The sequence below is a fragment of the Pseudomonas sp. Sample_16 genome (assembly GCF_004307665.1).
Lineage (GTDB): Bacteria > Pseudomonadota > Gammaproteobacteria > Pseudomonadales > Pseudomonadaceae > Aquipseudomonas.
Genome location: NZ_RCOB01000048.1, coordinates 1 through 46,204, shown reverse-complemented (window position 1 = coordinate 46,204; position 46,204 = coordinate 1). Strand labels below are relative to the sequence as shown.

Genomic DNA, 46,204 nt, shown 5'->3' with positions numbered 1-46,204 from the left:
TTCGTGTGGGGCGATGACAACATCAAGTTCCTGAAAAAGCGCTACGAAGCCCTGCAAGCGAGCCCGCTGTTCGCCGGCATGCAGTACTCCGAAGACCCGGCTGTGATCAAGAAGTGGGTCCCGCTGATGATGGAAGGGCGTGACCCGAACCAGAAAGTCGCGGCCACCTGGAGCCCGATCGGCACCGACGTGAACTTCGGCGAAATCACCCGTCAGTTCGTTGCGCACCTGCAAACCACGCCAAAATTCGACTTGAAGCTGTCCAGCGAAGTGCAGGACATCACCAAGAACGACGACGGCACCTGGCGTGTCAGCTACAAAAACCTGAAAGACGGCACTAAAACCGAAACCGACGCCAAGTTCGTGTTCATCGGTGCCGGCGGCGGTGCCCTGCATCTGCTGCAAAAGTCCGGCATTCCTGAAGCCAAGGAATACGCAGGTTTCCCGGTGGGCGGCTCGTTCCTCGTGACCGAAAACCCGACCCTCGCCGAGCAACACCTGGCCAAGGCCTACGGTAAAGCTTCCGTTGGCGCACCGCCGATGTCGGTTCCGCACCTGGACACCCGTGTGCTGGACGGCAAGCGCGTGATCCTGTTTGGCCCATTCGCGACCTTCAGCACCAAGTTCCTCAAAGAAGGTTCCTACCTGGACCTGCTGACCACCACCACCACGCACAACGTGTGGCCGATGACCAAGGTCGGCATCAAGGAATACCCGCTGGTCGAGTACCTTGCAGGTCAACTGATGCTGTCGGACGAAGACCGCCTCAACGCCCTGAAAGAATACTTCCCGAATGCCAAGGCCGAAGATTGGCGCCTGTGGCAAGCGGGCCAGCGCGTGCAGATCATCAAGCGTGACGAAGCCGCCGGTGGTGTGCTGAAACTGGGCACCGAAATCGTCGCTTCGCAAGACGGCACCATCGCCGGCCTGCTGGGCGCTTCCCCAGGTGCTTCGACCGCCGCACCGATCATGCTGAGCGTGCTGCAGAAGGTCTTCAAGGACAAGGTCGCCACCCCGGCCTGGCAGGAAAAACTGCACCAGATCGTGCCGAGCTATGGCACACAACTGAACGCCAGCCCTGAAAAGGTTGCGCAGGAGTGGGCCTACACCGCCAAGGTGCTGGAACTGACCCCGCCGCCGGCGATTGGCCAGGCTGCTCCGGTTACTGTTCCGGCAGAAGCACCGAAAGCACCGAAGGAAAATGCTGCGGCTGATATGGCTTTGTGATCCAGTTGTTCTGCCGTTGAGGTGGGATGCCTGATTTAGCTGATCCGCAGTAAAGAAAACCCGCTGAACCGGTAACGGTCAGCGGGTTTTTTGTGAGCTGTCGGTTGTAGGAGCGAGCCTGCTCGCGATGCACCTGAGAGCGCCCGTGTTTCTTCAGGAAGCACGCGTTATCGTTGACGCCCGTCGCGAGCAGGCTCGCTCCTGCAGGGATTTGTATCTGATCCGTATTATTTTATGTTTTCTGCATCTGTAATGAGTGCAGTTTGCGCCTCACTATAGTGACCCGTTCCGCGACTCGGACGCGGTGCACCGCAACTTCAATATGCAGGAGGCCTTTATGGGCAAAATGGCGATTTTCCTCGGTGGTTTTTTGGTTGTGACGATTCTGATTGGCGTGCTCGCGACCATTTCGCCGGTGTGAATGACGGTTCAGTTCTTTTGCGCAATCTGGATCAGATTGCCGCACGTATCATCGAACACCGCGGTCGTCACCGGCCCCATCGCTGTTGGTGGCTGAGTGAAGTGCACGCCAGCAGCGAGCAGCCGTTGGTACTCGGCGTGAACGTCGTCGACGCCGAATGAGGTGTAGGGAATCCCGTCCTGTTTGATCGCCGACTTGAACGGTTTCGCTGCCGGGTGGGCATCGGGCTCCAATAGCAATTCGACGCCGTCGGGATCGCCGGTCGAGGTGAGCGTCAGCCAGCGGAACTGGCCCATCGGGATGTCATGCTTGAGTTCAAAACCGAGTACGTCCCGGTAGAAGGCCAGTGCCTTGTCCTGGTCGTCGACCATCACGCTGGTGACTACGATTTTCATGTTTTTTCCTTGTGAGCGAGTGTGGCTATTGCGCCATGGTCGACTGCTTGATATCCCCACAAAAAATATCAACGTTGCCATCGGTCGCAGCTGTGCGCACGAGTATGTGATGCTCACTGGTCAGCAGTTCAGGCAATGCCACCGGTACGCTTCTGGAAAAGGTCCAGCCGCGTATGGGTTGGCGCTCGGTGTTGACTCGGTCGTTCATTGCGTAGGCGATCGGGCCGGGCTGCTGGCAGCTGCCTTTGTTGATAAAACTGTAGAGGCGCAAGGGCAGGGTGGATCCCATTGGAGCGCCGCTGATGAAGAAGCTCAGTCCGGTCTGTTTGCCCCAATCGGACAACGTGACATTGCCGATCTGACCGGCATTCTGTCGGGTCGCATCAAGGTTCACGAAGACGCCATGGTTTGAGGATGAGGTGCAGCCGTAGACACCGAGGGTGATCGTCAGCGCCGCCAGTGAATGTCTGAGTTTCATTGCTGCACTCCTTTGTTGAACATGAGCGGATGTCGCCGATTGATCACTCTGCGGCTCATAGCGGCGCTGCGCTATCGGCCGTGCGCGGCGTCGGCGAGTTGCCCGGTGTCGACCCGGACGAAAACCGAGTCGCCCACCGCTGTCAGTACGTCCCCGGCGAAGACCTCGCAGATGACTCGGGTTTTGCGTCCGACTTCGCCTTCAACGGTCGCCCGCAACGTCAGCGGCACGCCCATGGGTGTCGGCTTGATGAATTTGATGCCCAGGTTGCCGGTGACGCAATTGATCCGCGGCAGGCTCGCGACTTCGCGGTTTTCCTGACGGTAATGAAAGGCCATCGCCGTCCAGTTCGAGTGGCAGTCCACCAGCATCGCGATCAAGCCGCCGTAGACCAGGTCCGGCCAGCCGCAGTATTTGGTTTCGGGTACATGCTCGGCTACGACATGTTTGCCGTCCTCATGCCAGTAACTCTTGATGTGCAGTCCGTGTGGGTTGCTGCCACCGCAGCCGTAACAAACGCCGTCGGGTGCAGCGGTGTCTTGCAGGGAAGTCTCTGGGTTGGACATGTCTTGATTATCCGAAAAATGTGAATCCAGTGTTCAAGGGTGAATGTACCCGCTCCTACGGCGGCGTTAAATGCGTGCCAACGCCTGTGCGAGATCCGCGCGCAAGTCTTCGACGTCCTCGACCCCCACCGACAGCCGCACCAGCGCATCACCGATGCCCAGTTGCGCGCGGGTTTCCACGGGGATGGTGGCGTGGGTCATGATCGCCGGGTGTTCGATCAGGCTTTCAACGCCGCCCAGGCTTTCAGCAAGGGCGAAGATCTGCACGTTTTCGAGGAAGCGTCTTGAGCCGGCCAGGTCAGTATTGAGGTCGACGGAAATCATCCCGCCGAAGCCGCGCATTTGCTGGCGCGCCAGTTCGTGCTGCGGGTGTGAGGGCAGGCCTGGGTAGTACACGCGCGCCACTTGCGGTTGTTGCTCCAGCCATTGCGCCAGTTCCAGCGCGTTGCTGCAGTGGCGCTCCATGCGCAGCGCCAGGGTCTTGACCCCGCGCAAGGTGAGAAAGGCATCGAACGGCCCGGCGATGGCGCCCACGGCGTTTTGCAGGAAACCCAGGCGCTCCGCCAGTTCGGCGTTCTGGCCGACCACAGCGATGCCGCCGATCACATCCGAGTGACCGTTCAAATACTTGGTGGTCGAGTGCAGCACGATATCGAAACCCAGCTCCAGTGGGCGTTGGATCCACGGACTGGCAAAGGTGTTGTCGGCCACGCAGATGATGTCGCGAGCGCGGCAGATGCGGGCGATGGCGGCCAGGTCCGAGAGCCGCAGCAGCGGATTGCTCGGCGTCTCGACCATGACCATGCGCGTGTCTTCCTGTAACGCCGCCTCGAACGCCGACAGGTCGGTCAGGTCGACAAAACTGAATCGATGCCCGGCGCTGCGTTGGCGCACTTTGTCGAACAGGCGGAAAGTCCCGCCGTACAAGTCGTTGCCAGAAACAATGTGCGAGCCCGCATCGAGCAGTTCCAGCACCGTGGAAATGGTCGCCAGCCCGGAAGCGAAGGCGAACGCCCGGGAGCCACCCTCCAGATCAGCCACGCAGCGTTCCAGTGCCCAGCGTGTCGGGTTGTGCGAGCGCCCGTAGTCGAGGCCCTTGTGTACGCCCGGACTTTGCTGCAGGTAAGTGGAGTTGGCATAGATCGGCGGCATCAACGCCCCGGTGGACGGGTCCGGCTCTTGCCCGGCGTGAATCACTCGGGTGGCAAAACCATGGGCGGCGCCCGTTTTATCGTGCTGACTCATGCAAGGGATCTCCGTAGATGATTGAGCAAGTCGACCCGGGTGATCAGGCCGTGGAAGCCTGAGGTGTCGGCGATGATCGCCACCAGTCCGCGGTCGAGTTCTTCCTGCAGTTCAGCGAGGCTGGCGGCGGGTGGCAGGGTTTGCAGTTTGTCGGTCATGGCGTCGGCGACAGTCAGGCGGAAGTGCGAAGCGTCCTGATGCACCCGCAGCAAAATGTCGGATTCATCGATCACCCCAACCAGACGCTGACCATCGATCAGCACCGGCAGTTGCGAGACGTCCGCCAGGCGCATGCGCTGGAACGCGGTGAGCAATGTGTCGTCGGGGCCGACGCTGATCACCCGGCCGTCCTCGAAGCGCCGCGCAATCAGGTCGCGCAGGTCGCCGTAGCGTTTGCTTTGCAGCAAGCCCTGGTCGCTCATCCATTGGTCGTTGTAGACCTTCGACAGATAGCGAGTGCCGGTGTCGCAGACAAAGCTGACCACGCGTTTCGGTACGGTCTGTTCGCGGCAATAGCGCAACGCCGCTGCTAACAGGGTGCCGGTCGAAGAGCCACCGAGGATGCCTTCGGCGCGCAATAACTGGCGAGCGTGATCGAAGCTTTCTTCATCGCTGATCGAGTAGGCGTGGCCCACGCTGGAGAGGTCGGCAATCGACGGGATAAAGTCCTCGCCGATGCCTTCCACTGCCCAGGAGCCCGGGGTGCCGATGGCGCCGCTGCGGCTGTATTCGGCCATCACTGAGCCGACCGGGTCCGCCAGCACCATCTCCAGCTCCGGCTGTACGCGCTTGAAGAAACGGGTCAGGCCGGTCAGTGTGCCGGCCGAACCGACACCGACGACAATGGCATCGACATCGTGCTGGGTCTGCGCCCAGATCTCCGGCGCGGTGCTGCACTCGTGGGCCAGCGGGTTGGCCGGATTGTTGAATTGATCGGCAAAAAAGGCGTCGGGAATCTCACTCGCCAAACGTCCGGCAACGTCCTGGTAATACTCGGGATGACCCTTGCCGACATCGGATCGGGTGATGTGAACCTCGGCGCCCATGGCCTTGAGGTGCAGGACTTTCTCGGTGGACATCTTGTCCGGCACCACCAGCACCACCCGGTAACCTTTGGCGCGGCCGACCAGCGCCAGGCCCAGGCCAGTATTGCCAGCGGTGGCTTCGACGATCGTGCCACCGGGTCGCAGGCGACCGTCGCGCTCGGCGGCGTCGATCATGGCCAGACCGATGCGGTCCTTGATGGAGCCGCCGGGGTTTTGTGATTCGAGCTTGAGAAACAGGGTGCAGGGGCCGGTATCGAAACGGCTGACACGCACCAGTGGCGTGTTGCCGATCAGTTCAAGTACCGCGGGGCGGGAGTTATCAGGCATGTGGTCACCTCACTGCGCATATGCGCACAGGATGAACAAAAGGGGCGGCCGGTCATGGCGCCGGTTGTCGATATTGTTGTGTCTGGACCATAGGCCGGGATCGGCTCATTCGCAACCGCTCCCGGTCAGTCGGTCGCGTTGCCGGGCGATACAATAGCGATGATTTCAGAGCGGATTTGGCAGAGCCTGCCAAGGCTGCCAGTGACCCCGACGTTGGGGAAATACCCTGAATCCGGTGACCTGTTTGGGGGCTGCATTTGACTGGCTGTACGAGGGAGATAGATGCAGGAGAAAGTGGAAAAACAAAGATTCAGAGCGTGACAATAATCATCACCAGATTAACTTCCTGCATCAGTTGCGTAATGCTCACAAGCCCCGTGGCTTGCATCGCCGCCATGAGCATTGCCGGTTGTGGTGTCAGTGAGAGTGTGGCCAGCAGTTGAATATCCGGCGCAACTTTCTCGATAAGGCCAATGGCCGCGAACGTTGCGCCGGTCACCCAGACGGCCACCGCGGCTGCGGCTACAGTGGCGATGATGATCACGGCAGCGACCAAGGCAGTGATGAGCACTGCCATCATTGCTTGTCCTGCCATGACCACCTCCGCCGATTGATGAGTGCCTGAATCTGCCACAGCAAGGGGCGGGCCAAATCCCCGCCCTGGTTGCTGCGCTAACTGTCACTGGGTTATCGGTGCCGAGACAGTCACAGTCACCGTCGCCGGTGCCGACAGGGCGTTCCTGGTATCGCTGGCCTGATAAGTAAAGCTTGCCGTGAACGGCGCGGCGATTGTGGCCGGTGGCGTGTAGACCACACGTGCGCCATCAGTGCTGACCGTGCCCTTGCCGACACCCGGTTGCGTCAGGCCTGTCACTTTGAGCGGTACGTTACCGTCAGGGTCGTTGTCGTTGGCCAGGACATTTATCGTCAGCGGTCTGCCGTCGCTGCTGACAGCGCTGTCGGGATAGGCGAGCGGTTTTTTGTTTTCGACTTCACCTGTGCGAAAGGTCGGCAGCGCCGCAGAGTTCACGTAGGTAACGCCGTCCCAGCCGGGCAGGGGTGTTGGCATCAACTGGAATTGGCCAGGCTTCTCGACGTCCCAGCGCAGCAGCATCGAAGTGTCCTCGTGCTGGGTGTTGTGGCAGTGCTCCATGTAGGTTCCGGCGAACTCGCGGAAGCGGACAGCTATTTCCACGTCCACTGAACTGTCGATGCCTTCGCCGATGCGATAGACGTCTTTGCGCGCGCCTTTTTCCCATTCAGGCGGGGCCTTGCCGTCGCGGTTGAGAACGATGCCTTCTTCGAAGTGCACGTGCACCGGGTGGGTCCAGCCGTTGCCGCCGTTCTTGATTTTCCACACTTCCAGCGTGCCGTCGCCGCTGTAGCCAGCGTCGGTTGGGCCGTTGGCCAGTTGCGGGGCGGCGTTGATGCGCCGTGAGTCATGCTGGTAGCCAAAACCACCGTCGGTCTTGATCGTCCAGGGTTCCTGGTCGGTGCCGTCGGAGCGGCCGAAGATGAACTCGCGATGCCGGGCCGCCTTGAGTTTGGTTTGGACGGTCGGATCGTCGCGGTTAAGGGTCAGTGGGATCATGACCTTGCCAGCGGCTTTGCCGGGTTTGGCCGGTTCATAATCAGCCGGGTTCATACTCACGTCCGTGCCGCTGTAAGGCTGAACCACCAGTTGCAGAAACTTGCCCACCACCGGATCGCCGTTGTCCCATTCCAGCCCTTTGCTGCCCAGCTTCAGCACCGCCTTGTACTTGCCGGACAGCACGTCGGCCAGACTGAGCGGATCCATCTCCGGCCCTTTGCCGGTCTGATGCGCCATCAAGTTGACGAAGTACAGTTTGTCGCCGGTCTTGATGCCGTTTTTCGCGAAGTTGACGATGATGTCGTAACGCTCAGCAATGCCTTGGGCGGGGAGGATGGCGTTGTGGTCCTGCAGGTCTCCGTCGGCATCCAGGTCCATGCTGCCGTCGAACGGCACGGCGTGTTCCATGATGTTACCGTCGTTGCCGATCAGGTGGAACGGCACCCGGGCGAAGGACACGCCGGAACCTGCCGGCCCCGGGAACTCACCGCCGGTTCCGGCGATTTCGCGGACCAGCGCGATGCGGAAATAGCGCGATACCGAGCCGTTGAGAATGCGGAAGCGGTAGCTGCGCGCGCGGACTTTCAGGCGCGGCTGATACTGCCAGTTGACCAGGATCTGATCGCCAAGAAAGCCGTCGGTGTTGAACGGGTTGAACCACAGCTGACCGTTCTTATCCCAGGCCTTGTCGGCCACCATCAGGTTGACGTCATAGTCGCGGTTGCCCCAGGGCAATGCCGAACCGCTGGGCAAGCGCAGGTTGACGCCGTCTACGATCGCCTCATTGCCACGATCCAGGGCGCTGTAATAATTCATCATCACCGCGTTACCCTTGTAGACGTTCTGCGCGGTGAAATCGAGCATGTGGTCGTGGAACCAGTGGGTGCTCATGGTTTCGCGCCAATCGCCACGGATCTTGATGGTGCCGTTGTTGCAGGTCTTGAGGCCCGGGCTGGCATCGTTGACGAACAGGGTTTCGCCCGGTGCGCAGGGGAACGCCGCGCGTGGGTCTTCGGCCTTGGTGTTGATGGTGTCGTAGCCGGCCAGTTGCAGTGGCCAGCGATAGTCGTAGTACTGCCCGGGAAAGAAAAACGCGTTGGTATAGCCGTCGCTTTCGGCCGGGGAGTGGCCGTTGTGTTCGTGGGTGCTGAGGGTGTGCAGGCCAAAACCCATGTTGGCCGCCGGATCAATGGGCAGGGCGTTGTAGTGACGCATCAGCACCGGTTGGCCATGCCGCGCCATCAGCAGTTTTACCGGGAAGGTGCCGTCGAAGGTCCACAGCGCTTTGTGGTTCTGGATCGGCATGTTGGGGTGAAAGCGGGTGTCGATGCCTTTGGTGGTGCCGACAATGTTGGGGTTGTCCGAGGTCTGGTAATAGAGCCCACCAGGTCCGAACTCACCGACGGCATAGTTGTGCATCTGCCTGCGGTCGCGCATGCCGCCGTTGATTCTGGCGCCCGCTTGCACGGTTTTGAAAGCGACCTGCGGGTAGAACTCGTTCCAACGCTGATGGGACCAGCCTTTTCCCGGCGGACGACCTTCAGCCGGCGAACCGACCGGATGGCGGTTGAGGAAAGCTTCAACCTGCGACTTCCACGGATTGCGATCCAGCACGTTGGAGTATTGCGACGGAAACGGATAGAGCCCGGGCTGGCGCATGAACGCTTCCAGTGCTGACCACGACGGGCCGCTGCGAGCGATGCTGTTCGGGTCCTGTTGTGGCGCTGGACCAGCGAGAGGCACGGGGAAGGTCAGCGGTGGCGCGGGCAGGGTCGGGTCGAGTTTTTCCGTGCCGAACTCCTCCAACAGCAGCAATTGCTGGGTGAAGGGTTGCGCCCCGAACAATGGGCTGGGTTTGCCGTTGGTGGGGATTTTGAACGAGGTTTGCAGGCTCGGCGGCAGCACGTTTTCAGTGCGCGGGGTGTTGCGGTCCCCGTACGCGCCGTTCGGCAGGGCCAGCGCGCCCTGGTTGGTCTCGGGCATGGTTTTCAAGGCTTCCAGCGCTGCCGCAGGGTCGGCAGGCGGATTGGAATACGCGGAGGGGTCCGTCGGTGGCGGCTGACTGAAGTCGTCGAGCGGCACGGCATGGGCAGTGTTGAGGGTCAGAAGCACTGCACAGGACAGGCTTGACCTGCGCAGCAAGTGGATGGAATTGAATGGTGGTGTCAGGCTTTTCATTGTTCACCCCTCGCGTAATGCCCCGCCGTCTCCACGTTCGGGACGACAGCTGATGCGGGTACACAGGGTGGAGCAACAAATGAGCCATTACCGCAGGGCGAAAAGAAAGTTCAATTTTGTTGACTGTTGTGATGAGTGATGTAAGTGACAGGGTCAGAGGGTGGGTGATATTCCTTAAGTTTGGTGGTGATTCCCCAACTTATTGGGTGTAGATCCCCACTTGTGCGAATGGTAATTGTCTTGTTTTGGACAGTGTTTGGATCCAAGAAAGTCAGCGGTTGCGAGAGAATAATACCTATTTGCAGGGGGTTATATGCGGTTAAGGGAAAGTTTTTCAACAGAAGGGAATGTCAAAAATGACTGGTCAGCAAAGCCGGTCGGTTTTCAATTGCCTCGACCGGCTCTCAGCTGAACGTTAGTTGGTGACCAGCAGTTCCGGACCAAGGTAGTCGTTGATTTGATTGATGTCGTCGTCACCCAGACTGCCTACCGAAGAAGCCAGGCGCAGACGCGACATCAGGTAGCGCAACTTCGCTTCGAACAGATCGTGGCGTGCAACGTACAGCAACTCTTCGGCGTTGAGGACGTCCGAGTTGGTGTTGGTACCGCCTTCCTTGAAGCCTTTGCGTGTCGACATCAGTGAGCGTTCGTTGGACTCCACGGCCCGCTCCAGCGCTTGAATGCGCTTGGCACCGCTGTGTATGCCGGCAAACTCGCGGGTGGTTCCGGAGATCACTTCCTGTCGCGTGGCGTCGAGTTCATCCAGGGCCTTGAAACTGTTTGCGCTGGCCTGGCGTGTCAGGGCGCTGGTGCCGCCGCCGTTGTACAGCGGGAAATTGACTTCCAGCCCGATGGAGCCGTAGCGGTTGCGTTGATTGAGCTCGGAGATTGATTGGCTGTCGCCTGCGGTGTAGCCGGCCACAAAATCCAGTGTCGGCCAGTGACCAGCCCGGGCACGCTTCACTTCTTCTTCGGCGAGGTTGCTGCTGTGCCTGCGCGCATGGATCAGCGGGCTATCGGTCTGGGCCTTGATCAACCAGTCTTGAAGGTTGCTCGGCAGCAGCGGTGGCGTTTCGAAGCCGGGACGCAACGTGGTCAGCGATTCAGGGGTTTCTCCGATGAACTCCTCAAGCTTGCGACGCGCATTGATCAGCTTGTCCTGCGCTTCGATCAGCTCGGCTTCGGCCAAGTCGCGGCGAGCGATCGACTCGTCGATGTCAGTGATGGTGCCGGCCCCCAGCTCCATACGCCGTTTCGCAGAGGCGAGTTGCTCATCGAAGGCGTTCAATTTGGACTTGGCGAGCACGATGGTTTCGCTGGCCAGGAGCACGTCGAAGTAGCTTTCGGCCAGGCGTACTGCCGCGTCCTGGCTCTTGGCATCGAACACCGCGACGCTGTAGTCGGCGCGTTGCTGACCCTGGCGGTACTCGGCCATTTTCTGTTTGTTGAACAGCGGTTGGCGCAACCGCACGTTGGCGCCCTTGGAGTCGTAGTCCAGATCCCGTTCGACACCGCTCTGGCGCTGGGTGCCGTTGACCTTGTTGTCGTAGGCCGAGGCGCTGATCTGCGGTAGCAGGCCGGCCTGGCCGATGGCGCGGTTTTCCAGGCCGGCCTCTTTTTCATGCACCGCGGCGCGGTAGACGGGGCCTTGGTATTGCAGCAGATCCCAGGCTTGTTTGAGGTCCATGGCGCTGGCCGGGAGTGACAATCCCAGCAGGCAGAAAATCAGGCAATGACGGTCCATTTCATTGTTCCTTGAAGGCGCTGTCGACACGTTCGAGCATCGGTTTGAGAAGATAGCTCATCAAGTTGCGCTCGCCAGTCTTGATCGTGACGCTGGCGGGCATGCCCGGGCGAATGTGATTGCTGCCCAGCAGACTCATGCCATCGGGCGTGACTTCTACCTGGGCCAGATAGAACGGTTGCTTGCTTTCCTCGTCGAGCAGGCGGTCGGCGGAAACGGTCTTTACTCGGCCAGGAATATTGGGCGTCTGGGCATGGTTGAAAGCCGGAAACGCGATGTCCACGTCCAGGCCGGGAACCATTTTGTCGATGGCCTGGACGGGAATCATCGCGTCGACTTGCAGGGGTTCGTTGCCCGGAACGATTTCCATGATCTTGAAGCCCGGCTGAATGATCCCGCCGATGGTGGCGATGCTCAGGGACTGCACCATGCCATCGATGGGCGAGCGAATGACCGTGTGGGTCACTTCGTAGTCCAGCGCCCGCAAGCGGTCGGCCAGGGTGGTGTTTTCCTTGGCGGTGTCGGTGAGCTGCGATTCGACTTCCTTCTGGTAATCATGCTGGCGCTGCAAGATGCGCAGTTTGATTTCGGTGGTCTGACTGCGTATGCGAGCGATGTTGTTCAGGTTTTCCGCCTGGCCTGCGGAGAGGTCGGCGTTGCTGCGTTCCAGCTCGAGCAGGCGGTTGCGCGGCACATAGCCTTCGGCCGCCAGCACGCGGGTGCCTTGCAGTTCCTGGTTGAGGAAGTTGATCTGCGAGGCGCGGGCGCCATAGACCTGCTGCAGACCCTTGAGCTGCACTGCCGATGCCGCGAGGTTTTCCTGGAGGATGCTGATTTCGCCAGCGAGGCCGGCGCGCCGTGTATCCAGCAAGCGCTGTTGCAAATTCATGGCGGCGACCAGGCGGGGGTCATTGCCGAATCGCTTGAGCAATTCGGGATCGAAGGTCACCACGTCGCGCCCGTCCCGTTCCGCTTCCAGGCGGTTTTCCACGGTCTTGCTGACGATGTACTGGGCGCTTACGGCACCCTGTTCGGCAACGGCGCGCAGTGAGTCGAGGCGGACGACTTCCTGGCCTTGTTTCACGGCATCGCCTTCGCGAACAAAAATGGCTTCCACCGTGCCACCGCTCAGATGTTGTACGGCTTTACGGTTGCTGGTGACTTTTACCGTGCCTGTCGCAACCACGCCGGCATCCAACGGCGCCAGCCAGGACCACAGGAGGAAACCGCCGAAGCCGGCCAGCACCAGCCACATGCCCCGGCGCAGGGGTTTGCCGACGTCCAGATCCACCTCGTTTCTGGGGTCGGCGTGAATCAGGTCCGTGTGTGGGCTCATCTGCATGATCGGGTCACTCCCGTGCTTTAACGGAGGCCAGCGGAGTCGATGCGCCTGCAGGCATCACACTGGCCTTGCGCAGCGCTGCGAATACTTCGTCCCGTGTGCCCAGCATCTGCACGCCGCCATCGCGCAGCATCAGCACCTTATCGACGGCGCAGAGTACGTTCGGGCGGTGGGAAATCAGAATGACGGTGGCGCCACGCTTCTTCAGCTGGCCCAAAGCATCAACCAGAGCCTTTTCACCGACGTCGTCGAGGTTGGCGTTCGGCTCGTCCAGCACAATCAGATTGGGCTCTCCGTACAGCGCGCGGGCCAGGGCGATGCGCTGTTTCTGGCCGCCGGAAAGGGGGCTGCCATCGGTACCCAGGCGGGTCTCGTAACCCTGCGCAAAACGCAGGATCATCTCGTGCACCCCTGTCGTCCTCGCGGCCTGGATGACCGCGTCGCTGTCCACTTCACCAAAGCGCGCAATGTTTTCGGCGATGGTGCCTTCGAACAGTTCCACGTCCTGTGGCAGGTAGCCGAGCCAGGGTCCGAGTTCGCCTTTGTTCCAGGTGAATATGTCCGCGCCGTCAAGGCGCACTTTGCCGGCCTGTGTCGGCCAGACGCCGACCAGCAAGCGGGCGAGGGTGGATTTTCCCGAGGCGGATGGGCCGATAACCCCGAGGCTTTCGCCCGGCGAAAGGTTGAAACTTACCCCGCGCAAAATCGTGTTGCTGGTACCGGGTGAGCCTGCATACACATTCTCCACCCCGAGCATGCCCAGCGGACGCTGCAGCGGCATGCTGGGTGGTCGGCGCGGAAAGTCTTCCAGCATCTCGTTGAGCCGGCTCCAGGCCGAGCGGCAACCGAGCAGTTGTTTCCATGACGCGATGACTTGTTCCACCGGGGCCAGTGCGCGGCCGGTGAGGATCGAGCAGGCAATCATCATCCCGGGGGTAATCTTGCCTTCGATGGCCAGCAGCGCGCCCGCGCCGAGGATCAGTGACTGCAAGGTGATGCGCACGAAGCGCCCGATGCTGCTGATCAGAGCGGCGCGATCGGAGGCCAGGGTCTGCATTTCCAGGATGCGCAAATGGCTTTGGTACCAGCGTTTGCCAATCGACGGCAGCATGCCCATGGCCTCGATGACTTCAGCGTTACGCAGGTTGTTGTTGGCGTAGCAGGCGGAAGAGAGGGCGGCATGATTGGCTTCGGCCAGGGGTTTCTGCGTGGCCTTTTCGGTGAGATATGCCAGGCCCACCAGAATCAGTGATCCGATCAGGGTGACCAGTCCAAGCAGTGGGTGGATCAGGTAGGCAACCAGCAAATAGATCGGCGTCCACGGTGCATCGAAGAAAGCGAACAGGGCATTGCCGGTGATGAACTGTCGAACCTGTGAGAGATCTTGCAGGGCCTGGGCTGGATTGCCTCCGGCGCGATTCAGATTACGCTCGAATGCGGCGGTGAAAACGCGTCGGTTGAGGTCCATGTCCAGGCAGTTGCCGACCCGGATCAGCACTCGGGTGCGGACCAGTTCCAGCGTGGACATCAGCAGGAACAGCCCGATCACCAGTAACGTCAACATCGTCAAAGTGGTGACGTTTCGGCTGACCAGTGCCCGATCATAGACCTGGAGCATGTACACGGCCGGCGTCAACATCATGACGTTTATCACGCCGCTGAACGCGGCCAGTGAATAAAAACTGCGGCGCAGGCGAAAAATCGCGGCGGCAAGTTCGGATCGGATGTTCGACTGCTTGTGCATGTTGATAATCCCTCTCCGAAATCCGGTTTGCGATGAGGCAAGGCAGCTTGTGCAAGTGTTGTGCCGGCCCCTAGATGTAGGGGCATGGTCGGCTCATCGACGCAAGTTGTAGCGCTCTCGAAAAAGTTCAAAAAATATTTTCCTTCTGCCTTGGAGCGTAGGTGGCGTTTGTTTCTCTAGCGATACAGTTTTAAATAACATTTCGCTCTACAGATAATCTTGAATTTCTATATATCCTTTAAGAACAATTAGTTGAGTACCCAAATTTGGGTGATCTTTTTTTGTGCCGAAATATTGACAGCTAGTTGCTATGGAACTTTAGTCATGGTTGGGGAGACGCCCTCCTGAAGCCTGCCATCGCTTTGGCAACGCAGGCCACGGTGTTTCTTGAAGGAGCACAGCATGTCGAGCATCTCGTTCTACCTCGCAGTCACGGAGCTACTCCGGAAGTTCGCTTCGACTTCCAGATTCCATGGGCCACCAACGGCTCGGAATCGCTCTGGCTGATTACTCAGCGAGCAATTGAAAACGCGAATTCCAGGCGCGCATTCACCGGCGCAGAGAACGGCTTTGCCTGTTCCATGCCTGCTCTCGCCAAACACTGAAACAAAGAACTGCGCAAGCCAGCACGTGACTTGGCGCGGGCGGATTTCTTCGTCCCGAGCCTTTCCCATATAGATCGAGGGCAATCGAAATGGCCAATTTCAACAAGTCGGATCTGGAGTTCATCCTCAAGCAAATCTTCATCGCGGAAGCGCATGCGGCCGGCACCAGCCTCAGTGATTTGCTACCCAACAGTCAGGTGCCTTTCGGCCTGCGTACCGTCGATGGCAGCTACAACAACCTGGTCGCCGGGCAAACCGAATTTGGCGCTGCGGACAACTCCTTCCTGCGTCTGCTGGACGCTTCCTACAGAGCGGCTTATGCCGGGACCGGGACGGTAGTTGACGCGCAGCCACGGATTATCAGTAACCTGATCAACGACCAGACCGCCAACAACCCGGCCGCCGTTGCAGCCAACGGTGGCGCCGACCCGGTGATCAGTCCCGGGCTGGACGGCGTGTTCGGTACCGACGACGACAAAGAAGTGTTCTTCATTCCCAACGAGTCGCCGGACGTCGGCCTGACTGCCGGCTTCAACTCGTGGATGACCTTTTTCGGCCAGTTCTTCGACCACGGCCTGGACCTGGTTACAAAGAGCAGTACCGACATCGTTTTTATCCCGCTGCAGCCCGATGATCCATTGTATGTACCGGGCGGCCCAACCAACTTCATGGTGTTGTCACGTGCCGTGCGTACTGCCGGCGTGGACGGTGTCGTCGGCACAGCCGATGATGGGCAGCCCAACACCACCTCGCCGTTCGTTGATCAGAGCCAGACCTACAGCTCGCACCCGTCGCATCAGGTGTTTCTGCGTGAATACATGCTCAATGCGGCTGGCGAGCCGGTTGCCACGGGGCGCTTGATTACCAACCGCGATCTCGGCGCCGATGGCAAGTTCGGCACGGCCGATGATGGCGACGGCGCGAGTGGTGGCATGGCGACCTGGGCAGTGGTCAAAGCCCAGGCCCGTGACATTCTCGGGATCAACCTCACCGATGCTGATGTGCACAGCGTGCCGCTGTTGGCGACCGATGCATATGGCAATTTCATTCGCGGGCCGAGCGGCATGCCGCAGGTGGTGATGCGCGTCAGTAACGGTGCCGACGGTATCGCCGGAACAGCTGATGACGTGACTCAACTGGTCGAAGGCAACCGGGATGCGCCGATCAGTCTGGCCAGCGCCGTGAGCACCGGGCATGCCTTCCTCGACGACATCGCCCACAATGCCGCGCCGGTCGTGGTCGGTGGGAATTTGCAGGCGGACGGCGACACCGATGTCGGCAATGCGCAGCCCGCTGGCCCAGGTGGCAACAACCTGACCTATGACAACGAATTGCTCGATGCCCACTACATTGCCGGCGATGGCCGGGTCAACGAGAACATCGGCCTGACGGCTGTGCACCATGTGTTCCACTCGGAACACAACCGCCTGGTTGAGCAATCCAAGCAAACCATATTGGCCGCGGGCGATCTGGCGTTCCTCAATGAGTGGTTGGTGGATGACGTCGCCGCAATGCCGGCTTCGCTTGCCGAAATCGCAGCGTTGGTGTGGGACGGCGAGCGCCTGTTCCAGGCCGCCAAGTTCGGCACCGAGATGCAGTACCAGCACCTGGTTTTCGAAGAGTTTGCGCGGACCGTCCAGCCGCAAATCGATGAATTCCTCGCACCCAATGGCTATGACACCTCGATCAATCCGGCCATCCTCGCCGAGTTCGCCCACGTGGTGTACCGCTTTGGTCACTCGATGTTGACTGAAACGGTCGATCGCTTCGACCCAGAGTTCAATCCGCTGCTCACTGACCCTGACAACCCGGACTCGCAAATGGGCCTGATCGCGGCCTTCCTCAACCCGCTCGCCTTCGCGGGCAGTGGCGCGACGGCGGACGAAGCGGCAGGCGCGATCATTCGCGGTGTGACCCGCCAACTGGGCAACGAAATCGACGAATTCGTCACCGAAGCCTTGCGCAACAACCTGCTGGGGCTGCCGCTCGATTTGCCGGCCCTGAACCTGGCGCGCGGTCGCGACACAGGCATTCCGACGTTGAACGAGGCGCGGCGTGAATTCTACGAGATGACGGGCGACAGCCAGCTCAAGCCGTACATCAGCTGGGCGGATCTGGCCAATAACCTCAAGCACCCTGAATCGTTGGTCAATTTCATCGCAGCCTTCGGCACCCACGGGGCCTTGACGGCGGCCGATGTCGATACGCTGGTCGAGATGCGTGCGATTGCCGCGGCCCTCGTGTTTGGCGGCAGCGCGGTCATCAACGCCGGTACTGCCGATGAGCGTACCTTTACCGCCACTGAAGCGGATCGTCTGGACTTTCTCAACAGTTCGGGCATCTACGCCATGGTCAACGGTGTGACCACCACCGGTGTCGACGACATCGACTTCTGGGTCGGTGGTCTCGCCGAGCAGAAGATGCCGTTTGGCGGCATGCTCGGTTCTACCTTCAACTTCGTGTTTGAAACCCAGATGGAGGCGTTGCAGAACGGCGACCGGTTCTACTATCTGTCGCGCGTTGCAGGCCTGAACTTCGGCACCGAATTGGAGAACAACTCCTTTGCCAAGTTGATCATGCTCAACAGTGATGTCACCCATCTGTCGAACACTGTGTTCCTGACACCAACGTTCACCCTCGAAGTGAATCAGGCCAATCAGTTCACTGGCCTGGGTGCGGACGGCCAAGCCGACCCGACGGGCGGCCTGATGATCAACGGCGTGGAAATCGTCAAGCTGGTGGTTCGCGACAACCCCGACACGCAGGGGGCAGACAGCAATTTCCTGCAGTACAACGGTGCGGACCATGTGGTATTGGGGGGCACCGCCGGCGATGACATCATCATCTCCAGTGAAGGCGATGACACGCTTTACGGTGACGGCGGCAACGACCGCCTGGAAGGCGGTGCCGGCAACGACGCGGTCCTGGGCGGCGCCGGTGATGACATCATCACCGATTCGTTCGGTGACAACCGTCTGGAAGGCAACGCCGGTAACGACGTGATCATCGCCGGCAGCATGCTGGCCGGGGGCAACCTGATCCTGGGTGGCGATGGCCAGGACTTCATCGTCACCACCGAAGACATCAGCACCACCTTCGGCGGCCAGGGCGACGACTTCATCCTTGGTGCCAAGACCAACTTGCCACCGACCGGCAACGAAGGTGACGACTGGATCGAGAAGGGCACCCAGGACGGTGCACCTGGCGATAACGCCTCGCCGTTGGCCAACGATGATGTGATCGGCAACGACATCTTTATCGGTGGCGCTGGCTTCGACGAAATGATCGGCGAGGGTGGCGATGACATCTTCGTCGGCAGCGATGCCCAGGACAATATGGACGGTATGTCGGGCTTCGACTGGGTGACCCATAAGAATGACAAGATCGGCGTGACCGTCGACCTGACCATGGCCGCGCTGGCGCAGCCACACGGTAATGCGCCAAATCAAAACAACGGGCCGTTCAACCCGGTCGGCGCATCGCCGGCCTCGATCCTCGACCGGTTTGCCGAGGTCGAAGGCTTGTCCGGTTCGAAATTCGGCGATGTGCTCAAGGGCGATAATGTTGATGCGGTCACCATCGTTGACCACGGTGGTACGACGGGCAGTGCGCTGACCAATGTGGCGTTGATCCGCGGGCTGGAGCAGTTCCTGGCCGACGCCGGTTTGCCGACCACCGGCTTTGCCACGGGCAATATCATCCTGGGTGGCGATGGCAGCGACCTGATCGAGGGTCGTGGTGGTGATGACCTGCTCGACGGCGACAAATGGCTTAACGTCAGGATTGCGGTTTATGCCCCTGACGACACCAACCATAGCGGCCCTGAGATCGCCTCCTTCGACAGCATGGTCGAGATGATCCCGTTCATGATGGACGGTACCTATAACCCGGGTCAGCTCAAGGCCGTGCGGGAGATCCTGCCCGGTACCTCGACAGGCGGAGCCGCCTACGACACCGCGATTTTCTCCGGGCAGCAGTCCGAGTATGTGGTGACGCGCGACACCCGCGGTACGCTCAATACAGCGGACGATGTCTGGACGGTGGCCGATACCGTAGCAGGGCGCGACGGCACCGATACCCTCCTGCATATCGAACGCCTGCAGTTCTCCGATACCCAGCAAGTGCTGCTGCCGGGGCTCAATGCGCAACCGGTTGGCAGACCGAACATCGCCGACGCAAACGGCGGGGCGATCACGGTGGGCGACGTGCTGACGGTCAGCGTGGCCGGGGTGAGCGACGCCGACAATATTGGTGGCAGCCTCAACAACTCCTCGGTGTCCTACTACTGGCAATTCGAGGCGGATCCAGGCAGCGGCGTTTTCGAGGACATCATCTTGTTGCCGGCCGGCGACCTGGCGTTCCAGAGTGCCGACGGCACCACGTTCAAGGTCTCGCCCGACCTTGCCGGGTTATCGTTGCGGGTCAAGGCAATCTACCAGGATGGGCATGGCACTACTGAAGTGGTGTTCTCGCAGCCGACGGCCGTGGTCGTTCCCGGCGCGCCGGTCGTACCGACGTCGCCGACACCCGTGGCCGATGCCACGGCCGGTGGCGAGGGCCTTCACATGGTCCGTTCCGACCTCAACTTCATCCTCGATCAGATCAAGATTGCCGAGGCTGACGCGGCCGGCCAGGACATGCTCTCGCTGATCCCGAACATCCGCGCGCCGTTGGGCCTGCGTGCGGTCGATGGGTCGAACAACAACCTGCTGAACCTGAACGGCAACAACCATACCGAGTACGGTGCTGCCGATAACCTCTTCCCGCGCCTGAGCGACCCGGTCTTCAATCCGGCAGAAGGTGTACCTGCCGGTTTCTTTGGCCCCGGCTCGCCGGCCATTCCGGGATCGTCTTATCAGCAAACCAGCGGCTTTGTGTTTGACTCGCAGCCGCGCACCATCAGTAACCTGATCGTCGACCAGACATCGAACAACCCGGCGGCCTATGCCACGGCTTATGACCCGGGGGCCAACGGTCATCTCGACTTTGGCGTAACCGGTAGCGGTAACGACGACGTGCTCAAGGAGGGGGTACGGATCGTCGCCAGCCCTGGCATGGATGGCCAGTTCGGTACCGGCGACGACCACGATGTGTACCTGTTCGAGAACACCGCGGCGGATGCGGGATTGTCCGCGCCGTTCAACGCCTGGATGACCTTCTTCGGGCAGTTCTTCGACCATGGCCTGGACCTGTTGACCAAAGGCGGTTCAGGCACTGTGTTCATCCCGCTGCAACCGGACGACCCGCTGTATGTGCCGGGCGGCAACACCAATTTCATGGTGTTGACCCGCGCGACCAACCAGCCAGGGGCGGATGGCGTGTTGGGCACGGCCGACGATGTCCGTGAGCACACCAACACCACCACGCCGTTCGTGGACCAGAACCAGACCTACAGCTCGCATCCCTCGCACCAGGTATTCCTGCGCGGATACGTGATGACGGAGGATGGCCCCAAAGCGACCGGCAACCTCATCACCAACCGTGACCTTGGGCCGGACGGCAAGTTTGGTACTGGAGACGACAGCGAAATCGGTGGCATGGCGACCTGGAAAGTGGTCAAGGCGCAGGCACGTGATGTGCTGGGTATCGATCTCACCGACGCCGATATCGACAGCAGCCCGCTGCTGGCGACGGACGCCTATGGCAACTTCATCAAGGGGCCGAACGGCTTTCCTCAAGTTGTCATTCGGCTCAACAACGGGCTGGACGGTATCGCCGGCAACGCCGATGACGTCACGACCCTCGTCGAAGGCAACCCGGCCAACCCGATAAGCCTGGTGAACGCGGTACGCACGGGCCATGCCTTCCTCAACGACATCGCCCATAACGCTGTGCCGGTTGTCGTCGGCGGGGTTCTGCAGGCGGATGGCGATGTCGATGTCGGTAACGCGCAGCCCGTTGGCCCGGGCGGCAACAACCTGACCTACGACAACGAACTGCTTGACGCTCACTACATCGCCGGTGACGGCCGGGTCAACGAGAACATCGGCCTGACCGCAGTGCATGCGATCTTCCACGCCGAGCACAATCGATTGGTTGCGCAGACCAAGGACACCGTGCTCGATTCCAATGACGTGGCCTTCCTCAACGAGTGGCTGCTCTCGCCGGTTGCTGCCTTGCCGGTCAACCAGGCCGAGATCGATGCGTTGGTGTGGAATGGCGAGCGCCTGTTCCAGGCGGCCAAGTTCGGCACCGAGATGCAGTATCAGCACCTGGTGTTCGAGGAGTTTGCGCGGACCATCCAGCCTCGCGTTGACCTGTTCTTCGCACCGACCCAGGTCTATGACGTCGACCTTGATGCCTCGATCGTCGCCGAGTTTGCCCACACCGTGTACCGGTTTGGCCACTCGATGCTGACCGAGACTGTCGATCGCTACGACGTCAATTTTGACGTGATTGGCGATCCGAGCAGTGCTGATCCCGATCAGCAACTGGGCTTGATCGCGGCATTCCTCAACCCGTTGGCCTATGCCGCCAGTGGCGTGACGCCGGAGGATGCGACCAGTGCGATCGTGCGCGGGGTAACTCGGCAAGCCGGTAACGAAATCGACGAGTTCGTCACCGAGGCACTGCGCAACAACCTGCTGGGCCTGCCTCTTGACCTGCCGGCGATCAACATCGCCCGTGGTCGCGACGTGGGGATTCCCTCGCTCAATGCGATTCGCCGCGACATCTACAACCAGACCGGAGATACCCAACTCAAGCCGTACAGCAGCTGGGTCGACCTGGTGCAGCACCTCAAGCATCCGGAGTCGTTGATCAACTTCATCGCGGCTTATGGTACGCACAGCACGATCACGGGGGCGACTACGCTCGAAGGCAAGCGTGCCGCGGCGATGTTGTTGGTGTTCGGCGATGGCGGGATCAACGAGCCATCCGATCGCCTGGACTTCCTCAACGGCACCGGTACCTGGGCCAACGTAACGCGGGCGGGCAAAGACGGGGTGCTGGGGACTGCCGACGATCTGAAGGGTGTGACGATCACAGGGGTCGACGCCATCGATCTATGGATTGGTGGCCTGGCCGAAGAGAAAACGCCGTTTGGCGGCATGCTCGGCTCGACCTTCAACTTTGTGTTCGAAAATCAAATGGAGAAACTGCAGGACGGCGACCGCTTCTACTACCTGGAGCGCACCTCTGGCCTGTCGATGAATGCCGAGCTGGAAAGCAACTCGTTCGCCAAGCTGATCATGGCCAACACCTCGGCCACGCACTTGCCGGGCCTGGTGTTTTCGGACCCGGGCTTCTATCTGGAGAGGGATCAGTCCAAGCAGTACAACGATGGCTTGGGCAATGCCGACCCGCTGGACGAGAACGGCCAGCAGGTGGTGTTCCGCGACAACCCGCTGACTGCCGGACCGGACACCAACTACATCAAGTACACCGGTGACCAACACATCGTGCTGGGCGGTACCAACGATGCAGACATCCTCATCGCGAGTGAAGGCGATGACACCGTCTGGGGTGACGGCGGCAACGACCGCATCGAGGGCGGTGACGGCAACGACCAGCTGCGCGGTGGTGCCGGTGACGACATCATCAGCGATATGGGCGGCGACGATAACATCCAGGGTGGCGACGGCAACGACGTGCTGCACGGTGGTAACGGCATCAACCTGATCATCGGCGGGTTCGGCAATGACTTCATCGTGACCGGTGAGGACGCCTCCGAGGCCATTGGTGGACAGGGCAATGACTTTATCCTGGGCAGCAAGGCCAACGAACAGGACATGGGTAACGAAGGCGACGACTGGATCGAGAAGGGCACCTCCGACGGTGCGCCTGGCGACAACTTCGATCCGCTGGGCAACGACCCGGTCATCGGCAACGATGTCTTCATCGGTGGCAACGAGAACGACAAGTTCAACGGTGAAGGCGGCGACGACATCATGGTCGGCAGTCTCGGCTTTGGTGACCGCTATATCGGTGGCTCGGGCTTTGACTGGGCAACCTTCAAGGGGCTCGCCCAGGGCGTGAGCATCGATTACAGCGACCGCTTTTTCGATGTGCCGCCGGTTCCGGGCTCGGGTGCTTCGGCACTGGTGCGTTTCGACATCATGGAAGGTCTGTCGGGTTCATCGCACGGTGACTTCCTGCGCGGCGACAATGAAGATGCCGCATCGTTACCGGGTGCAGGTGCAACCGGCAGTGTGCTGACCAACATCGACCTGATCGACGGCCTGGCGGATGTGCTGCCGGCCGGAGCGACGTTCTTCGATGGCGGCAACATCATCCTCGGTGGCAGCGGCAGCGACCTTATCGAAGGTCGCGGTGGCGACGACATCATCGACGGTGACAAGTGGCTCAACGTACGCATCAGTGTCCGGGCAAATGCCGATGGTACCGGACCGGAAATCGCTACCTTCGACAGCATGGAGCCACTGGTTCCGTTCATGCTCAACGGTACGTACAACCCGGGTCAGTTGATCATCAAGCGGGAGATTCTGACGGGCGATGACAGCTTCGACACTGCGGTGTTCTCCGGTAATTCGACGGAATACATCGTTTCTGTCGAGGGCAACACAGTCATCGTGACGGATCTGGTGGCGGGGCGTGATGGTGTCGATCGCTTGACGGGCATCGAGCGTCTGCAATTCTCTGACCTGGCGCAGTCATCCGGCGTTGGTACTGCCTTGAACGAGGGGCCATCGGGTCATCTGGCGATTCTCGATGATGCTACCGGTCTGCGTGACGACACGCCTGTGGCCGGCCAGTTGCTGCGCGTCAGTGGTCGTGCCGTACACGATGCGGACAACGTAAGCGGGGCCAATCCGACCGGTACGTTGTCCGGTGCGGTGGCGTACTACTGGCAGGTGGAAAACATTCCAGGCACGGGGATCTATGAGGACATCACCGTTGTTGCCGCCGGCGAAGCCTCGCGGGCGACCGGGACCACCTACCGGGTGACGGACGATGTGGCGGGTCTGAACATTCGCGTTCGGGCGGTGTATCAGGATGCCAAGGGCACGCTGGAAATCGTCGACTCGTCGGCGAACAGCGCACCCACCGCGGGGCCGACGGTCACCGGGCTTTTGGTGGAGGACCAAGTGTTGACCGCTGACCCATCGAGCATCATCGATCTGGATGGCCTCAGCAATCCGCAGTTCACCTACCAGTGGCAGGCGACCAACGGAGTCAGCTTCGTCGACATCGTCGGAGCCACCAGTAGCACGTTCACGCTTGGCCAGGACCAGGCCGGCGACCAGGTGCGGGTGGTGGTCAGTTACGTGGATGACTTTGGTGTATCCGAGAGCGTGGCGTCCGACCCTTCGGACCCGGTCGCCAACGTCAACGATGCACCCACCGGTGCGTTGCTGATCAGCGATACGACACCGGATCAAGGACAGGTGCTGACCGCGCTGACTGCCGGGATTGCCGATGAGGATGGGCTGGGCACCTTCAGCTTCCAGTGGCAGCAAGGTACTGGCGCTTCCTTCACCGACATTAACGGCGCGACCGCTGCGACCTTCACCCCGGGCTTTGCGCAGGGCAATCTGCAATTGCGGGTGATCGTGCGCTATACCGACGGCTTCGGTACGCTGGAGACGCTGACCTCGGCGGCAACCGCTGCCGTTACGGTAACGCCTGGCGTGGTGCTGGAGGGTACCTTTCTCGCTGACACCCTCACCGGTGGCGGGGGTGCCGATGTGCTTAGTGGCCTGAGCGGCAACGATACGCTCAATGGTCTGGCCGGTACTGATCAACTGCTAGGTGGCTTCGGCAATGACATCCTCAACGGCGGAGACGACAACGATATCCTCAACGGCGATATCGGCGACGACCTTCTCAACGGTGGCCTCGGCGCGGATGCCATGAATGGCGGTCTCGGCAACGACACCTTCGTGGTGGACAATGTCGGCGACGTTGTCACTGAGATTGCCTTGGGCGGTACCGATCTGGTGCAAACCAGCCTGGCCAGCTACGTGCTGGGTGCCAACCTCGAGAATCTGGCCTATACCGGTGCGGGCAGCTTTACCGGTACCGGTAATGCGCTGGCCAACATCATCACTGGCGGGGTTGGTAATGACGTCCTCAGTGGCGGGGACGGCAACGACACCCTCAACGGCGGGCTTGGCGCGGATGCCATGAACGGCGGTGCCGGCAACGACACCTTCGTGGTGGACAATGTCGGTGACAGCGTCACCGAAGCGCTGGGCGGTGGTACCGATCTGGTGCAAACCAGCCTGGCCAGCTACCTGCTCGGGGCCAACGTCGAGAACCTGACCTATACGGGGACAGGTAACTTCACCGGTACGGGCAATGCGCTGGCTAACACCCTGACCGGCGGGGTGGGTAACGACATCCTTGATGGCGGTGCGGGTGCTGACCAGATGGCAGGGGGCGCTGGCAACGACACCTACATCGTCGATGTGGTCGCTGATGGGGTGTTCGAGGTGGCGGGTGGCGGTACCGATAGCGTGCAGACGACGCTGGCCAGCTACGTGCTTGGTAATAATGTCGAGAACCTGGCTTACACCGGAGTCAACAACTTCGTCGGTAACGGTAACGGGCTGAACAATAACATCGTCGGCGGGGCAGGTAATGACACCCTCAACGGCAACAGCGGCAACGACATCCTTACCGGCAACGCAGGTAACGACACGCTCAATGGTGACATCGGCAACGATCAGCTGTTGGGTGGCATAGGCACCGATACCCTGAACGGCGGTATCGGCGATGATGGCCTCGACGGTGGTGACGGAAACGATGCCTTGAATGGTGACGCAGGCAACGACACGTTGCTGGGTGGGCTGGGTAATGACGTGCTCGATGGCGGTACCGGCAACGATCTGCTCCAGGGCGGCGATGGCAGCGACACCCTCAATGGTGGTATCGGTAACGACACATTGCTGGGCGGTATCGGCAATGACTTTATCGATGGCGGCGTGGGCAACGATAGGGTCACTGGCGGTGCCGGCGACGATGTGATGGTCGCCAGCGTTGGCAACGACGTCTTCCTGTTCGCGGCGGGCTTCGGGGCCGACCAGATCATCGGCTTCGATGCCAACGCGGCAGGGGGCCAGGATCTGCTCGATATTTCCGCATTCGGTGTCACGGCTGCGACCTTTGCCAGCACTGTCATCATCACCGATGTCGGTGCGGATACCCTGCTCAGCTCCGCAGGAGGCGCTGAAACCATCCGCCTGGTCGGTGTGGCCGATGCGACAACCATCACTGCCTCAGACTTCATTCTGGCTACTTGAGGTGAAGTCCAGTCAGCGTTAACCGAGGCGGGGAGGGCAATGGATGCCCTCCCTTTCTTTTGCCGATGGATGTCGTCTGCCGCTTCCAGTCTGGAAAACTACGCTTGATCGCACTCCCGCAGGATCAGGCAAGTTGTCAGAAGGATCTGACTAACTCGCTGCACACCTTTATCCCTAATCTGAACACGTAGCGAGGCACCTCTCGCGTCATCAAGCACTCAGTAAAGGATAGGGATCATGTCGAACATTTCGGAAAAAGTAGTGGTGATCACTGGCGCCAGCAGCGGTATTGGCGAGGCGGCCGCGCGTCTTTTAGCTGGCAAGGGGGCACACGTCGTGCTGGGTGCACGTCGCACGGATCGCCTCGAAAGCCTCTGCCGTGAGATCAATGCCGCGGGCGGGAGCGCCCAATTCAAGGCGGTTGATGTCACCAGCCGGTCTGACGTGCAAGCGTTTGTGGATTTTGCCGTCAGCCTCCATGGTCGCGTCGATGTAATCGTCAATAACGCCGGTGTAATGCCTCTGTCGAAGCTTGAAGCGCTGAAGGTCGCTGAATGGGACCAGATGATCGACGTCAACATTCGCGGCGTCCTGCATGGTATTGCAGCAGGCCTGCCTCTGATGCAGAAGCAGAAATCCGGTCAGTTCATCAATATAGCGTCTATCGGTGCATACACAGTCAGTCCGACAGCCTCTGTTTACTGCGCGACGAAATTTGCGGTACGGGCCATTTCAGAAGGACTGCGTCAGGAGGTCGGTGGAGACATTCGTGTCACCGTTATTTCGCCGGGGGTCACCGAATCGGAATTGGCCGAGAGCATCTCAGACGAAGGTGGACGGGCCGAGATGCGTGAGTTTCGTAAGATCGCACTGCCTGCCCAGGCCATCGCCCGTGCTATTGCCTATGCCATCGAGCAACCTGCCGACGTTGATGTCAGTGAGCTGATTGTCCGGCCAACCGCCAGCCCCTATTAATGTGGCGAGACTGGAGGAAAAGAAAATGACGGTCAAAAAGTCCGCAGATCAAGACAAATACGTCGGCATGTGGGTTACGGCAGATGGGCATATTCGCCATGAGCTATTGCCAGGCGGCCGATATGATGAGGCGCGAGGCAAGACAGCGAGCGCCTACCAGGGAAGATATTGGCTGGAAGGTGACCACATTGAATACGTCGATGACACCGGGTTTACCGCTGATGGCGAGTTCCGGGAGGGGATTTTGTATCACGCAGGCATGATTCTGTATCGCGAGGACTAGAAGCTGACCTTGGCGGTGATGAGCGTCGCTCCATCGACGCTCATCAGGAATCACCGCGCATGGCGTAAAAAAGTTGTACAAGCTCTGTCCTGATGGCGTAAAAACTATACATGAAGCTATTCTTGTATAGAATTTACAAAAGGCCGAGACGATCATGAACGTGGCTGATTCCAAGCGTTGCTTTGGACATCGTCTGTCGAGATGCTGGCTGTTCGCGTTGTTGCTGGCGGGACCTTGCTGGGCGGATTGGCGTCCCGCACTGCCAGACGGGCGTCTGTTGGGCAGCGGCGACTTTACCTGGTTCGGCGTGAGTCTCTACACAGCGCGTTTGTGGAGCCCAGGGATGCCGATGACCTGGGACCAGCCTTTTGCACTCGAACTGGTTTATCACCGTGCCCTTTCCCGGGACGCACTGGTTGAGGCCAGCCTCAAGGAAATGCGTCGCATGGCAAAGGCTCGTCCAGATGAGCCCACACTCCAACGCTGGTCCAGTGAAATGCGTGATGCCTTCGTCGATGTTCGGCCGGGAATGCGCATTACCGGGCTTTACCATCCAGGTAAAGGCTGCACTTTCTTCGTCGACGGCCAACTGCGCCGGCGGGTCGAGGACCCTGCATTCGCCCGTGCCTTCTTCGACATTTGGCTGGACCCGCGTACTCGGGACAAAGAACTGCGTCAACGCCTGCTGGGGATGGCCGGGCCGGCGGAGTGAGGAGGTTGAGATGCGTCGATTAGCGGTACTGCTCGTTAGCCTGTTGCTGCTCAGCTGTAACAACGTTGGCGTGGACCACTACGCGAAGGAGCGACCCGCCCTGGATCTGGTGGCCTTCTTCTCCCGGCCGGTACAGGCTTGGGGGTTGTTCCAGAATCGCTCGGGCGAGGTGGTCAAACGTTTCCATGTCCAGATTGAAAGTCGCGTCGAAGGACAACAATTGATCCTCGACGAGCGATTTCTCTACAGCGATGGCACGCGTCAGCGGCGTACCTGGACGCTGGAACCGACCGGTTCCGGGCGATGGCGTGGCCGTGCGGACGATGTCGTCGGAGAGGCCAGCGGCGAGATCGCGGGCAACGCGCTGCACTGGCGCTACCGCCTTGACCTGCCGGTTGACGGCCGGCATTGGGTAGTGGATATGGACGACTGGATGTACCTGATGGACGAAGACACGATCATCAATCGCACGACTATGAGCAAGCTTGGCGTCGAGTTGGGACAGGTGATCCTGTTCTTTCGTCGCCAGCCGGCGTCACTTCCCTGAACCCACGATAGCCGAGCAGGCGCTATTCGCCCATTGGAAAGATCAGCGCCGAGCCGCCAGTCGCAGGATAAGCGGCATCCATACAGCCCAAAGCGGCGCGAGCAGCAGGACTGTGCCCAAAGTGCCCCAAGGCAGACCGACACCCGCCAACGATGCGCCGGCGATGTAAGCCGGGGGACCGCCGCACATGCCCAGTAGCGCGCCGTACCAGATGGGATGTCGAGCCCAGGCCAGGCTATGGCGAAGTCCACTGGCCAGCACCAGCCACAGTACCGCCAGCCATAGAGGTAAGGGGCGCTGGGCAAAATCGAAAACGCCCAGCGCACCCAGGCCGGCATCCAGTGCGCAGCCTGCCATTGCCACACAGACCAGCGTGGTTGCTTCCTCGCGCGGCCGCGGGCAAGCAGCCACATGCACCAACAAACCTGCCGCCACCGGGAGCAGCAGCCAGGGATGCCGCTCGCTCAGCACGCAAGCCCACCACGCGGCTTGCATCCACAGTGCGTTGCCGATCAACCAGGCCCGGCTCATCAGGCACCCGGCAGCGAAGCTCGACGTGCGGCCGGGGCTGCCCAGAGCAGTTGCGCGACGCCAATTGCGCGCTCCTCGAAACCGCCCTGGCAATAACACAGGTAGAACTCCCAGAGGCGTTGAAATGTTTCGTCATAGCCCAGCTCAAGCAACGCGGTGCGCGACTGGCGCAAGTTGTCGCGCCAGTGCTGCAGAGTCCGCGCATAGTCCTGTCCGAAGTCCTCCATGTGCACCAGGTTCAACGTGGTATGGCAACTGGCGGTCTGCAGCATGACACTCAAGGAGGGCAGGGCACCGCCGGGAAAGATATGGCGCTGAATGAAATCCACCGAGCGCTGGGCCTGTTCATAACGCTGGTCGCGAATGGTGATGGCCTGCAACAGCATCAAACCGTCTTCTTTGAGCAGCGATGCACACCGACGGAAGTAAACCGGCAGATAGCGGTGCCCCACTGCCTCGATCATCTCGATCGAGACCAGTTTGTCGAAGCGTCCGCGCAGGTCGCGGTAATCCTCGCGCAGGACGGTAATGCGTTCTTGCAGGCCAAGATCGCGGACGCGCTGCACGGTATGGGCGTACTGCGCCTCGGACAATGTGGTGGTCGTCACCCGGCACCCGTGACGGGTAGCGGCATGGATCGCCAGGCTACCCCATCCGGTACCGATCTCGAGCAGATGATCGTCGGGGCTCAGCGCGAGTTTCTCGCAGATACGCTCGAGTTTGTTCAGTTGGCCTTGCTCCAGGCTCTGCTCCAGACTGTCGAACATTGCTGCCGAGTACATCATGGTCGGGTCCAGCAGCCGCTCGAACAGGGCATTGCCCAAATCGTAATGAGCGAGAATATTGCGCCGCGCGCCTTGCCTGTTGTTTCGATTGAACCAATGCAGCAGGCGCAGGACCGGTCGACCCAGGCGCGCCAACCCGCCATCAAGGGCGTCGAGCACTTCCAGGTTGGCGACGAAGAGTCGGGTGACCGCCGCCAGGTCCGGCGTGCGCCAGTAGCCGTGGATGTAAGCTTCACCGGCACCGATCGAGCCGTTGGCAGCCACCATGCCCCAAGCTGCTTCGTCGAAGATCTCGACCTCGGCGTGCAGTGTGCTGCCGGCATCGCCAAACAGCCACTGTCGGCCCTGATAGATCAGGCGCAGACGTCCTTGGCGCAGGTTGCGCAGTTGGGAGAGCACGGCGCTTCTGCCCAGGCCGCCGAACAACGGCGCCAAGCCAAAGGATTTACTGACGCTCAGAGTTGGATCGGACATGCTCGGGCTCCTCGTGGAAGTCATGGCCAAGGTCTTGGCTGCTCTGACGGGTGGTGTGGGCAAAGAGTGGGGTGCGCTTGAGCAACAGGCACATGGCTTGCCAATAAATGGCACTGAGGGTACGCAGGCTCATCCAGGGGAAGGCCAGTACGTGTCGTCTCAATGCAGCGGCATCCAGCGGCTTGCGCTGCAGCGCCAGATCGGCCTCGAAGACTTTCTGTTCTTCGCGGTGGTTTTCCATGTGGATGCGCACGTGCGCGCCATCGATGTGGAAGCGCATGTGGTATTGCATGTCCATCGGCAAGAACGGCGAGACATGGAATTGCTTGCTGACCGAGAATTGTCGCGGCTGACCGGGCAGCACCGACAGCACATAGTGAAAACGCTCACGCCAAGGTGTGTTACGCACCTCCAGCACAATCGCTGCCAGGAGGCCATCGCTGTCGTGGCAAAAGTAGAAGCTCACCGGATTGAAAGAAATCCCCCAACTGCGCGGCTGGGTCAGCAAATGAATGGGGCCGCACGGCGCCTGGCCCAAGGCCTTGGCCACCACTTCGCGCACCGCGTCTTTCAAAGGTATGCCGCGACGAGTCCAGGCTGGCAGGTAATCGGTTTCTCGCCAGCTCAGCGGTGCCAGCCGAGTAGCACCGAGTAACGGAGACAGCCCCAGCAGCAATTGCTGTTCGTCCAGATCCAGGTAAAGCATGGCGCTGCGATAGCGGAATCCGTGATACCGCGGCATCAGGCGTCGGTGGCTGACCCAACCGTAGCAAAGGCTGCTGTTCACAGGCGCTCCCCGAACCGTTCGGCGACGCCCAAAGCGCTGACCACGCCATCCTCATGGAAGCCGTTGGCCCAGTAAGCGCCGCAGAAGTAGCTGTGCTGGTTTCCCTGTAGTTCACCCTGACGTGCCTGGGCCGCCATGGCGGCAAGGCTGTATTGCGGATGTGCGTAATCGAAGCGTGCCAAAACCTGCGACGGGTCCACACAATCGCCCTGATTGAGGCTTACGCAGAAGGTCACCGGTGCGTCGAGGCCTTGCAGAATATTCATGTTATAGGTCACGGCGGCCGGCGCGTGTGCCGGGCCGCCGAGACGATAGTTCCAGCTGGCCCAAGCCTTGCGCCGATTGGGCAACAGGCGCGTGTCGGTGTGCAGCAATACTTCGTTGGCGGCATAGGTCAGGGCTCCGAGCACCTCATGCTCGGTGGTCGTCGGTTTCTCCAGCAGCGCCAGAGCCTGGTCGCTATGGCAGGCGAACACGACTTTGTCGAAGCGTTCCTGGCCCGCGGCGCTGGTGATCACCACCCCGGTATCATCCCGGCGGACGCCCATCACCGGGCAATTGAGGCGAATGCGCTCGCTGAAGGTCCAGCACAACGGCTTCACATAACTGCGCGAGCCACCCTCGATCACCCGCCACTGCGGCCGCTGGCTGATCGAGAGCAGGCCGTGGTTGCGAAAGAAACGCACGAAAAAGTGCAGCGGAAAACGCAGCATATCGGCCCTTGATACCGACCAGATGGCCGATCCCATGGGGACGATATAGTGATGGATGAAACGCTGCCCGTAGCCTCGCATGCTCAGGTAGTCGCCAAGGCTTATGCTTTGGTCAATGCGGTGGTCGTCAAGGTCTGTTACCGCCTGGCGGTTGAAGCGCACGATATCGCGCAGCATCCCCCAGAAGCCCGGCGACAGCAGATTGCTGCGCTGTGCGAAAAGGGTGTCCAGATTATTGCCGTTGTACTCCAGGCCGCTGTCCGGATCGTTCACGGAAAAGCTCATCTCGGTGGGGCGCGAGACGACTCCCAGGCGATCGAGCAAGCGAATGAAGTTGGGGTAGGTCCAGTCGTTGAAAACGATGAAGCCGGTGTCCACGGCATAGCGCTGGCCCTGCCAATCAATGTCGACAGTATGGGTATGACCGCCAATCCAGTCAGCCGCTTCGAACACGGTCACCTCATTGCTACGCGACAACAGATAGGCACAGGTCAGCCCAGAAATCCCGCTGCCGATAATGGCGATACGCATATGACGCTATTCCTGTTCGGTTCGCGCCAGTCGACGGCCCAGGGCCAGGCGCCAACGCGCCGGCAGGGCGCCAAGCAAGCGCAGGACGAGAGTGAAGAGGCGTGGAAAGTTGATCTCCAGCGGTCGTCGCGTCAGGCGCGCGACGACATGCCGCGCAGCGCGGTCGGCCGTCCAGAGTTGTGGCATGGCAAAGGTATTGCGCCGAGTCAGGGGGGTGTCGATGAACCCCGGGCTGACCAGCGTTACATCAATGCCTTCGGCGTGTAGATCCAGGCGCAGGGATTCAACGAGATAACGCAGGGCCGCTTTGGACGCGCCATAGGCTCCGGCCCGCGGCAGCGCCAGCCAGGTCACCGAGCTGCCGATCACTACCAGATGGGGTCGGTGCCCGCGGCGCAGCAGTGGCAGTGCCGCCTGCAAACAGTAGCTGACCGCCAACAGGTTGGTACGCATCACGCGCTCGACTGACTCGGCCTCGAACTTGCCCGGCACCAGGTATTCGCAGGTGCCGGCGTTCAGAATTACCAGGTCCAGTGCGCCCCACGCCTGCTCGATGTTGTCGCAAATGGCCGAAACTTGACGCGGGTCAGTCACATCGCCGGTAGCGAGCAAGGCCCCTGGGTAGCGCAGCACGAGCGGCATCAGTGCTTCCGCCCGCCGCCCACCCAAGGCCACCGAATGGCCTTGCTCCAGAAGCCGTTCAGCCAGGGCGGCACCAAGGCCGCTGCTGGCCCCTGTCAGCCAGCAGCGACTCATGCAAGCCTCCCTTTGATCCAGCCGATCACTGCGCCAAGTACGGGAACGTGCTCGTAGATCAGGGCACCGGCATCGAAATAGTCGTGGTGCAGGTAGACATGCGTTGCCCAGCGCAGGTGGCTGCAGCCTTGCAGACTGATCGGCTGGCCACGGGACAGGCGCGGATGACGGAAGTGCAGGTTCCAGCGCAGATAACCTTGACCGGGGGCGGTTTCATCCACGTCCAGGAGTTCGTAGCGGATATCCTCGACGTTGCTGTACAGGTTTTCAAAATAGCTACGCAGTGCCGGCAGGCCATTGAGTTGGTGCAACGGATCACGAAATTGAACGTCGTTGCTGTACAGCTCGCCCAGTTTATCCAGGCAATCAACGTTCAGCGTTGTGAACGTGTCAGCGAAATGGCGGAGATATGCAGACATGGCCGGCTCCAGGCAAAATTGTACAAGTTGAGAAAACTGTACAGGTTTACCTGAAGCCTACGGGGAAAATTGTACAAGTCAATATTCTTGTACACTTTTTGTATCGGTCGTTGCGTTACTCGTCTTGACCGCCAAGCCTTGCCAGTTGACGGCGAAGATCAGCCACTTCGGTCTCAAGCGACTGGACTCTTTCCAGAGCGGCAATCTTTTCGCTGACGTCGTGCTGTATGCCAATGTAGTAGGTCAACTGATCGGCATCGTTGTACACGGGAGTGATAGACAACTCGTTCCAGAACAGGCTGCCATCCTTACGATAGTTGCGCAGCACCTGACGGCAGGGCTGACCGAGGCGGATGGCGTCGCGGATTGCGTTGAGGCTGGCCTGGTCATGATCGGCTCCCTGCAGGAACCGGCAATCCTGATAGAGTATTTCGTCGGCACTGTAGCCGGTCAGGCGCTCGAAGGCAGGGTTGGCATAGATGAGAATGCTGTCACTGCCTTCCTGCTCGGCCACGACGATGCCGTCATTGGAGGCTTCGACCATAAGTTGCAGGAGTTTGGCGTCAATCATGGTCCGGGCTCGCTGTAGTTCGAGGATTTGCCTCACAGCGTAGTCGTCAGCGACAGCCATGCCTAGATGGCAAGACGCAGGAACCCGGACCGCGATTGGCTGGTTAAATAGCGCCATGCCTGGTTTAGAATGGCGACACACTCAGGATGTAACGACTTTCAATGACCGAGCCCCTCGAATCCGCCTCCGACGACGCCTTGCTCCCCATGCGCGAAGTCGCCAGCCTGACTGGCGTCAACCCGATCACCCTGCGGGCATGGGAGCGTCGCCACGGATTGATCCGACCTGTTCGCACGGTAGGTGGGCATCGCCTGTATTCGCAGCAAGATATCGAACATATACGCAGCATCATGCTCTGGACCAGCCGAGGTCTGCCAATCAGCAAGATTGGCGCTTTGCTCAACCGGCAGCAGAACACGCCGGAGCTCGCTGTCACAGACGCGGCCGAAGCCCCTCTGCTCCAATGGCAACAGGCAATTCATCGTGCCACGCAGGCTTTTGATGGCGCCGAGCTGGAGCGCCTTCACGGGCAACTGTTCACGATCTACCCGAAGGCTACGGTACTGGCGGCTGTTCTGCTGCCGGTCTGGCGCAGCCTGGCAGTTGGCGATGCTTTCGGTCGACGCAGTCAGTGGCTGTTCCTGGACGCTTTCTTTCGTGCGCGGTTGTTATTGCGACTGCAGATGAACCCGGGCAACGGTGCTTGCGTGCTGCTGGCAGATGGCTCTGGCCATGCACACGAACTGGAGCTGTTGTGCGCCGGTTTGTTGATGAGCAATGACCAGCTGCGCATTGAAGTGCTGGGCCCGGGCCAGCCCCTGGAAGAACTGCCATTGCTGTGTACAGCGATTCAGCCCGCCGCGCTGGTGCTGTTGGTCCAGACGCCACTGCAGGCCGATGCACACAAGCGACTGCGTGCCCTTCAAATGGGCGTTACGTGCCCATTGGCCTTGGTCGGCGACGCAGCTGCCGCTTCGTCGTCAGGGCTTCGTGGTTCTTCAATTGCCGTATTGGGCAACGACGAAGCGAGTATTTTGCCCAGGCTGGAAGCCTTGGTAAGGGGAACGCTGCAAATATGAATTTGGCGTTTCAGCTAAGCAGGTTTATCTGAAACGGCATTACTGATTCCGTCCAGCTCCTGCCACGGGTTGGATAGAGAACCCTTCCTGGGACACTGGGAAATGTGAGGAAACTCGAGTGTTCTGTCTGACTCGGATTGCTCTGCCTTGCAGTTCCTGCAGACGACCTTTGTTTGCGAAAGAATCCAGTTTCCATGCCATGCAAGGAGTTTTTCAGAGGGTGACATGGTCATGAAACCTCTACAAATACTGTACAGATTTTTCTGTATTGTAGAGGTTTTTTGTCCGTTTCCAATCGACTTTGTGAGCAGCTCCACACAAATAGATGAGGATTTTCGGTGGTCACTCACGCGGTGCCCACCGAAAATCTGCACTCTATTCTGCTGATGACAGCGGCGGGGTTCGAGGCGGGATCATTCGTTTCGACCCGCTGGCTTCGAATGCCGAGGCAAAACGCAACAGTGCCGAATCGTCATAGGCTCGGCCGGCAAACGTCAGGCCTACTGGCATGCCGATATCCGCCATGATGCCCATCGGCACGGTGACTGTCGGCACACCCAGATGCCGGATGGCCAGGTTGCCATTGGCCACCCATACGCCGTTACTCCAGGCGATGTCGGCAGAGGCCGGGTTGACATCGGCGTCCGCCGGGCCAACATCCGCGACGGTGGGAAACAGCACTGCGTCCAGGCCCAGCCGATCCATCCAGTCTTCCAGATCGAGTTTGCGCGTCTGCTCGAGCCCACGCAGTCCATCGGGGACGGTACTGATCTGGTCCCACGGGGTGATACCACGCTCGGCCATCTTCACGTATTCGTCCATGCCGGCAGCGAGGTCGCCCTCACGGTTGGGCAATGTTCCCGGGTCATGGGGGAAAATCTTCGGTCCATCGACATCGACCAGTCGATTCAGCTTCGGATCGCCATTGGCTTGCAGGAAATCATCGAAAGCCCACGCAGTGAGATCCCACAATTCATGGTGCAGGAACTCCTTGGAGACGATGCCGCGATTGAACACCGTCGGCGCACCGGGACGGTCACCTTCGCAATTGGACACCAGCGGAAAATCGACTTCGATGACCTCGGCGCCAGCGGCTTCAAGAGCCTTGCGCGCCTGTTGCCAAAGACCGATCACCGACTCGCGGGTATTGATACGTTGGCCGGTCGGGCCACCGATCCCGGGTGCTTCGCTGGTGCCTGCTTCCGGATCGGCATTGATGTACATGCGCGGCACGCCGAGGCGCTTGCCGGCGAGCGCATCGGGTTGCGCGGCAAGTTCAAGATAGGAGGCAGGACGTACCGAAGCGACACTCGGAATCGGCACCCAGGGTTGCATGCGCCACAGGTCGCCACGGGTGTCAGGGTCGTCCGCCACGACCACGTCGAGCACTTCCAGCAGGTCGGCCATGGTCCTGGCAAACGGTACGACAACGTCCATGGTCGGTGTCAGTGGCCAGTTGCCGCGCACCGAGATCACACCACGCGACGGCGTATAAGCGCACAAGCCGTTGTTCGAAGCCGGGCCACGACCGCTTGACCAGGTTTCCTCGGCCAAACCGAACGCCGCGAAGCTGGCGGCCGTGGCTGTGCCGGCACCGTTCGACGAACCGGAGGCGAACGGGGCGGTGAGGAAGTCGGCGTTGTACGGGCTCTCGGCACGGCCATAGACCCCGCGCTGCATTCCGCCGTTGGCCATGGGCGGCATATTGGTCTTGCCCAGGCAAATCGCACCGGCGGCGCGCAGTCGTTCGACGGTGAACGCATCGCGATAGGCAATCAGATCCTTGAACGCTGGGCTGCCCGAAGCAGCCGTCAGGCCCTTGACCAGGTAACTGTCCTTCGCCGTATAAGGAATGCCATCGAGTGGCCCCAGCGTCTCGCCCCTGGCCCGACGGGCATCGGCAGCTTGCGCTTCCTTGAGCGCGTCCGGGTTGCGCACCACCACGGCATTGAGCGCGGTGTCGGTGTCGGCGCCGTCATACGCATCGATCCGGGCGAGGTAGGCCTGGACCAGTTCGACCGACGTGGTCTGGCCGGATTCGAGCGCAGCGCGCAATTGGGCAATGGAAACTTCGGTGACTTCAATCATGCGGTTACCACCGGCTCTCTCAAATATGAATTTCTTGACGGATCTGCTTGCGCAGCGTTGCGCGACGCAATCCGGTTTTCAACCTTAAGCCGCGTATTTTGCACTAAGCCGGGGCAGGGCGCCGCCATTGCCCCTCCATACGGACACGGATAATGGCCATTTCGATCCCCTTTTGGCCGATCGCACGCTGTGAACGGTCCAGGCTGTCAGCAAGAATCGGTGGCAGGCGGCCGAAGCAGCCGTGTACACAGCTTCCATAACCATAATCTTTTGCTTCCTTTGCTCCAGGCCACGTTCAAGGCCACTGCCGTTACCGATTATAAAAACCAAACGAGCTGACATTGGGGAACTGATCCATGGACATTATGAAACGCATTCTGGGCGCCACTGTTTGTGGGCTGACGTTGCTTGCCAGCGCGGTGCAAGCCGAGCAGCGCGAACTGCGGGTGTACAACTGGGCGGACTATATCCTGCCGTCCGTGCCCAAGGACTTTGCCGCCAAAACCGGGATCAAAGTGACCTGGGACACCTTCGACACCAACGAGTCACTGGAAGCCAAACTGCTGACCGGTAACTCCGGATACGACCTGGTGGTGCCGTCGAACCAGTTCATCGAAACCCAGATCAAGGCCGGCGTATTCCAGAAGCTCGACAAGTCCAAACTGCCAAACTGGAAGCACCAGGATCCGGCACTGCTCAAACTGCTCGACAAGAACGATCCCGGCAATCAATACGGCGTGCCTTACATGTACGGCACCGTGTTGATCGGATTCAACCCGGCCAAGGTCAAGGCCGCGCTGGGCGAAAATGCCCCGGTAGACAGTTGGGACCTGGTGTTCAAACCCGAGAACATGGAGAAATTGAAGTCCTGCGGCGTCGCCATGCTCGACTCGCCTTCGGAGATCCTGCCGCTGGCCCTGCATTATCTGGGACTGGACCCGAACAGCCAGAACCCGGACGATTACGAAAAGGCCAAGGCCTTGATGCTGAAGATTCGGCCTTACGTCACCTACTTCAACTCGGCCAAATACATGACCGACATCGCCAACGGTGATATCTGCGTGGCCATTGGTTACTCCGGCAGCTTCTACCAGTTTGGCAATCGCGCCAAAGAAGCCGGCAACGGTGTGGTGGTCGACTGGCGTTTGCCGAAGGAGGGGGCGCCGATCTGGTTCGACACGTTTGCCATTCCAAAAAGCGCGAAAAACGTCGAAGAGGCCCACGAGTTCCTCAACACGCTGCTGGACCCGAACGTCATCGCGCCGATCAGCGACTTCCTCGGTTACCCGAATGCCAACAAGGATTCGCTGGCGCTGATCAATAAGGAAATCACCGGCAATCCGAACCTGACACCGACCAGCGAGGCACTGAAAACCCTGTACGTCGTGCAGCCGCTGCCGCAGAAACTCGAACGGGTACGGACGCGGGTGTGGACGGCGATCAAGTCGGATAAATAAGCCCGGACCACACCTATCCCTGTGGGAGCGAGCCTGCTCCGGGCGGCGACCCGATGATGAGACCTGCCAGTCAACGATAACGTTGAATGACAGCTCGCTCCCATAGGCTGTGACTTCAGCCGCGCTGCGCGACAGGCTGTTCAGGCTGCGACGCGCGCTGGCCCTTGCGATAAGTCAGCAACACAATCCCGGTGACAACGATCACACCACCCACCACTTGCCCGGCACTGAGCATCTGGTCCAACACCACCCAGCCCATCAACAGCGTGGCCAACGGCTCGATGTTCATCACCGGAGCGTTGCGCGGCATGTCCAGGCGCGGCACGCAAATGAACAGCACGATAAATCCGGTGCCGTACAGTACAACCAGTGTCGCCAGCGCCAGCCACCCGGTGCTGGTGGCCGGAAGGTTCAAGCCACCAGGCAGGGCGCCGCTCATACCGGCCAGATTGATACTGCTGAACACGATGAAAATTGTCAGCAGGCTGCGCACCGATCCACGAACCTCGGCCAACTTGTGGTCGGTGATCCACAACGCACAGGCAAACACGCTGGCCGCGCAAAAGGCCAGGGTCACGCCCAGCCACCATTGCGGGCCGACACTGGCGTTGTCCGCGAGGCGACCGGGGACATCCAGCACAAATACCAGGCCCAGCAAAATCAGGCCCATCAGCGCGGCGGTGCGTGCGGTCGGACGCGGACCTCCCAACGCCCAGGTGAGCAGCGCCAGCAGAATGGGAAAGACATTGGCCACCAACAGTGCCAACGCCACCGGCACCCGTGCGACCGCGGAATACAGGCAAAGGCTTTGGGTGGCGATCAGCAAGCCCAACAGCAATTGCCAACGCCAGGCACCCGCCGGCAGGCGCAGCGTCTGGCGTTGCCAAATGACCAAAGCGGCCAATACCAACAACGTCCCGCCCGAGCGCATCAGAATCGCCAACAACACACCCGCGCCGTCATCGAAGGCAACCCGCGCCGCCACATGGTTGCCCGCAAATGCACAGCCCATGCACAGTAAAATCAGCACGGCGAGATGGCGAGGGAAGGGCGCAGGCGCTTCTTGGCGGAAGGTTGGTTGGGTCATGGCAGTGTCTCGAATTGAGTGCGCTCTCAAAAGAAATGAGGCGCGAATATTTATTATGTTGTCGTACAACCAAAGGGGTTTGTAACGCATTTGGCTTGCATGAACAAGGTTGAAGGCTTTGGAGAAGGGAGTTTAGCGCCTATTGATTGCAAAAAATGAGTCAAGAGATCGTATGACTTGAAATGGATTGTCCTTCCAGTCGATACAGTTCCTGTTGTACAAAATCGGCAAACAGCTTGATCCGGATCGGTGTCAGTACACCAAACGCATGCAGGGAATGGATGGCCAGCGACGGCAACCGATGGCCGGGCATGATCTGCATCAACTCACCGCGATCGAGCTCTTGCTGGACCGTGCATTTCATCAAATACGCAACGCCCAGGTTTCCCAATGCGGCGGCACGCAAGCCGAATCCCGAGTCCAGACCTATTCGGCCACGGGGCACCAACGTTTCACCGTTTTCAAAAATGATGGGCAGGGTTCGACCATTGAGTTGATAGCGCACGAAGGGCACAGCGCGCAGTTCTTCGAGGGTGTGCGGGGTTCCCCATTCGTCGAGGAACTTCGGTGAGGCCACCAACGCCATGTCGAGTTGGGCGAGGGTACGGCTTTTCAGATCGCTGTCAGACAGGTTGCCGGCGCGGAAAATCACGTCATAACCTTCACGAATCACATCGACATGGTGGTCGAGCAACGTCAGGTCCAGTTCCACCTCCGGGTGCTCGGCGAGAAACACCGAGCTGATCCTCGGCATCAGCAATCGTCCGAGGTCACTCGGCATGCTGACCCGCAAATGACCGCGCGCACCCCCGGTGTGGCGCAACGCATCGGCGCAGTCATCGATGGCCTGCAACAACGGCGCGACACGCTCGAAAAATGCCTGCCCCTCGGGCGTAAGGCTGAGCATCCGCGTGGAGCGGCGAAACAGCTTGGCATTCAGTTCGGATTCCAGTCGGGCGATGCTTTTGGAAATGGCCGACGGCGTGGTCCCGGCGTTGCGTGCGGCAGCACTGAAAGAACCGGCTTCCACCGCGCGGACAAAGGCAATCAGGCTGGCCGACTGGTTCAACAAGCTGGGCATCTTGTGACTCCGAAGCACAACTGATGTGCCTTTTTCTGGACTGGTTGGCGCTGGGGCGAGCGACATAATACTGCGCTCCTTCAACAATCGGAGTCAGTAGATGCAACGTCTTCAAGGAAAGGTCGCAGTGATCACCGGCGGCAACAGCGGCATAGGCCTGGCGTCGGCGTGCCTGTTCGCCAAAGAGGGCGCGCAGGTGATTATCACCGCACGTCGACAAGAAGTGCTGGACGAAGCCGTGCGCCACATCGGTCACGGCGCCTTTGGCATCAAGGGCGATGTCGCCAGCCTCGAGCACCATGCCGAGGTCGCCGAGCAAGTCCGGGTGCGCTTCGGTGCGCTGGATATCTACATGGCCAACGCCGGGGTCATCACCCTGACGCCATCGCAGCAGGTCACTCCAGCGGAGTTCGACGCGCAATTCAATATCAACACCCGAGGCGTGTTCTTTGGTGTGCAGTCGATCGTGCCGCTGATGCGCGACGCTGGCAGCATCATCTTGACCAGTTCCCTGGCGGCTACGAAAGTGCTCGAAGGGCATGCGGTGTATGCCGGTTCCAAAGCAGCTATCGGCGCTTTTGCGCGCAGCTGGGCGCTGGAGCTGCGGGCGCGGCGCATACGCGTCAATGTGCTCAGCCCGGGGCCGGTCGATACTGCGATCATCGGCAAGCTGGGCGTTTCAGAAGAAGCCCGCCCCGGCTTCGAGCAAATGATGGCGGCCATGATTCCCGCCGGTCGACTGGGGGAGGCCGACGAGCTCGCACAAGCGGCGCTGTACCTGGCCTGCAGCGACAGTTCGTTCGTCAACGGCATCCAATTGCATGTCGACGGCGGCATGTCGCTGGTCTGATAACCGCCTCAGAACGTGCAAACCGCATCGGTAAACACCACCCGGCCGAACTGCGCGTTGGCGTCCAGCGGGGTGATGGCCAACAGTTGATCCAAGCGGATTTCCTGTTGGCCGTCAGCCGTTTCAAGCTCGAGGAATTCTTCCTTGTCGGCGGACGTTCGCGTAGTCAGCGCCTTCGCTTCCAGGCGGGCGCCATCCTTCAACTCGATGTCCAGTCGGTAACCGCGCATGCAGGCGATTTCCAGATAGTCGTACAGGTCGCAGTTCATGGGCTGGTAGGTGTTCATTTCGTTACTCCTGGCAACCTTGCAGTTTGAGGATGAAGTAACCCTGCTTGCCGATCGCCGCTGCCACTTCGGGATGGGTCGGTTCGACGTGACAGAACTGGCAGCGGTCCTGGGCGATATCTTCGTCCTGTATGCCCTGTTCATCAAGGAAGCGGCGGGCATAGGTTTTCGCCAGTTCGGCGTCGTTACGCTCGATCAGCACATCGAAGTGCAGGTAGCGGCCATCTTTGGTGCGCACGTGGGTATCGAATACGTTCACGCTCATTATTTGCTCTCCTTGAGTTTCCAGGTGCCGGGCAACGACAGGTCACCCGAGGCAATGTCATAGACGCTGCTGACGCACAGCAATGGGTTGTGCAGGTCGGCATTGACTTTCAGTGCAGCGGTGACGCCGTCGTAGTTGAAACTTTCGGGGAAGCCGACTGCCGCCAACGGCACATGGATTTTCGCGGCGTTTTTCTCGACGCTCAGGTCGTAGCCGGGGGAGTCGATGTAGATCGGAGCGCCAGGCCAGGTGGCCGGTAACTTCGGTTTGGCATCCTTGGGAATGTCGCGGACTTTCAAACCGCCAGGCCCACAACTTTCGTCTTTGCTCAGCACCACCCAGTGCGAGTGCCAGAGGCCGCCGTCGTTATCCTTTTTGCCGTCCTTGTTTTCGTCCAGCTGCGGGGTGTCATCGAAATCCGGGTGAGAGGTCAGCGCCAGGGCCAGGATCCCGGACTTCGCTTCAAAGCCGACAACGGAACTGTCGAGGCTGGTAGGCCAGACATAACTGAACACCTCGGCCCCGGCAAACGAACCCTTGGCGGTTGGCACGCGACTGCCGGCCTGGCCATCGACCAATTGTTCGAACACCAGATTGCTGCCTTCCTTGAAAACCCGGGTATTGACCAGATCGAACGCGGCATCGGCTTTGCCTTTGTCGCTTTGGATGCCTTGTTTGTCATGGGCCACAGCCTGTGTCGCCAGCAGCGTGCCAAGGGTGAGTGCCAGAGCGGTTTTCATGTATGCCTCCGTTTGGAAGTAAATTAGGTTTCGAATCGACACCACAAATCCTACGACAAGCCGATATTTTGTCAATAAGGTTTTTATCCGATACTATTTATCAACGCTTTTGATCAGGAATGTCCTCGTGCTTTTTGATTTGCTGGAAAGGTTGTCGAGCCTGACTCGGGTCTGGTTTCGTGAGCACCCGCTGCTGACGGACCTGCAGCCGATCCAGCTCAGCGCCTTGATGTACCTCGGCCGATGCAATCGTTACTCCGACACGCCGCTGGCGGTGACCGAATATCTGGGACTGACCAAAGGCACGGTGTCGCAATCGCTCAAGGCTCTGGAAGGCAAAGGACTGCTGACCAAACAGCCAGATGCCCGGGACAAACGCAGCGTGCACCTGAAACTGACGGCTCCGGCACAGGCGTTGCTGGACGCCGTGGTGCCACCGGATTTTCTGGTCAATGCCGCCCAGCGCATGGGTGCGCGGGCAGTGGATCTGGAAGGCTTGCTGCTGGAGCTGTTGCGCAACATCCAGCAAGGTGAAAATGTCCCGAGTTTCGGGCTGTGCCGAACCTGCCGTTTTCATCAGGCAGTGGCGGGTGGAGCGTTTTGCGGACTGACTCAGGAACCACTGGAATTCACAGAAGTCGATCTGATTTGCCGCGAGCATCAAATTCGCGATCCGGCATGAGGCGCCATCGTCTGAGATAGACTCAACAGCGACTAGCCGACAATGGAGTGAACCCCATGGCACGACTGCGATGGACTCGCTGATCACCGCCGCCGCCCAGGCGCTGGCAGCGGGGGATCCGCTGGGCGCGCTGGACCGGGTCGCGTTGCGTGACGATGCACCGGCGCTGGCGTTGCGCGCAATCGCCATGGCGCAACTGGGTGATCTGGTACGGGCCAAAGCACTGGTGCGCCGGGCAATACGGGCGTTCGGGCCAAAGGAAGCGCTCGCCCGGGCGCGTTGCATCGTCGCCGAAGCCGAGATCGCATTGGCGTCGCGGGACCTCGGCTGGCCAGTGAAGGCCCTCGATGCGGCGCGGGTCACGCTGCAAGCTCACGGTGACAGGGTGAACGCGGCCCATGCGCGCTACCTGCACATCCGCCGCCTGTTGCTGATCGGCCAATTGGATGACGCCCAGGACAACCTCGCGCAACTTGACCCTTCGACATTGCCACCCGCTTTGCACGCCACCCATGAGCTCGTGGCGGCGGGCATCGCCATGCGTCACTTGCGCTCACAAGCTGCGCGTGCGGCGTTGGCCCGGGCCAAGTTCGCCGCGCAGCAATCCGACATTCCCGCGTTGATAGCAGAGGTCGACAGCGCGCTGCGCTTGCTCGACAGTCCCGCCGCACACTTGATCAGTAATGGTCAGGCGCGACCCTTGTTGCTCGATGACGTCGAAGCATTGCTGGCCTCGACATCGCTGGTGGTCGATGCCTGCCGGTACGTCGTGCGCGGTGCGGGCATGTCGGTGTCCCTGTCGAAGCGTCCGGTGCTGTTCAACCTCGTACGGACATTGGCCGAAGCCTGGCCGGAAGATGTTGCGCGGGAAACGCTCATCACCCGGGCCTTTCGCCTGAAGCTCAGCGATGAATCCCATCGAGCCCGGCTAAGGGTCGAAATCGGCCGCTTGCGTGCAGCGCTCAAACCCTTGGCCAACGTGGTCGCCACCAAGCGCGGGTTTGCATTGATCACCCAGGTTTCACCTGACGTAGTGCTGCTTACGCCACCGGTCGAAGAAAAACACGCAGCAGTATTTGCACTGCTCGCCGACGGCGAAGCGTGGTCGAGTTCAGCACTTGCCCTGGCGCTGGGCAACAGCCAGCGCAGCGTGCAACGGGTTCTCGAAACACTGGCAGCACAGGGCAAGGTTCAGTCGTTCGGGCATGGGCGCGGGCGGCGCTGGATGACGCCACCAGTGCCCGGTTTCGCGACGACCTTGTTACTCCCGGTTCCGCTGGCCGGTGGCTAGGATGAACGCCACCAAACCCTTTCGAGGAACACCGAAATGAAACAGTCAGCCGCAGAAATCATTCGTGAATACGGACCTTTTGAAGGTGTAGACGATGTACATGGCGTGACCTGGGATGGTCAGCAGGTGTGGTTTGCCACTACCGGTAAACTCATCGCACTCGACCCTTCGAGCGGCGCAACGGTGCGTTCGCTGGATGTCGCCGCCCACGCCGGCACCGCATTCGATGGCAAGCATTTATTCCAGATCGCCGAAGACCGCATCCAGAAAATCGACCCGCAAACCGGTCGAGTGCTCTCCACCATCCCGGCCCCCGGTGGTGGTAACGACTCCGGGATGACCTGGGCGGAAGGCTCGCTGTGGGTGGGGCAATACCGCGAGCGCAAAATCCACCAGATCGACCCCGAGAACGGCAAGATCCTGCGCACCCTCGAATCCAACCGCTTTGTCACGGGCGTGACCTTCGTTGAAGACGCGCTGTGGCATGGCACATGGGAAGCCGAAGAAAGCGAACTGCGGCACATCGACACGAACACGGGCGAAGTGCTTGAGAGCCTGAAGATGCCGGAGGGCGTAGGCGTGTCCGGTCTTGAGTACGACGGCAGTGAACGGTTTTTCTGCGGTGGCGGCAGCAGCGGGCGGGTGAGGGCGGTTCGTCGTCCTTGATGAATCCCGGCGTTAAATTGTTTGTGGATGTCGGTCCGCTGACTCATACGAATCCAGCGTTGCGGTGACGATCGACATCCACTGCGCCAACTCTCTGCTTTTGAATCAGCCCAGCACCTTACAAATCCCACCGTCTTCAGACCTTTCCTACTTCTCGCGCTTTCTTCCTGCAATCGATAAAGACGTTTCTCGCTGATGCATCGGAAGACACCGGTTTTAGCCCTGCGGCTCATTCGGTTAATGTTCTAAAAGGGGACAGATTTATTTCTCTCCTTTGCTACGCTGAAAACCTCCATGGAAGGAGAAGTGAAAAATGCCCAGAATGGGACGCCTCGTATTACCCAACTATCCGCACCACGTTGTGCAACGCGGTCATAATCGCCAGGTGGTATTTGCCGTCGCCGAGGATTATCAGCGCTACCTGACGGATTTAC

Annotated in this window: 35 protein-coding genes and 1 pseudogene; 13 read left to right on the top strand and 23 right to left on the bottom strand. The window is 60.1% G+C overall.

Annotated features, from left to right (window positions below; translation table 11 throughout):
• On the top strand, positions 1-1,227 hold a 1,227-nt coding region (locus D8U69_RS06845), incomplete at its 5' end, for a malate:quinone oxidoreductase (protein ID WP_130906975.1).
• A gap of 429 nt (positions 1,228-1,656) precedes the next feature.
• Here the strand turns inward: D8U69_RS06845 and D8U69_RS06840 are convergent.
• The 10 genes from D8U69_RS06840 to D8U69_RS06795 form a co-directional block, all read right to left on the bottom strand.
• Entirely contained in the window at positions 1,657-2,043 is a 387-nt protein-coding gene (locus tag D8U69_RS06840; protein WP_056853374.1) for a VOC family protein, read from the bottom strand.
• A gap of 25 nt (positions 2,044-2,068) precedes the next feature.
• The gene (locus tag D8U69_RS06835) at positions 2,069-2,521 is read right to left on the bottom strand and encodes a hypothetical protein (protein WP_130906974.1); all 453 of its coding nucleotides are present in this window, start codon (positions 2,519-2,521) and stop codon (positions 2,069-2,071) included.
• Between the two features lie 71 nt (positions 2,522-2,592).
• On the bottom strand, positions 2,593-3,087 hold the full coding sequence (locus tag D8U69_RS06830) for a hypothetical protein (protein WP_056853377.1): 495 nt from the start codon (positions 3,085-3,087) through the stop codon (positions 2,593-2,595).
• A gap of 66 nt (positions 3,088-3,153) precedes the next feature.
• Positions 3,154-4,332 (bottom strand): PLP-dependent aspartate aminotransferase family protein, encoded by a 1,179-nt coding sequence (locus tag D8U69_RS06825; protein ID WP_130904693.1) that lies wholly within the window; start codon positions 4,330-4,332, stop codon positions 3,154-3,156.
• Positions 4,329-5,705: a pyridoxal-phosphate dependent enzyme gene (locus tag D8U69_RS06820; protein ID WP_130906973.1), complete on the bottom strand. Its 1,377-nt coding sequence runs from the start codon at positions 5,703-5,705 to the stop codon at positions 4,329-4,331. The genes D8U69_RS06825 and D8U69_RS06820 overlap by 4 nt, the downstream gene beginning before the upstream one ends.
• A 310-nt stretch (positions 5,706-6,015) precedes the next feature.
• Positions 6,016-6,300, bottom strand: a complete 285-nt coding sequence (locus D8U69_RS06815) for a hypothetical protein (protein ID WP_130906972.1) — start codon at positions 6,298-6,300, stop codon at positions 6,016-6,018.
• Positions 6,301-6,384: 84 nt separating this feature from the next.
• Positions 6,385-9,474: a multicopper oxidase domain-containing protein gene (locus D8U69_RS06810; protein ID WP_241668644.1), complete on the bottom strand. Its 3,090-nt coding sequence runs from the start codon at positions 9,472-9,474 to the stop codon at positions 6,385-6,387.
• A gap of 415 nt (positions 9,475-9,889) precedes the next feature.
• Positions 9,890-11,218 carry a TolC family outer membrane protein gene (locus tag D8U69_RS06805; protein ID WP_056853381.1) on the bottom strand — a complete coding sequence of 443 codons (1,329 nt, stop codon included), beginning with the start codon at positions 11,216-11,218 and terminating at the stop codon, positions 9,890-9,892.
• A 1-nt stretch (position 11,219) separates the two neighbouring features.
• A complete protein-coding gene (locus D8U69_RS06800; protein ID WP_056853382.1) occupies positions 11,220-12,560 on the bottom strand; it encodes an HlyD family type I secretion periplasmic adaptor subunit in 1,341 nt (446 codons plus the stop codon).
• 7 nt (positions 12,561-12,567) lie between these two features.
• A complete protein-coding gene (locus D8U69_RS06795) occupies positions 12,568-14,304 on the bottom strand; it encodes a type I secretion system permease/ATPase (protein WP_130906971.1) in 1,737 nt (578 codons plus the stop codon).
• Positions 14,305-14,998: 694 nt separating this feature from the next.
• Here D8U69_RS06795 and D8U69_RS06790 point away from each other — a divergent pair.
• From D8U69_RS06790 to D8U69_RS06770, 5 genes are all read left to right on the top strand, one after another.
• Complete coding sequence (locus tag D8U69_RS06790; RefSeq protein ID WP_130906970.1) at positions 14,999-26,113, top strand: peroxidase family protein; 11,115 nt, start codon at positions 14,999-15,001, stop codon at positions 26,111-26,113.
• Positions 26,114-26,350: 237 nt separating this feature from the next.
• The gene (locus tag D8U69_RS06785) at positions 26,351-27,088 is read left to right on the top strand and encodes an SDR family oxidoreductase (protein ID WP_056853385.1); all 738 of its coding nucleotides are present in this window, start codon (positions 26,351-26,353) and stop codon (positions 27,086-27,088) included.
• A 25-nt stretch (positions 27,089-27,113) separates the two neighbouring features.
• On the top strand, positions 27,114-27,371 hold the full coding sequence (locus D8U69_RS06780) for an Atu4866 domain-containing protein (protein WP_056853386.1): 258 nt from the start codon (positions 27,114-27,116) through the stop codon (positions 27,369-27,371).
• A 154-nt stretch (positions 27,372-27,525) separates the two neighbouring features.
• Positions 27,526-28,083 (top strand): chalcone isomerase family protein, encoded by a 558-nt coding sequence (locus tag D8U69_RS06775; RefSeq protein ID WP_130906969.1) that lies wholly within the window; start codon positions 27,526-27,528, stop codon positions 28,081-28,083.
• Positions 28,084-28,093: 10 nt separating this feature from the next.
• Positions 28,094-28,630, top strand: coding sequence for a DUF3833 domain-containing protein (locus tag D8U69_RS06770; RefSeq protein WP_130906968.1), 537 nt, complete (start codon positions 28,094-28,096; stop codon positions 28,628-28,630).
• A 42-nt stretch (positions 28,631-28,672) separates the two neighbouring features.
• On the opposite strand, the gene D8U69_RS06765 is transcribed toward D8U69_RS06770, so the two are convergent.
• The 7 genes from D8U69_RS06765 to D8U69_RS06735 form a co-directional block, all read right to left on the bottom strand.
• Entirely contained in the window at positions 28,673-29,161 is a 489-nt protein-coding gene (locus tag D8U69_RS06765) for a DUF2878 domain-containing protein (RefSeq protein ID WP_056853388.1), read from the bottom strand.
• The gene (locus D8U69_RS06760) at positions 29,161-30,420 is read right to left on the bottom strand and encodes a cyclopropane-fatty-acyl-phospholipid synthase family protein (RefSeq protein WP_056853389.1); all 1,260 of its coding nucleotides are present in this window, start codon (positions 30,418-30,420) and stop codon (positions 29,161-29,163) included. Before D8U69_RS06760 ends, D8U69_RS06765 begins: the two co-directional genes overlap by 1 nt.
• Positions 30,392-31,207, bottom strand: coding sequence for a DUF1365 domain-containing protein (locus D8U69_RS06755; RefSeq protein ID WP_056853390.1), 816 nt, complete (start codon positions 31,205-31,207; stop codon positions 30,392-30,394). Before D8U69_RS06755 ends, D8U69_RS06760 begins: the two co-directional genes overlap by 29 nt.
• Complete coding sequence (locus tag D8U69_RS06750; protein ID WP_130906967.1) at positions 31,204-32,451, bottom strand: FAD-dependent oxidoreductase; 1,248 nt, start codon at positions 32,449-32,451, stop codon at positions 31,204-31,206. The genes D8U69_RS06755 and D8U69_RS06750 overlap by 4 nt, the downstream gene beginning before the upstream one ends.
• 6 nt (positions 32,452-32,457) lie before the next feature.
• Positions 32,458-33,207 (bottom strand): SDR family NAD(P)-dependent oxidoreductase, encoded by a 750-nt coding sequence (locus tag D8U69_RS06745; RefSeq protein WP_130906966.1) that lies wholly within the window; start codon positions 33,205-33,207, stop codon positions 32,458-32,460.
• A complete protein-coding gene (locus D8U69_RS06740; protein ID WP_130906965.1) occupies positions 33,204-33,626 on the bottom strand; it encodes a nuclear transport factor 2 family protein in 423 nt (140 codons plus the stop codon). Before D8U69_RS06740 ends, D8U69_RS06745 begins: the two co-directional genes overlap by 4 nt.
• 115 nt (positions 33,627-33,741) lie before the next feature.
• Positions 33,742-34,197, bottom strand: a complete 456-nt coding sequence (locus tag D8U69_RS06735; RefSeq protein ID WP_130904704.1) for a PAS domain-containing protein — start codon at positions 34,195-34,197, stop codon at positions 33,742-33,744.
• Positions 34,198-34,358: 161 nt separating this feature from the next.
• Between D8U69_RS06735 and D8U69_RS06730 the strand changes: the two genes are divergently transcribed.
• The gene (locus D8U69_RS06730) at positions 34,359-35,276 is read left to right on the top strand and encodes a MerR family transcriptional regulator (protein ID WP_130906964.1); all 918 of its coding nucleotides are present in this window, start codon (positions 34,359-34,361) and stop codon (positions 35,274-35,276) included.
• 375 nt (positions 35,277-35,651) lie between these two features.
• Here D8U69_RS06730 and D8U69_RS06725 read toward each other — a convergent pair whose 3' ends face one another.
• Complete coding sequence (locus D8U69_RS06725) at positions 35,652-37,364, bottom strand: amidase (protein WP_056853396.1); 1,713 nt, start codon at positions 37,362-37,364, stop codon at positions 35,652-35,654.
• Between the two features lie 356 nt (positions 37,365-37,720).
• Here D8U69_RS06725 and D8U69_RS06720 point away from each other — a divergent pair, with 356 nt between their 5' ends.
• Positions 37,721-38,821 (top strand): polyamine ABC transporter substrate-binding protein, encoded by a 1,101-nt coding sequence (locus D8U69_RS06720; RefSeq protein WP_056853397.1) that lies wholly within the window; start codon positions 37,721-37,723, stop codon positions 38,819-38,821.
• A 115-nt stretch (positions 38,822-38,936) separates the two neighbouring features.
• Here the strand turns inward: D8U69_RS06720 and D8U69_RS06715 are convergent, their stop codons facing one another.
• Together D8U69_RS06715 and D8U69_RS06710 are read right to left on the bottom strand one after the other, a co-directional pair.
• Positions 38,937-39,908: a DMT family transporter gene (locus D8U69_RS06715; RefSeq protein ID WP_056853398.1), complete on the bottom strand. Its 972-nt coding sequence runs from the start codon at positions 39,906-39,908 to the stop codon at positions 38,937-38,939.
• 160 nt (positions 39,909-40,068) lie between these two features.
• Positions 40,069-40,989, bottom strand: coding sequence for a LysR family transcriptional regulator (locus D8U69_RS06710; RefSeq protein WP_130906963.1), 921 nt, complete (start codon positions 40,987-40,989; stop codon positions 40,069-40,071).
• Between the two features lie 100 nt (positions 40,990-41,089).
• On the opposite strand from D8U69_RS06710, the gene D8U69_RS06705 reads away from it, so the two are divergent.
• Complete coding sequence (locus tag D8U69_RS06705) at positions 41,090-41,839, top strand: SDR family oxidoreductase (protein ID WP_056853400.1); 750 nt, start codon at positions 41,090-41,092, stop codon at positions 41,837-41,839.
• Positions 41,840-41,847: 8 nt separating this feature from the next.
• Here the strand turns inward: D8U69_RS06705 and D8U69_RS06700 are convergent, their stop codons facing one another.
• From D8U69_RS06700 to D8U69_RS06690, 3 genes are read right to left on the bottom strand one after another with little or no spacing between them, the layout of a single operon-like run.
• Entirely contained in the window at positions 41,848-42,126 is a 279-nt protein-coding gene (locus tag D8U69_RS06700) for a Rho-binding antiterminator (protein ID WP_056853401.1), read from the bottom strand.
• A 4-nt stretch (positions 42,127-42,130) separates the two neighbouring features.
• Complete coding sequence (locus D8U69_RS06695) at positions 42,131-42,391, bottom strand: DUF2024 family protein (RefSeq protein ID WP_056853402.1); 261 nt, start codon at positions 42,389-42,391, stop codon at positions 42,131-42,133.
• The gene (locus D8U69_RS06690; protein ID WP_056853403.1) at positions 42,391-43,131 is read right to left on the bottom strand and encodes a hypothetical protein; all 741 of its coding nucleotides are present in this window, start codon (positions 43,129-43,131) and stop codon (positions 42,391-42,393) included. Before D8U69_RS06690 ends, D8U69_RS06695 begins: the two co-directional genes overlap by 1 nt.
• Positions 43,132-43,258: 127 nt before the next feature.
• Here D8U69_RS06690 and D8U69_RS06685 point away from each other — a divergent pair, with 127 nt between their 5' ends.
• From D8U69_RS06685 to D8U69_RS06670, 4 genes and pseudogenes are all read left to right on the top strand, one after another.
• Entirely contained in the window at positions 43,259-43,813 is a 555-nt protein-coding gene (locus D8U69_RS06685; protein ID WP_056853404.1) for a MarR family transcriptional regulator, read from the top strand.
• A gap of 70 nt (positions 43,814-43,883) precedes the next feature.
• The gene (locus D8U69_RS06680) at positions 43,884-45,104 is read left to right on the top strand and encodes a helix-turn-helix domain-containing protein (RefSeq protein ID WP_130906962.1); all 1,221 of its coding nucleotides are present in this window, start codon (positions 43,884-43,886) and stop codon (positions 45,102-45,104) included.
• A gap of 36 nt (positions 45,105-45,140) precedes the next feature.
• Entirely contained in the window at positions 45,141-45,770 is a 630-nt protein-coding gene (locus D8U69_RS06675; RefSeq protein ID WP_130906961.1) for a PQQ-binding-like beta-propeller repeat protein, read from the top strand.
• Positions 45,771-46,083: 313 nt separating this feature from the next.
• Positions 46,084-46,204, top strand: a pseudogene (locus D8U69_RS06670) (transposase); the annotation flags it as partial.

Bases quoted from the DNA above. Each gene is read 5' to 3' on its own strand.
- D8U69_RS06840 (WP_056853374.1), bottom strand. From the start codon at position 2,043: ATGAAAATCGTAGTCACCAGCGTGATGGTCGACGACCAGGACAAGGCA.
- D8U69_RS06835 (WP_130906974.1), bottom strand. From the start codon at position 2,521: ATGAAACTCAGACATTCACTGGCGGCGCTGACGATCACCCTCGGTGTC.
- D8U69_RS06830 (WP_056853377.1), bottom strand. From the start codon at position 3,087: ATGTCCAACCCAGAGACTTCCCTGCAAGACACCGCTGCACCCGACGGC.
- D8U69_RS06825 (WP_130904693.1), bottom strand. From the start codon at position 4,332: ATGAGTCAGCACGATAAAACGGGCGCCGCCCATGGTTTTGCCACCCGA.
- D8U69_RS06820 (WP_130906973.1), bottom strand. From the start codon at position 5,705: ATGCCTGATAACTCCCGCCCCGCGGTACTTGAACTGATCGGCAACACG.
- D8U69_RS06815 (WP_130906972.1), bottom strand. From the start codon at position 6,300: ATGGCAGGACAAGCAATGATGGCAGTGCTCATCACTGCCTTGGTCGCT.
- D8U69_RS06810 (WP_241668644.1), bottom strand. From the start codon at position 9,474: ATGAAAAGCCTGACACCACCATTCAATTCCATCCACTTGCTGCGCAGG.
- D8U69_RS06805 (WP_056853381.1), bottom strand. From the start codon at position 11,218: ATGGACCGTCATTGCCTGATTTTCTGCCTGCTGGGATTGTCACTCCCG.
- D8U69_RS06800 (WP_056853382.1), bottom strand. From the start codon at position 12,560: ATGCAGATGAGCCCACACACGGACCTGATTCACGCCGACCCCAGAAAC.
- D8U69_RS06795 (WP_130906971.1), bottom strand. From the start codon at position 14,304: ATGCACAAGCAGTCGAACATCCGATCCGAACTTGCCGCCGCGATTTTT.
- D8U69_RS06790 (WP_130906970.1), top strand. From the start codon at position 14,999: ATGGCCAATTTCAACAAGTCGGATCTGGAGTTCATCCTCAAGCAAATC.
- D8U69_RS06785 (WP_056853385.1), top strand. From the start codon at position 26,351: ATGTCGAACATTTCGGAAAAAGTAGTGGTGATCACTGGCGCCAGCAGC.
- D8U69_RS06780 (WP_056853386.1), top strand. From the start codon at position 27,114: ATGACGGTCAAAAAGTCCGCAGATCAAGACAAATACGTCGGCATGTGG.
- D8U69_RS06775 (WP_130906969.1), top strand. From the start codon at position 27,526: ATGAACGTGGCTGATTCCAAGCGTTGCTTTGGACATCGTCTGTCGAGA.
- D8U69_RS06770 (WP_130906968.1), top strand. From the start codon at position 28,094: ATGCGTCGATTAGCGGTACTGCTCGTTAGCCTGTTGCTGCTCAGCTGT.
- D8U69_RS06765 (WP_056853388.1), bottom strand. From the start codon at position 29,161: ATGAGCCGGGCCTGGTTGATCGGCAACGCACTGTGGATGCAAGCCGCG.
- D8U69_RS06760 (WP_056853389.1), bottom strand. From the start codon at position 30,420: ATGTCCGATCCAACTCTGAGCGTCAGTAAATCCTTTGGCTTGGCGCCG.
- D8U69_RS06750 (WP_130906967.1), bottom strand. From the start codon at position 32,451: ATGCGTATCGCCATTATCGGCAGCGGGATTTCTGGGCTGACCTGTGCC.
- D8U69_RS06745 (WP_130906966.1), bottom strand. From the start codon at position 33,207: ATGAGTCGCTGCTGGCTGACAGGGGCCAGCAGCGGCCTTGGTGCCGCC.
- D8U69_RS06740 (WP_130906965.1), bottom strand. From the start codon at position 33,626: ATGTCTGCATATCTCCGCCATTTCGCTGACACGTTCACAACGCTGAAC.
- D8U69_RS06735 (WP_130904704.1), bottom strand. From the start codon at position 34,197: ATGATTGACGCCAAACTCCTGCAACTTATGGTCGAAGCCTCCAATGAC.
- D8U69_RS06730 (WP_130906964.1), top strand. From the start codon at position 34,359: ATGACCGAGCCCCTCGAATCCGCCTCCGACGACGCCTTGCTCCCCATG.
- D8U69_RS06725 (WP_056853396.1), bottom strand. From the start codon at position 37,364: ATGATTGAAGTCACCGAAGTTTCCATTGCCCAATTGCGCGCTGCGCTC.
- D8U69_RS06720 (WP_056853397.1), top strand. From the start codon at position 37,721: ATGGACATTATGAAACGCATTCTGGGCGCCACTGTTTGTGGGCTGACG.
- D8U69_RS06715 (WP_056853398.1), bottom strand. From the start codon at position 39,908: ATGACCCAACCAACCTTCCGCCAAGAAGCGCCTGCGCCCTTCCCTCGC.
- D8U69_RS06710 (WP_130906963.1), bottom strand. From the start codon at position 40,989: ATGCCCAGCTTGTTGAACCAGTCGGCCAGCCTGATTGCCTTTGTCCGC.
- D8U69_RS06705 (WP_056853400.1), top strand. From the start codon at position 41,090: ATGCAACGTCTTCAAGGAAAGGTCGCAGTGATCACCGGCGGCAACAGC.
- D8U69_RS06700 (WP_056853401.1), bottom strand. From the start codon at position 42,126: ATGAACACCTACCAGCCCATGAACTGCGACCTGTACGACTATCTGGAA.
- D8U69_RS06695 (WP_056853402.1), bottom strand. From the start codon at position 42,391: ATGAGCGTGAACGTATTCGATACCCACGTGCGCACCAAAGATGGCCGC.
- D8U69_RS06690 (WP_056853403.1), bottom strand. From the start codon at position 43,131: ATGAAAACCGCTCTGGCACTCACCCTTGGCACGCTGCTGGCGACACAG.
- D8U69_RS06680 (WP_130906962.1), top strand. From the start codon at position 43,884: ATGGACTCGCTGATCACCGCCGCCGCCCAGGCGCTGGCAGCGGGGGAT.
- D8U69_RS06675 (WP_130906961.1), top strand. From the start codon at position 45,141: ATGAAACAGTCAGCCGCAGAAATCATTCGTGAATACGGACCTTTTGAA.